General features: G+C 53.3%; 53 protein-coding genes and 4 tRNA genes (2 of these 57 running past the window's edge). 21 read left to right on the top strand and 36 right to left on the bottom strand.

Annotation, left to right across the window (positions count from 1 at the left end):
• Window positions 1-417, bottom strand: the 5' portion of a protein-coding gene (locus ACT3RP_RS07555) for a TetR/AcrR family transcriptional regulator (protein WP_096279219.1). 153 nt of this gene lie to the left of the window's left edge; 417 of the gene's 570 nt are visible here — the first part of the coding sequence; it begins with the start codon at window positions 415-417; the stop codon falls past the left edge of the window.
• 126 nt (window positions 418-543) lie between these two features.
• Here ACT3RP_RS07555 and ACT3RP_RS07550 point away from each other — a divergent pair, with 126 nt between their 5' ends.
• Complete coding sequence (locus ACT3RP_RS07550; RefSeq protein ID WP_483393553.1) at window positions 544-1,731, top strand: acetyl-CoA C-acyltransferase; 1,188 nt, start codon at window positions 544-546, stop codon at window positions 1,729-1,731.
• 213 nt (window positions 1,732-1,944) lie between these two features.
• Here the strand turns inward: ACT3RP_RS07550 and pstB are convergent, their stop codons facing one another.
• The 14 genes from pstB to ACT3RP_RS07480 form a co-directional block, all read right to left on the bottom strand.
• Complete coding sequence (gene pstB, locus ACT3RP_RS07545) at window positions 1,945-2,748, bottom strand: phosphate ABC transporter ATP-binding protein PstB (RefSeq protein WP_096279215.1); 804 nt, start codon at window positions 2,746-2,748, stop codon at window positions 1,945-1,947.
• 36 nt (window positions 2,749-2,784) lie between these two features.
• Window positions 2,785-4,143: a phosphate ABC transporter permease PstA gene (gene pstA / locus ACT3RP_RS07540; RefSeq protein WP_096279213.1), complete on the bottom strand. Its 1,359-nt coding sequence runs from the start codon at window positions 4,141-4,143 to the stop codon at window positions 2,785-2,787.
• Between the two features lie 6 nt (window positions 4,144-4,149).
• Entirely contained in the window at window positions 4,150-5,529 is a 1,380-nt protein-coding gene (gene pstC / locus ACT3RP_RS07535; RefSeq protein WP_096279211.1) for a phosphate ABC transporter permease subunit PstC, read from the bottom strand.
• Window positions 5,530-5,637: 108 nt separating this feature from the next.
• Entirely contained in the window at window positions 5,638-6,654 is a 1,017-nt protein-coding gene (locus ACT3RP_RS07530) for a substrate-binding domain-containing protein (protein WP_483393552.1), read from the bottom strand.
• Window positions 6,655-6,795: 141 nt separating this feature from the next.
• The gene (locus ACT3RP_RS07525) at window positions 6,796-7,527 is read right to left on the bottom strand and encodes a sulfite exporter TauE/SafE family protein (protein WP_483393551.1); all 732 of its coding nucleotides are present in this window, start codon (window positions 7,525-7,527) and stop codon (window positions 6,796-6,798) included.
• A 9-nt stretch (window positions 7,528-7,536) separates the two neighbouring features.
• Window positions 7,537-8,733, bottom strand: a complete 1,197-nt coding sequence (locus tag ACT3RP_RS07520; protein WP_441684201.1) for a multidrug effflux MFS transporter — start codon at window positions 8,731-8,733, stop codon at window positions 7,537-7,539.
• 282 nt (window positions 8,734-9,015) lie between these two features.
• Entirely contained in the window at window positions 9,016-9,540 is a 525-nt protein-coding gene (locus tag ACT3RP_RS07515) for an STAS domain-containing protein (protein ID WP_441684202.1), read from the bottom strand.
• The gene (locus ACT3RP_RS07510) at window positions 9,530-10,723 is read right to left on the bottom strand and encodes a PP2C family protein-serine/threonine phosphatase (RefSeq protein ID WP_483393550.1); all 1,194 of its coding nucleotides are present in this window, start codon (window positions 10,721-10,723) and stop codon (window positions 9,530-9,532) included. The genes ACT3RP_RS07515 and ACT3RP_RS07510 overlap by 11 nt, the downstream gene beginning before the upstream one ends.
• Before the next feature lie 8 nt (window positions 10,724-10,731).
• Window positions 10,732-11,556, bottom strand: coding sequence for an MlaA family lipoprotein (locus ACT3RP_RS07505; protein ID WP_441684203.1), 825 nt, complete (start codon window positions 11,554-11,556; stop codon window positions 10,732-10,734).
• Between the two features lie 31 nt (window positions 11,557-11,587).
• Window positions 11,588-12,709 carry a beta-ketoacyl-ACP synthase III gene (locus ACT3RP_RS07500; protein ID WP_444625383.1) on the bottom strand — a complete coding sequence of 374 codons (1,122 nt, stop codon included), beginning with the start codon at window positions 12,707-12,709 and terminating at the stop codon, window positions 11,588-11,590.
• Window positions 12,710-12,827: 118 nt separating this feature from the next.
• A complete protein-coding gene (gene hrpA / locus ACT3RP_RS07495) occupies window positions 12,828-16,832 on the bottom strand; it encodes an ATP-dependent RNA helicase HrpA (RefSeq protein WP_483393565.1) in 4,005 nt (1,334 codons plus the stop codon).
• A gap of 118 nt (window positions 16,833-16,950) precedes the next feature.
• On the bottom strand, window positions 16,951-18,621 hold the full coding sequence (locus ACT3RP_RS07490; protein WP_483393549.1) for an AMP-binding protein: 1,671 nt from the start codon (window positions 18,619-18,621) through the stop codon (window positions 16,951-16,953).
• Between the two features lie 192 nt (window positions 18,622-18,813).
• On the bottom strand, window positions 18,814-19,593 hold the full coding sequence (locus ACT3RP_RS07485; RefSeq protein ID WP_096279191.1) for a class II glutamine amidotransferase: 780 nt from the start codon (window positions 19,591-19,593) through the stop codon (window positions 18,814-18,816).
• An 81-nt stretch (window positions 19,594-19,674) separates the two neighbouring features.
• The gene (locus ACT3RP_RS07480) at window positions 19,675-20,100 is read right to left on the bottom strand and encodes a hypothetical protein (protein WP_096279189.1); all 426 of its coding nucleotides are present in this window, start codon (window positions 20,098-20,100) and stop codon (window positions 19,675-19,677) included.
• Window positions 20,101-20,162: 62 nt separating this feature from the next.
• Here ACT3RP_RS07480 and ACT3RP_RS07475 point away from each other — a divergent pair, with 62 nt between their 5' ends.
• Both ACT3RP_RS07475 and ACT3RP_RS07470 read left to right on the top strand, forming a co-directional pair.
• Window positions 20,163-22,259 carry a S9 family peptidase gene (locus ACT3RP_RS07475; protein WP_483393548.1) on the top strand — a complete coding sequence of 699 codons (2,097 nt, stop codon included), beginning with the start codon at window positions 20,163-20,165 and terminating at the stop codon, window positions 22,257-22,259.
• Between the two features lie 224 nt (window positions 22,260-22,483).
• On the top strand, window positions 22,484-22,642 hold the full coding sequence (locus ACT3RP_RS07470) for a hypothetical protein (RefSeq protein WP_176483382.1): 159 nt from the start codon (window positions 22,484-22,486) through the stop codon (window positions 22,640-22,642).
• Window positions 22,643-22,653: 11 nt separating this feature from the next.
• Here ACT3RP_RS07470 and ACT3RP_RS07465 read toward each other — a convergent pair whose 3' ends face one another.
• The 8 genes from ACT3RP_RS07465 to grxD all read right to left on the bottom strand — a co-directional run bounded on the left by ACT3RP_RS07465 (window position 22,654) and on the right by grxD (window position 28,603).
• Entirely contained in the window at window positions 22,654-23,109 is a 456-nt protein-coding gene (locus ACT3RP_RS07465; protein ID WP_096282329.1) for a YcgN family cysteine cluster protein, read from the bottom strand.
• Window positions 23,110-23,194: 85 nt separating this feature from the next.
• A complete protein-coding gene (locus tag ACT3RP_RS07460; RefSeq protein ID WP_483393547.1) occupies window positions 23,195-23,761 on the bottom strand; it encodes an acyl carrier protein phosphodiesterase in 567 nt (188 codons plus the stop codon).
• Between the two features lie 8 nt (window positions 23,762-23,769).
• The gene (locus ACT3RP_RS07455; RefSeq protein WP_096279185.1) at window positions 23,770-24,072 is read right to left on the bottom strand and encodes a YcgL domain-containing protein; all 303 of its coding nucleotides are present in this window, start codon (window positions 24,070-24,072) and stop codon (window positions 23,770-23,772) included.
• Window positions 24,069-25,205, bottom strand: a complete 1,137-nt coding sequence (rnd, locus tag ACT3RP_RS07450) for a ribonuclease D (RefSeq protein ID WP_096279183.1) — start codon at window positions 25,203-25,205, stop codon at window positions 24,069-24,071. The genes ACT3RP_RS07455 and rnd overlap by 4 nt, the downstream gene beginning before the upstream one ends.
• A 63-nt stretch (window positions 25,206-25,268) precedes the next feature.
• On the bottom strand, window positions 25,269-25,874 hold the full coding sequence (gene recR, locus ACT3RP_RS07445) for a recombination mediator RecR (protein ID WP_096279181.1): 606 nt from the start codon (window positions 25,872-25,874) through the stop codon (window positions 25,269-25,271).
• A 3-nt stretch (window positions 25,875-25,877) separates the two neighbouring features.
• Complete coding sequence (locus ACT3RP_RS07440; protein ID WP_096279178.1) at window positions 25,878-26,204, bottom strand: YbaB/EbfC family nucleoid-associated protein; 327 nt, start codon at window positions 26,202-26,204, stop codon at window positions 25,878-25,880.
• Window positions 26,205-26,263: 59 nt separating this feature from the next.
• On the bottom strand, window positions 26,264-28,222 hold the full coding sequence (gene dnaX / locus ACT3RP_RS07435; protein WP_483393546.1) for a DNA polymerase III subunit gamma/tau: 1,959 nt from the start codon (window positions 28,220-28,222) through the stop codon (window positions 26,264-26,266).
• Window positions 28,223-28,252: 30 nt separating this feature from the next.
• Window positions 28,253-28,603 carry a Grx4 family monothiol glutaredoxin gene (gene grxD, locus ACT3RP_RS07430; RefSeq protein ID WP_096279174.1) on the bottom strand — a complete coding sequence of 117 codons (351 nt, stop codon included), beginning with the start codon at window positions 28,601-28,603 and terminating at the stop codon, window positions 28,253-28,255.
• Window positions 28,604-28,759: 156 nt separating this feature from the next.
• Here grxD and argF point away from each other — a divergent pair, with 156 nt between their 5' ends.
• Complete coding sequence (argF, locus tag ACT3RP_RS07425) at window positions 28,760-29,680, top strand: ornithine carbamoyltransferase (RefSeq protein ID WP_096279172.1); 921 nt, start codon at window positions 28,760-28,762, stop codon at window positions 29,678-29,680.
• Between the two features lie 77 nt (window positions 29,681-29,757).
• On the opposite strand, the gene ACT3RP_RS07420 is transcribed toward argF, so the two are convergent.
• Window positions 29,758-29,833 (bottom strand) — tRNA-Ala (locus ACT3RP_RS07420).
• Between the two features lie 191 nt (window positions 29,834-30,024).
• Between ACT3RP_RS07420 and uvrY the strand changes: the two genes are divergently transcribed.
• The 7 genes from uvrY to nadB all read left to right on the top strand — a co-directional run bounded on the left by uvrY (window position 30,025) and on the right by nadB (window position 35,432).
• On the top strand, window positions 30,025-30,675 hold the full coding sequence (gene uvrY / locus ACT3RP_RS07415; RefSeq protein ID WP_096279170.1) for a UvrY/SirA/GacA family response regulator transcription factor: 651 nt from the start codon (window positions 30,025-30,027) through the stop codon (window positions 30,673-30,675).
• Between the two features lie 38 nt (window positions 30,676-30,713).
• On the top strand, window positions 30,714-32,528 hold the full coding sequence (uvrC, locus tag ACT3RP_RS07410) for an excinuclease ABC subunit UvrC (RefSeq protein ID WP_096279168.1): 1,815 nt from the start codon (window positions 30,714-30,716) through the stop codon (window positions 32,526-32,528).
• Window positions 32,529-32,622: 94 nt separating this feature from the next.
• Window positions 32,623-33,171 carry a CDP-diacylglycerol--glycerol-3-phosphate 3-phosphatidyltransferase gene (gene pgsA, locus ACT3RP_RS07405; RefSeq protein ID WP_096279166.1) on the top strand — a complete coding sequence of 183 codons (549 nt, stop codon included), beginning with the start codon at window positions 32,623-32,625 and terminating at the stop codon, window positions 33,169-33,171.
• A 101-nt stretch (window positions 33,172-33,272) separates the two neighbouring features.
• Window positions 33,273-33,347, top strand: a tRNA-Gly gene (locus tag ACT3RP_RS07400).
• 11 nt (window positions 33,348-33,358) lie between these two features.
• Window positions 33,359-33,432, top strand: a tRNA-Cys gene (locus ACT3RP_RS07395).
• 84 nt (window positions 33,433-33,516) lie between these two features.
• Window positions 33,517-33,603: transfer RNA gene (locus ACT3RP_RS07390), tRNA-Leu, on the top strand.
• A gap of 227 nt (window positions 33,604-33,830) precedes the next feature.
• Window positions 33,831-35,432, top strand: coding sequence for an L-aspartate oxidase (nadB, locus tag ACT3RP_RS07385; RefSeq protein ID WP_096279164.1), 1,602 nt, complete (start codon window positions 33,831-33,833; stop codon window positions 35,430-35,432).
• Here nadB and ACT3RP_RS07380 read toward each other — a convergent pair.
• Together ACT3RP_RS07380 and ACT3RP_RS07375 are read right to left on the bottom strand one after the other, a co-directional pair.
• Window positions 35,409-35,834: a hypothetical protein gene (locus ACT3RP_RS07380; RefSeq protein ID WP_444625378.1), complete on the bottom strand. Its 426-nt coding sequence runs from the start codon at window positions 35,832-35,834 to the stop codon at window positions 35,409-35,411. The genes nadB and ACT3RP_RS07380 overlap by 24 nt on opposite strands.
• A complete protein-coding gene (locus ACT3RP_RS07375) occupies window positions 35,794-36,087 on the bottom strand; it encodes an FAD assembly factor SdhE (protein ID WP_096282327.1) in 294 nt (97 codons plus the stop codon). Before ACT3RP_RS07375 ends, ACT3RP_RS07380 begins: the two co-directional genes overlap by 41 nt.
• A 207-nt stretch (window positions 36,088-36,294) precedes the next feature.
• On the opposite strand from ACT3RP_RS07375, the gene ACT3RP_RS07370 reads away from it, so the two are divergent.
• From ACT3RP_RS07370 to lapB, 3 genes are all read left to right on the top strand, one after another.
• The gene (locus ACT3RP_RS07370; protein ID WP_096279162.1) at window positions 36,295-36,591 is read left to right on the top strand and encodes an integration host factor subunit beta; all 297 of its coding nucleotides are present in this window, start codon (window positions 36,295-36,297) and stop codon (window positions 36,589-36,591) included.
• Window positions 36,592-36,690: 99 nt separating this feature from the next.
• The gene (locus ACT3RP_RS07365) at window positions 36,691-36,996 is read left to right on the top strand and encodes a LapA family protein (RefSeq protein WP_096279160.1); all 306 of its coding nucleotides are present in this window, start codon (window positions 36,691-36,693) and stop codon (window positions 36,994-36,996) included.
• Entirely contained in the window at window positions 36,997-38,202 is a 1,206-nt protein-coding gene (gene lapB / locus ACT3RP_RS07360) for a lipopolysaccharide assembly protein LapB (RefSeq protein ID WP_483393545.1), read from the top strand.
• Window positions 38,203-38,256: 54 nt separating this feature from the next.
• On the opposite strand, the gene pyrF is transcribed toward lapB, so the two are convergent.
• On the bottom strand, window positions 38,257-38,958 hold the full coding sequence (pyrF, locus tag ACT3RP_RS07355) for an orotidine-5'-phosphate decarboxylase (protein ID WP_483393544.1): 702 nt from the start codon (window positions 38,956-38,958) through the stop codon (window positions 38,257-38,259).
• A 279-nt stretch (window positions 38,959-39,237) separates the two neighbouring features.
• Between pyrF and ACT3RP_RS07350 the strand changes: the two genes are divergently transcribed.
• Complete coding sequence (locus ACT3RP_RS07350; RefSeq protein WP_096279154.1) at window positions 39,238-39,522, top strand: ComEA family DNA-binding protein; 285 nt, start codon at window positions 39,238-39,240, stop codon at window positions 39,520-39,522.
• Between the two features lie 139 nt (window positions 39,523-39,661).
• Here ACT3RP_RS07350 and ACT3RP_RS07345 read toward each other — a convergent pair whose 3' ends face one another.
• The 6 genes from ACT3RP_RS07345 to ACT3RP_RS07320 form a co-directional block, all read right to left on the bottom strand.
• On the bottom strand, window positions 39,662-41,158 hold the full coding sequence (locus ACT3RP_RS07345; protein ID WP_483393543.1) for a bifunctional 2-methylcitrate dehydratase/aconitate hydratase: 1,497 nt from the start codon (window positions 41,156-41,158) through the stop codon (window positions 39,662-39,664).
• 38 nt (window positions 41,159-41,196) lie between these two features.
• Window positions 41,197-42,375: a 2-methylaconitate cis-trans isomerase PrpF gene (gene prpF, locus ACT3RP_RS07340; RefSeq protein WP_444671549.1), complete on the bottom strand. Its 1,179-nt coding sequence runs from the start codon at window positions 42,373-42,375 to the stop codon at window positions 41,197-41,199.
• 18 nt (window positions 42,376-42,393) lie between these two features.
• Complete coding sequence (acnD, locus tag ACT3RP_RS07335) at window positions 42,394-45,003, bottom strand: Fe/S-dependent 2-methylisocitrate dehydratase AcnD (RefSeq protein WP_483393542.1); 2,610 nt, start codon at window positions 45,001-45,003, stop codon at window positions 42,394-42,396.
• 127 nt (window positions 45,004-45,130) lie between these two features.
• A complete protein-coding gene (gene prpC, locus ACT3RP_RS07330; RefSeq protein WP_096279145.1) occupies window positions 45,131-46,258 on the bottom strand; it encodes a bifunctional 2-methylcitrate synthase/citrate synthase in 1,128 nt (375 codons plus the stop codon).
• Window positions 46,259-46,359: 101 nt separating this feature from the next.
• A complete protein-coding gene (gene prpB, locus ACT3RP_RS07325) occupies window positions 46,360-47,250 on the bottom strand; it encodes a methylisocitrate lyase (protein ID WP_441684217.1) in 891 nt (296 codons plus the stop codon).
• Window positions 47,251-47,293: 43 nt separating this feature from the next.
• Entirely contained in the window at window positions 47,294-48,082 is a 789-nt protein-coding gene (locus ACT3RP_RS07320; RefSeq protein ID WP_441684218.1) for a GntR family transcriptional regulator, read from the bottom strand.
• Window positions 48,083-48,363: 281 nt separating this feature from the next.
• Between ACT3RP_RS07320 and pabB the strand changes: the two genes are divergently transcribed.
• Entirely contained in the window at window positions 48,364-49,719 is a 1,356-nt protein-coding gene (gene pabB / locus ACT3RP_RS07315; protein WP_441684219.1) for an aminodeoxychorismate synthase component I, read from the top strand.
• A gap of 133 nt (window positions 49,720-49,852) precedes the next feature.
• Window positions 49,853-50,473, top strand: a complete 621-nt coding sequence (locus tag ACT3RP_RS07310; protein ID WP_483393541.1) for a phosphoadenosine phosphosulfate reductase domain-containing protein — start codon at window positions 49,853-49,855, stop codon at window positions 50,471-50,473.
• A 26-nt stretch (window positions 50,474-50,499) separates the two neighbouring features.
• Here the strand turns inward: ACT3RP_RS07310 and cysB are convergent, their stop codons facing one another.
• Complete coding sequence (gene cysB / locus ACT3RP_RS07305) at window positions 50,500-51,474, bottom strand: HTH-type transcriptional regulator CysB (protein ID WP_096279137.1); 975 nt, start codon at window positions 51,472-51,474, stop codon at window positions 50,500-50,502.
• Between the two features lie 362 nt (window positions 51,475-51,836).
• Here cysB and trxA point away from each other — a divergent pair, with 362 nt between their 5' ends.
• A complete protein-coding gene (gene trxA / locus ACT3RP_RS07300; RefSeq protein WP_096279135.1) occupies window positions 51,837-52,160 on the top strand; it encodes a thioredoxin in 324 nt (107 codons plus the stop codon).
• Between the two features lie 73 nt (window positions 52,161-52,233).
• Here trxA and ACT3RP_RS07295 read toward each other — a convergent pair whose 3' ends face one another.
• Window positions 52,234-53,337 (bottom strand): AI-2E family transporter, encoded by a 1,104-nt coding sequence (locus ACT3RP_RS07295; protein ID WP_441684221.1) that lies wholly within the window; start codon window positions 53,335-53,337, stop codon window positions 52,234-52,236.
• 179 nt (window positions 53,338-53,516) lie between these two features.
• Here ACT3RP_RS07295 and ACT3RP_RS07290 point away from each other — a divergent pair, with 179 nt between their 5' ends.
• Window positions 53,517-54,371 (top strand): SIMPL domain-containing protein, encoded by an 855-nt coding sequence (locus ACT3RP_RS07290; protein WP_444625368.1) that lies wholly within the window; start codon window positions 53,517-53,519, stop codon window positions 54,369-54,371.
• Here the strand turns inward: ACT3RP_RS07290 and serS are convergent.
• Window positions 54,316-55,593 (bottom strand): serine--tRNA ligase, encoded by a 1,278-nt coding sequence (gene serS, locus ACT3RP_RS07285; RefSeq protein ID WP_444625367.1) that lies wholly within the window; start codon window positions 55,591-55,593, stop codon window positions 54,316-54,318. The genes ACT3RP_RS07290 and serS overlap by 56 nt on opposite strands.
• A 227-nt stretch (window positions 55,594-55,820) precedes the next feature.
• Here serS and ACT3RP_RS07280 point away from each other — a divergent pair, with 227 nt between their 5' ends.
• Complete coding sequence (locus ACT3RP_RS07280) at window positions 55,821-57,074, top strand: dicarboxylate/amino acid:cation symporter (protein ID WP_444625366.1); 1,254 nt, start codon at window positions 55,821-55,823, stop codon at window positions 57,072-57,074.
• Between the two features lie 169 nt (window positions 57,075-57,243).
• Window positions 57,244-57,671 carry the 5' portion of a DUF4202 domain-containing protein gene (locus tag ACT3RP_RS07275; RefSeq protein ID WP_441684225.1) on the top strand. The gene runs 163 nt beyond the window's last position, so the window shows 428 of its 591 coding nt (coding positions 1-428); it begins with the start codon at window positions 57,244-57,246; its stop codon lies off the right edge, out of view.

The following is a 57,671-nucleotide window of genomic DNA, read 5'->3' as shown; positions in this document are numbered from 1 at the left end:
GTCCAGCGCCTCGTCAATCACCGAGACCCACAAAGCCTCATAAGCATCGCGTAAATGACTGAGATGAGCGCTCGCCACAGGATCAAGCCTACGCCACTCAAAGAGCGCCACTACATGGGCATTGCGGTCGGTAAATAAGGTTTCAAGGTGGGCACGCGCCATGGTGCGTAAGCGAATTTCCGGCTCGGTGGCGCACTCATTCAGGGCTTTACGTGCAATCAACAAGGCATTTTGGGTGCCCTCTTCAATCACCGCCGCCAGAATTTCCTGCTTATCTTTAAAATGATGAAACAAGCTACCGGATTTAATGCCCATTTCCTGCGCCAGCATGCGCACCGTGGTGCGATCGAAGCCTTCTTGGACGAACAGCTGAGCGGCGAGACGCGTCAATTCCTTGCGGCGTGGTGATGCATTCATTACATTCATGTCATTTACACTAGCGCTTGCTTGGTTACTCTGGAGAGAACCACAGCGCTGCCAACGGGTCAACGTGTCACCCACCACTCGGCATGATAATCACAATAAACTGGAAGGAGATTGAACATGAGCAGCCCCACCGATGTTGTATTTCTAGCCGCTAAACGTACGCCGATGGGCGGCATGATGGGCAGCCTTGCCACGATGACAGCGCCACAGCTTGGCGCAACCGCCATTAAGGCGGCGATTGAAGCGTCAGGTATCGACCCCGCTGCGATAACCGAAGGAATTATGGGCTGTGTACTGCCCGCGGGCGTTAAACAGGGGCCTGCTCGCCAAGCCATGCGCCAAGCCGGCATACCCGATGCCAATGGTGCCACCACCATTAATAAGCTGTGCGGCTCTGGAATGAAGGCTACCATGCTTGCCCACGATCTTATCAAAGCGGGCAGTGGCGATATTGTGCTGGCTGGCGGCATAGAGTCCATGTCTAACGCACCTCACATTCTGACGAAGGCACGCGGCGGCTATCGACTGGGACATGGCGAACTAAAAGATCACATGTTTTTAGACGGACTGGAAGATGCTGAAACGGGAAAACTGATGGGCGTCTTTGCCCAAGACGTCGCCACTCAGCGCGGCTACACTCGCGAACAGCTTGACGACTTCGCTATCGCGTCTCTTGAGCGCGCGATGGCCGCGACGAATGCAGGCCACTTGACCAACGAGATGGCCCCCGTCACCGTTACATCTCGCCACGGAGACACCGTTGTTGAACATGACGAGCAGCCCTTTTTAGCCAAACTAGACAAAATCCGCCAGCTCCGCCCTGCTTTTGCCAAAGACGGCACCATTACCGCGGCCAACGCCAGCTCCATTTCCGACGGCGCCTCCGCACTCATCTTGGCCAGCCAAGCAGCGGCCGAGCAGCACGGCATTAAACCACTCGCGCGGATGGTGGGTCATTCAACCCATGCCCGCCACCCAAGTGAGTTCACCATTGCGCCTGTCGGTGCGATTGAAAAATTGATGAAAAAGCTAGGCTGGGGCGTTAACGATGTGGATTTATTTGAAATCAACGAAGCCTTTGCCGTCGTGACCCTGATGGCCATGGATGATCTAGGGCTGCCCCATAGCAAGGTCAACGTTTTTGGCGGCGCCTGCGCCCAAGGCCACCCAATTGGCTCGACTGGCTCGCGCATTATTGCCACGCTGATTCATGCCCTGCGAACACAAGGTGGCCGACGCGGCATCGCAAGCCTGTGTATCGGCGGAGGTGAAGCGACAGCCGTCGCCGTTGAGTTAATCGACTAATCAATGGCACATAGCTCGTTGTGACAAGAGCCAACGTCTCTTTTTAATAAAAAAGACGTTGGCTTAAAGCTTAGTCATTAAAGCTTAGTCATTAAAGCTTAGTCATTAAAGCTTAGTCATTAAATCTTAGTCATTAAATCTTAGTCATTAAATCTTAGTCATTAAAGCTTAGTCATTAAAACTGAGCCATTAAAACTTAGCCAATTAAGGTACTTAACCGAAGCGTCCGGTAATATAGTCGTGCGTGCGCTGATCCCGTGGGTTAGTGAAAATAGTATCGGTACTGTCCACTTCCACCAGGTCTCCCATGTGGAAAAAGGCGGTACGGTCAGCGACGCGAGCAGCCTGTTGCATATTGTGCGTTACCATCACAATGGTATAACTCTCGCTCAGCTCATCTATCAACTGCTCAATTTTCGCTGTTGCGATTGGGTCGAGCGCCGAACAGGGCTCGTCCATCAAAATGACATCAGGGCTAACGGCCACGGTTCTGGCAATACATAGACGCTGCTGCTGCCCGCCGGATAGGCCCGTGCCGGGCTGATCAAGGCGATCCTTAACCTCGTCCCACAAGCCCGCACGACGCAGGCTGCTTTCAACGATATCGTCTAACTCTGCCTTACGCTTTGCCAGTCCGTGAAGACGCGGCCCATAGGCGATATTTTCGTAGATCGATTTAGGAAACGGGTTAGGCTTTTGAAACACAATGCCGACCTGAGCCCGCAGTAGTACGACATCGCGATCCGGAGCATAAATATCGTTATTATCTAACGTTATTCTGCCTTCGACACGACAAATATCAATAGTGTCGTTCATCCGATTCAGGCAGCGTAAAAACGTTGATTTACCGCAGCCCGAAGGGCCGATAAAGGCCATTACTTCATTCTCGTAAATATCGAGATCAATCCCATTAATCGCCTGAGCATTGCCGTAAAACACTTCGACGTTTTCAGCGCTCATTTTCACTTTATCTTTTGCCTTACTGGTGCGGCTCTCGCCGTTACCCACACTCACCATAGGCGAAGGTATATTAGGCTGTGTAGAAGTATTCACTTACCACCTCGTCTCGAATTTTTTACGCAACCAAATCGCCAATGCATTCAAGCTAAGCATCAGCCCTAGCAACACGATGATGGCTGCTGATGTGCGCGCTTCAAAGAAATTGCGCAGCTCATTGCCCTGCCAGAGATAAATCTGTACAGGCAACGCCGTTGATTGTTCCAGCGGCGTACCCGGCACGTTGGCCACAAAGGCATTCATTCCAATCAGCAGTAACGGCGCCGTTTCACCTAACGCTTGTGCAATACCTAGAATAGAGCCGGTCAATATACCGGGCAGCGCCAGCGGCAGCACATGGTGAAAAACGGTTTGTACTTTCGATGCCCCAATACCCAACGCCGCTTGGCGTATGGAAGGAGGGATCGAACGCAGCGATGCGCGCGTGGTAATAATGATCGTCGGCAATGTCATTAACGTTAGCACCAAACCGCCGACGACCGGTGCTGATAGCGGCAAGCCAAAGTAGCCAATAAAGATGGATGCCCCCAACAGGCCAAAGACAATGGAAGGCACAGCGGCCAAATTATTGATGTTGATTTCGATCAGATCGGTGAGACGGTTTTGAGGCGCAAACTCTTCAAGATAAACAGCGCTCGCGACACCGATAGGCACCGACAGCAAAATGACCACCATCATCATAAACAGAGAGCCCATAAAGGCACCTGCCAAACCTGCTGACGCCGGTGAACTGCGCGAATCCGTATTGAGAAACAGCGATGTGCTGAAAGCATTCTCAATGATGCCTTCATCACTGAGCCGATCAGCCCACTCACGCGTTTGCGGGCTAAGCTGCTGACGCGCATCCGGTAAGCTGCGATCTATATTGCCTTTGATCCATACATCCACATTGGCGCTGGCAAGCAGCTTGACCTCGACAGTTTGACCAAGCAATGAAGGCTTTTCAATAAACTGGTCGCGTAATGCAAAGCGCTCGCCAGAGGCCAATAATGCCCGCAAGTCGCGCAATTGGCGAGACTCAACATCCACGCCTAATGCATCTTCCATTGCATTATCAATCAGTGACTGCCAGTTGATTAAACTGGCCTGCGTTAGCCATGCGCCATAGCGTTCATCAAATGCAAGCTGGGTCTCGCCATCTTCACGCCGCGGCTTTTCATCCAACTGAATAACCTCAGGGTCAAAATACACGTCGGTGTAAACCGTCGACTGCCAAAAAGCAGGTACGCCACGCGCAAGAATACTCGCGAATAAAATGATTACCAGAGCCATGCCCGTTGTCACAGCGGCTAACCCCACGCGGCGAAAGCGGGTCTCTTTGCGGTGTCGTTTCGCCAGCGATTTTTCGATCGTCATCAGACGGTGCTGTCGACGCTGCTCAATCGTTATAGACATAGTCGCTTACTCGTATTGCTGGCGATATTTACGCACCACAACCAGTGCGATAACGTTCAAACCTAGGGTAATCACAAACAGCGTCAAACCAAGTGCAAACGCAACCAGCGACTGCGGGCTGGCAAAATCCATGTCCCCGGTCAGCTGATTAACAATGGTGACTGTGATGGTTGAAACCGCTTCGAAGGGATTGCCATGCAGCACTGGATTATTACCCGCGGCCAATACCACAATCATGGTTTCACCAATCGCCCGACTGGCCGCCAACAAAAAGGCCCCGACGATACCCGGCAGTGCTGCCGGCAAAACTACTTGGCGGATCGTTTCAGACTTCGTTGCACCTAGCCCCAGCGCACCATCGCGCAGCGATTTAGGCACCTGGGTAATAATGTCGTCGGAAAGCGATGAGACAAAAGGAATAATCATAATCCCCATCACCAGGCCGGCGGTCAGTGCGCTGGTGGTACGGATATTGATACCGATGACATCACCGACACTCGACAAGAAAGGACCAATGACAATCAGCGCGAAAAAACCATAAACAATCGTTGGAATACCCGCTAACACCTCAATTACCGGCTTAGCGATATTACGCAGCCAGCGAGGCGCGTATTCGGCCATATAAATGGCTGTCATGAGACCAATGGGGATGGCCACTAAGAGGGCAATGGCGCTCACCATCATGGTGCCCCATAGCAACGGCAGGAGCCCAAATTCGCCCTGAGCACTCGACCCGGCGGTATTGAAACGAGGATTCCAAGTGGTTCCCAAGAAAAATTCAGCGGGGCTAATAAAGCTGAAAAACTTTAAAGCCTCTCCCAGCATGGAGAGCACAATACCCACCGTGGTAAAAATCGCTACTGCCGAACAGGCTGCTAAGGCAAAGGTAATCACCCGCTCAACTTGGTTTCTAGCGCGCCACTGGGGTGAAATATGCCGCTTGGCATATGTCAAACCGGCGACCACTAACACAGCCATTAGCGCGACGAGACTTAGATTTTCATAGGTATGCAGGCGCGCCATATGGTTGGCAGCCGCCAGTTCTTGGGCACTTCCACCGCCGGCAACACCACGCCCTTCGGCTAGTACGGAAATACGACGTAACGTTGTTTCAAGCTCCCGTCCGCTCATGCTAGCCACCAACTCATGGGGCAACTGATGAGTAACGAGCATCTCAATAAGCTGGGGCGCTAAGAAAGACCACAGCAAAAACAGCACTAAGGCTGGCAGCCCGCACCACAATGCAACGAGCACACCGTAATAGCCCGGCCGCGAGTGCATCCTGACATCATTTTCTGCCGCAACCGCACGGCTTCGTGTCAGCCCTAAGTGGTAAGCCAGGGCCATGATCACGAGCAGTGTGGCTATCAAGGCAATGTTGCTCATTATCTCTCCGCCTGTGATTTTCTACATTTAAGCGCCGGCATCAGATCATTGATGCCGGCGCGACTGCCAAGCGAGTTAAGTGTTAATCGATGGCAAGTAGGCCCGTATTTACTCTGGGCTAACCACAGTGCGGGCTTGGAACTGCTCAAGCGCGGTTGCACGCTCCTCTTCATCCAGTGGAATAAGACCAGCATCTTCCAGCGGGCTGCCGTAGCCTGACACCATGTCGTTCAGGAAGTATTCGGTGTATTCGGCCAGACCCGGAATTACGTCAAGGTGCTCACCTTTCACGTAGAAGAACAGCGGACGAGAAATCGGGTATTCGCCCGAGCCAATGGTTTCCAGACTTGGCGTTACGCCGTCAACGGTGGCCACTTGTAGGCGGTCGCGGTTCTGCTCGTAAAAGCTAAGACCAAATACGCCAACGGCGTCTGCTTGAGCATCTAAACGCGCTAGCGTTTCGGTGTAGTCGCCAGCAATTTCAACGATACGGCCATCGCCACGTAGGTTGACGCAGGCATCACCCTCAACCTGGGCGTCGCTTTCACAGCCAGGGTGGATGACTTTCTCTTCGAACACTTCACGGGTGCCGTGGTTTGAAGCGGGGATGACCAGCACAATTTCCTGGTCTGGCAGGTCAGCATCGATTTCTGACCAACGGGTATAGGGGTTATCCACCAGTTCGCCGTCTTGGGTAACTTGGGCTGCGGCGGCTTTGAAGACATGGTCTGGGGTCAGTTCAAAGGCTTCGCGGTCTAGGCGCGAGGCAAAAACAATACCGTCGTAACCGAATTTGACCTCAAGTATTTCATTGACCCCGGCCTCATTACAGCTCGCTACTTCAGCGCTACGGATGGCGCGTGAGGCATTAGCAATATCGATGGTGTTTTCGCCAACGCCTTGGCAGAACTGACGCAAGCCACCACCAGAGCCACCAGAGCCAACGACCGGTGTACCGAACTGAGAAAAAGTATTCCCAAACTCTTCAGCAACGATACTGGCAAACGGAAGTACCGTAGAGGAACCCGCAATCTGCACGGTATCGCGCGCCATTGCAGTAGCGGAAACGCCAGTGGCCAGGGCCGCTACTACTGCAACACCTAATGTCTTCTTAGCTACATTCATCGTCGTGTTCCCCTCTGGTTTAATATCCGGTTAGCACTTAGCTTCCGGAAGAGCTGGCCCAATGGCCTTGCGCAAAGAGGAGTCTGCACACGATCGATTGCAGAAATATGACAGTGACCAATTATTGCTATTTTTTTAACGTCACACTAAAAGCCCTATCGCTGCTAGCGTACACAGCGTTAGTGAAGCACCCTGCAATAGGCGTCTGTCTAAGCGATGTGCTAGCGCACCTGCCAGCGCATTACCGATAAGCACCGCAGGCAAAAAAGTCAGCGCCATTTGAAAATGCCATAGCTGAATTTGATTCGCCAACGCGAGAGTTATCAGCGTTAGCGTAGAGGTTAAAATAAAGAAAGCGGCCAGATTGCCGCGCATTCGATCAACCGGCAAGCCGTGCATCAACAATACGATAGGCGGGCCGCCAATAGCCGCAACGGTACCGAAAATACCGGACAGAACACCCGCTCCAAACAGCGTTACACGGTTCACCGGCAGCTGAAAACGGCATACAGTGACTAATACCGTGAACAATACGATAACGGCAATCAGCTTTTCTAAGATCACCATAGGGGCCACAAGTAGCAGCCAAACACCCAGCGCATTACCAGGCAGGCGCCCTACTAACGCCATTCCAATAGCATCCAGCCGCACCTCGTGCCAATAGTGGCGCACCATCATAAGCGAGACAGTCAGCCCAAATAACACCAGCGTGACCGGCACTAGGCGAGGCTCCAACATCAACAGTAGCGGTGCCCCCACTACCGCCAACCCGAAGCCGGTCGCTCGCTGAACAAAAGCACCAAGCATCAAAACCGCGGCACAGGCAAGCCAGGTATCTAATGGCAGGTTGATCCAGGCAAGCAGACTATTCATGTGTGCTGTTCATCCCCGTAGCTCATCCACCGCAGGTTTCTTGGTTAGCTTGCGTACCCCAATATTGCCTAGCAACGTCGCACTCAGCATGGTGAGAACCATTGGCCACAGATGCTCTACTTCAAACAGCCCAACCATGACACCGGCAAGCGCTCCGCAGGTGAATTGGATACCGCCAAGCAACGCCGTTGCCGTTGCGCTGATATGCCCAAAGTGATCCAACAGTGCGGAAATAGCGTTAGGCGTAATCAGCCCAATCATGCCGGTAAATAGCATAATGAGAGGCACCACAACGAACAGTGAGGCTATATTTAAAGCGGTAACAAGCACCAGACCCAGCGCGGCGACTAACTGCACTAGTAGTCCTAAACGTAAATTTTGTTGCGGTGAACGCTTACGCAACAGATGAATATTGACGCGATTTGAGAGCGCAATAACCAATACGTTCACCCCAAACACCAGAGGGTAAGTAACTGGAGACAAGCCAAAATAATCTAGATACAGAAATGGCGACGCGGTTACAAACGCAAATAACCCGGCAAACGAAGAAGCAACGGCGCAAATATAGCCCATACCTTCCCGGTGCTTAAGCACGCTGGCATAGTTACGGATAACTTGTCGTGGTGACGCTGCCGGTAATGACATATCCCGCGTTTCAGGCAGACGCGTGCCTAAAAGCCATAATAAGAAGCCGGCATAGACCGCTAAAAATACAAAAATTAGCCACCATCCGGCAATATGAAGCAACAAACTGCCGACTGCCGGCGCTACTAGCGGCGCCAGCATCATAATCATCGCCATGGTAGACATGACTTTGGCAGCCTCTCGGCCACTAAAACAGTCGCGCACAATCGCGGCCGAATTGACCACGCAGGCACCTCCGCCAAGCGCTTGTATAAAACGCCAGAAGAGCAGCGTAGACAAACTATCCACCGTGGTAATCGCTAAGCTTGCCAGCATAAAAACGACTAAACCACCCAGCAGTACCGGCTTGCGTCCCATTCGATCAGATAGCGGACCAAAACAAAGCTGGCCTAATGCAAAGCCAAACAAAAAGACGCTAATAGAAAGCTCAGTCCGATGAATGCTGGCATCAATACTGTCAGCGATGATGCCTATAGCGGGCAAATACGCATCAATAGCAAAGGGAGCAAGAGCAGTATTGGCAGCAACCAGCAGTGCCACCCGACGAGGATTAAGGTGCATGAGGCTCCATAGGAGGCACAACAGGTGCGCACAGGGATAGATAGGCCGCTAAGCATAGACGATTTGATTACATTTGTCGGTATTTACACGCCATTACCACTGCCTCGTTAATCCCTATAGGACTAAAAGAGCTAGATAATCAGGCGAGCAATTTAAATAACAACAGATAAGCAGGCACGCATACGAGAACGATCATAAAAGGCAGAAACACGACGATTCAGCGTATTGCGCAATACCCCGTTAGCATATGCGCTCTAGCCGCAAGGTCAGTTCACAGACGTACTAGCAATGAGTTGCAGCACACTGCGACTCAAGCATCTCAACCAGCGGCTGAAACTGCTCACGGTTGTGCTCATTCATATGCATTAAAATGCGATGGGCCTCGAGAATTCGCTCACGCAGGCCTTCTTCGTCTGCGGGCTCTTCAGGCAATTCTTCAAGTGCATCATTGAGCGCGACAGGTTGCTGCAGAGGCAAAGGCGCTTCCATAAGAGTAAAGAAGCGCGCGAAGCCCATTACATCGAGCATTTTGCGAACGTCAGGATTATCGACAATAATGGTTGGCGGCTGCTCCAAGCGCCCTTTGACGGCCATCGCAACCTTAGCGAGAAAGCCCAGGGCGGTGGAGTCCACATTGGTGGCTTCTCGCAGGTCAATCAATACGGCGCGCAGCCCTGGCGTCTCGGCAAGACGTTGAGCTTGAGAGTCCAGCGTGGCGCATAGCGTCAAGCGCACATCGCCGCACAGCTTTAAAACAAAAACACCAGTATCGAAAGCCGCTTTTATGCGACCTTCTTCAATCAGCATGACCAAATCCGCTCACCATCATGATTGTAAGATCATCGGGTAAAGCATCGCGCTCCTGATTAGCGTCAAACTGTGCATCTCCTTTAGCAAGGAGTGCATTAGTTCCCACTAACCTATCGCGCAACTGCTCAAGCGTTACACTCTCGCTTACTAATTGCTCAAGCTCCTTGAGCCGCGTGTCGAGCGTTTTACCCGGCAAGCATTCCAATACACCGTCTGAACATAGCCACAAACGAAACTCAGGCGGCAAGGAACAGCTCAGCGAAGGATACTCTACATCGGGGAAAAGGCCTACCGGCATTCCTTCGCCCTCTAAGCGACTTAGCTTTCCTTCTGCCACTAACAGGGGCATCGGCAGCTGAGCGCCGAGCGAATAGTGAAGAGTCTTTGCCTCATGGTCAATAACACCGACAAATAACGTCGCGTGCTTGCCAATGTCAGTGCCCTGCAGCTCACGGTTCATTGCCGTTAACCAGTCCGGCGGTAAGTCCTCAGGCTTCTGCCCATCCCACTCACTGAGCCAGCGGTTACATAAATACTTTAGTAACACCGTCACAAATGCCGATGAGGCGCCATGCCCCGAAACATCCGCAAAATAAAAAGCGCTATAGCGGTCGTTATAGCGCTGATAGTCTAGAAAATCCCCGGATAAATACAGCGAGGGGGCAAACCAGTAATCGAAATACACCCCGTTGATGACTTTAGGATGAATCGGCAGTAAGCGCCGCTGGATATGGCCCCCACTTTGCTGGTCCATACGCAGCAGCGCTAAATGCGTCTCTAGGCTTTCATTCAGCTCAGCTAGACGCTCGTGGTCGCGCTCACGCTCCAGGGCAAGATCATTAAGCTCTATCGCTTTGCGAATCATCCGTCGTAACAGCTCGGCATGGCGCAAAGGATGAACGATATAGTCCACTAGGCCAACATCAATCGCCTTAATAAGATCCGCATCTTGGCGCGAGTCGCTGACCACCAGCGTCGGTAGGCGCCGGGTTAGCTGCGACCACTGCTGCCTAGGAACCGCTCTAGCATGCGCGACAATAAGCACTGTGTCAGCGGGGAGATGCTCAATATTCTCTGATGCAAACACCCACATGCCATCACAGGTAATAGCTTCAGCCAGCGCATCGCGCTCACAACCCGGTTCGTCGATGACCGCGATCAACTGCTTAGAATGATCCATCATTAGCCTCAATCGGCGCTATTATCGCCATCAACGCCGTCATCACCAAAGTCGCTCTCATCAAAGTCGCTATCATCAAAATCAAAGGCATCCGCGGCAAATGGGTCATCGCCCAGTTCTCCATCACTCACCTCAAATTGACGACTCTGTAAGAAAGCATCACGGATAAAGCTATAACGATCACCGCGGATCAACGCCTCCTGATCAAGCAAGCCTGCACGAACATCGATTAGCCGCAGTGCAGTAAGGCTTATACGAGCGGTATCATCATCGACATAGGTGACCGGATACGCAGCCAGGTCGGCAGGTAAGCCGGTAGTATCGCGCAGCGTGCTTGGGCCTAATAAAGGCAATACAAGATAGCGCGAATCATCCCATCCCCACACTGCTAGTGTTTGGCCAAAATCTTCTTTATCAGCGGTAATTTCCATTAGGGTGGCATAGTCCAATAACCCGCCGACGCCCACTGTGGAGTTAATTAAAAACCGTGATGTGGCCAGGCCCGCGTTTGCTGGCTTACCCTGCAGAAGGCTATTAAGCGCCGTTCGCACTTCGCCCAAATTGGAGAAAAAGTTACCTACTCCTGTTTGTACCGGGTCAGGCGTAACCGTTCGGTAGCCCTGAGCGACTGGCTTTAGCGCATAGCGATCTAATACGTCGTTAAACGCAAACACTTTGCGGTTAAAGCCTTCCCAAGGATCATCAGGGTTAGTGTCTTGCGCCACCTGCGTGCTGGCACAGCCGCCGGTGGCCAATAACGCCACCAATAGAAGAGGCAATCCTTGTGTACGCCACGTAAGCGCTGGCTTTTCTTTATTTAAAAACGGCTGCATGACATTTTCCTTTATCCATTTCAACGCCACGTTACCGGCGGCGAACTACCACACTTCCAGCACTGTAACCCGCCCCGAAGGAGCAAATCACGCCAATGTCGCCTTCTACCAGCTCTTCGCGATGAAGGTGGAACGCAATAATCGACCCAGCGGAGCTAGTGTTCGCGTAGCGATCCAAAATAATCGGCGCCTGAGCGGCACTCGGGTCGTAACCAAGCACTTTACGGGCAATCAAGTCATTCATATGCTGATTGGCTTGATGCAGCCACATACGCTTCAAATCACTGCCATTCAACTCCAAAGATGCCAAATGATCGGTGATCAATTTAGCGACCATTGGACAGACCTCTTTAAACACCCGCCGCCCTTCTTGCACAAACAGCTTATCAAGGGCCAGCGGGTCACTGTCCGTTACACGGCTGAGAAAACCCGCATTATTACGAATTGCATTGGAAAACTTGGTAACTAGGCGCGTACCCAGAATCTCAAACTGTTCATCGGCAGCAGCAGTTGCACTATTTTCCAGGACGATGGCGGTGCAAGCATCACCGAAAATAAAGTGGCTGTCACGGTCTCTGAAATTGAGATGCGCCGAGCAAATTTCCGGATTGACCACCAGCGCGCGCTTAATGCTTCCAGACGCTATCGCATTGGCCGCTGTTTCCAAAGCAAACGTCGCTGAGCTGCAGGCGACATTCATATCAAATCCATAGCCGCTGGTACCCAGTGCTTGCTGCACTTCGACTGCCACGGCGGGATAAGCACGCTCTAAATTCGAGCAGGCAACGATCACCAGCTCAATGTCGGCAGGGTCAACGCGCGCTGCGGCCAAAGCTTGGCGCGCTGCGGCGGTGGCCATTTCACACTGAAGTGAGGGTTCATCATTATTCCGCTGTGGCAGTTTAGGCCGCATACGCTGTGGGTCAAGGATACCTTGCGCATCGAGGACGTAACGATTCTTAATACCTGATGCTTTTTCAATAAACTCACTGCTCGAATGGGCGAGTGGCTCACGCTCTCCCCGGCCAATAGCGTCAGCATGCTGGTGATTTTCAGCGTCTACCCAAGTATTAAATGCCGCCACTAAAGCGGCATTATCAACGGCGTGTTCCGGCGTATAGAGGCCTGTCCCGGTGATCACCACATGTGTCATGCCAATCTCCTTTTAGCGGCTTGCCGAGGTAACTTTCGGCGTAACCATAATGTTACTGTGTGCGTAAAATAGCGCTTTTTCCAGCAACTTTTTTTCGACACCGATTTTGGTCAACACACTAGGCACTAATAATTTCTTGCCAGCGCTTTTCTAACCGTTTTACCGAAACCGCCATCTTAGTACCCTGCTGCTGAGCGAACAGTGACACCCTGAGCTCCTGCAGCCACCAGCCGAAAGCAACCAGTTCGGGGTCTTCCACTTGGCCACGCCGCTCACTCTTACGCCGCGCATCAAAACGCGCCTCCAACGCTTGAACATCGTGCATCATCATTTGATCGCGGCCGCGCTCACGGGCGGCCTTTTCAAGACGTATCAGTGCCGCTTCGGCGTAACGCGGGTATTCCTCAAGCCAATCGCCGGCATTGCGAATAAAGCCGGTATAAACCAAGCGCTGCATTTGTGCACTGACATCGCTATACACCAGCGCAAGGGAAAAATTGAGCTTACCTTTGAGCAGTTTACTAACCGCTAAGTGCCCTTTTAGCGCGGCCTCTACCCGTAATAGTAAAGCACTCGCTGCGTTAACAAGCTGATGCTGGGTATCGTTGAGTCGTTGGCTCAACTCCCCCGCCGAGCGCGGCAGCGGATGCCGAGCCACCACCTGAGTAAATACAGCCAACAGCAGATCATCGACCAGAGCTTGCTTACTCCCCACTTTAGCAAACAGCAGTGCGCACTTCTCAACGCCAGGTAACTGCTTAATTGCTTTGACCTGCTCCGGCAATTTGGCAATAGCTAGCCGGGCAATGCCCTCCTGATGGGCGGCATCGGCTTTGGCAGGGTGATCGAATAGCGCAACTTTAAACTCGCTCGCTTGCGCCACTAGAGCCGGATATGCCTCAACGCGAATACCGGCCTGGGTGGTGATGCGGGAAGCCGGTAACGGGGCCTCAGGCAGACCGGCAACGGCAGGCTCAATGCTGACCTGTTCGGCCAGTGCTTGAGCACCTGCGCTGGCCGCCGCTTCATAGCGCCGTTCTAAGGCGCGCAGATCGCGCCCCTGGCCCAAGGTTTCACCCGCGTGATCCACCACGCGAATATTCATAATCAGGTGCGGCTCAAGCAAATCTAAGCGCCAGTCTTCGAGCTGCACGCGCGTCGCTGTGCGACGGCGAATAAACTCCCCAAGAGCCTCGGTCAATGGGCGCTGATCAGGCACCAGGGTTTCCAGCGCAGCATCGACCCAATCGGGAATTGGCACAACCTGACGGCGAATACTTTTCGGCAGCGACTTCAATAGCGCAATGCATTTCTCACGCAATAGCCCGGGTACCAGCCATTCTAAAGCATGCACTGGCACCTGCGGCAGCATGGCCGCGGGAACGGTCAGCGTGATGCCGTCGTCTTCAGCGTCAGGGTCAAAATGATAGCTAACCGGATATGCAACGCCAGCCAAGGTTACATAATCGGGATACTGCGTCTGGGTGACATCGTCAGCATCGCGCGCTTTTAACGACTCAAGATCGAAATGCAGTAGCTCTGGATCACGCTGCTCGGCTTGCTTGCGCCAGTGTTCAAACCCTTTGCCGTTAACCGTTTCGGCGGGGATACGCGCATCGTAAAAATCAAAAAGCGTGTCTTCATCGACCAAAATATCGCGCCGTCGAGCGCGATCTTCTAGCGCCTCGACTTCACTGACCAACGCTCGGTTGTGGGCGAAGAAAGCACCTTTAGTCTGAAACTCACCCTCCACCAGCGCGCGGCGAATAAACAGCTCCCGAGACTCCTTAGGCGCTATTGGCCCGTAATGAACGCGGCGCCTCGCGACAATCGGCAGACCAAACAACGTAACCTGCTCAAATGCCACCACCTGTGCCCGCTTCATTTCCCAATGCGATTCGCTGTAAGTGCGCTTTATCAGATGCTGCGCCTGAGGCTCAATCCAGTCTGGGTCAATTTTGGCCACCGTGCGGGCAAATAGCTTTGACGTCTCGATCATCTCAAACGCCATCATCCACTTGGGTGATTTTTTAGCCAGCCCAGAGCCGGGGTGAATCATAAACTTTCGGTTGCGGGCGCCCAGATATTCACGGTTCTCAAGCAGCGTGCCCAAATTAGAAAGCAGCCCTGATAACAGCGCCTGATGCAGCTTGCCCGAGGTTTTGCGCCGCATCTGTCGAGCCTGCTCTTCACTCTCTTCTTCGTTGCGTGGCAAGGGTGCAGGTACATCAATATCCATATCTCGCAGCAGCTGACGCAGCTGTCGGAAGGTGTCGTGCCATTCTCGCATGCGCAGGTAGTTGATGTAGTGCTCGCGACACCAGCGCCGCAACTGGTTTCCGGACAGCGCTTCGCGGGCATTTTCGATGCCGTGCCAAAGGTTCAGCAATGCAACAAAGTCTGAATCCGGGTCGTGCCAGCGCTGGTGTGCTTGATCAGCGGCTTGGCGCTTATCTGCCGGCCGGTCGCGGGGGTCTTGAATAGCCAATGCCGACACCACAATCAGCACATCGCGCAAACTACCCATGTCCACGCCTGCCAACACCATGCGCGCTAAGCGAGGGTCAATCGGCAGCCGCGCAAGCTTACGACCCAGCGTAGAGAGGCGCTGCTGCTCATCCACGGCGCCCAGCTCGAACAGCAGTCGAAAACCGTCTTTAACAAAGCGGCTATCCGGCGGATCAACAAAAGGAAAAGCTTCTATATCGCCAAGCTTGAGGCCCAGCATTGAGAGAATCACCGAGGCTAAATTGGTGCGCTGAATTTCAGGGTCGGTAAAGCCTGGCCGAGATAAGAAATCTTCTTCGCTGTAAAGGCGAATACAGACCCCTTCCGCAACCCGCCCGCAGCGCCCTTTACGCTGATTCGCGCTCGCTTGACTGACGGCCTCCACGGGCAGGCGCTGGATTTTTGACCGGTAGCTGTAACGGCTGATACGCACAAGCCCTGGATCGATCACATAGCGAATGCCGGGCACCGTCAGCGAGGTTTCTGCAACGTTGGTCGCCAGCACAATTCGGCGCCCGCGGTGCGAGGCGAAGACACGGTTTTGCTCTTCGTTGGAAAGGCGTGCGTAGAGAGGCAGAATTTCAGTGCCTTTTAAGTCCGCGCGGCGCAGCGTATCGGCGGTTTCACGAATCTCACGCTCTCCGGGTAAAAACACCAGCACATCGCGAGGGCCATGCAACCAGCCTTTATCACGTTCAATGGTCTCGAGTTCTTCTACCGCGTGCAGAATACCCTCTTGCAGCGTGCGATCGTCTTCATCGTCTTCGTCACGTACCAGCGGCCGATAGTGCACCTCAACGGGATAGGTCCGCCCGGTCACTTCCACGACCGGTGCAGGCGTCTTAGCGGTACCGAAATGCTCAGCAAAGCGCGCCACGTCAATGGTAGCCGAGGTAATAATAACTTTGAGATCGGGCCGCTTGGGTAACAAACGCTTTAGATAGCCCAGCAGAAAATCGATATTCAGGCTTCGCTCGTGAGCCTCATCGATGATGATAGTGTCATAGCGCAGCAACAGCGGGTCGTGCTGAGTCTCAGCCAGCAAGATACCGTCCGTCATTAGCTTGACTAACGTGCTCGGCGTACTCTGATCATGAAAGCGTACCTGATAGCCTACCTGCTCGCCCAAAGAGACGTTCAACTCTTCCGCCAAACGCCCGGCAACGCTTCGAGCCGCCAAGCGCCGTGGCTGGGTGTGGCCAATCAAGCCACGACGGCCACGCCCCAGCTCTAAGCACATTTTTGGAAGTTGAGTGGTTTTGCCTGAGCCGGTCTCCCCCGCCACCACGACGACTTGATGATCACGGATGGCGTTAAGAATATCTTCTCGCCGCTCAACAACCGGTAGTTCAGGCGGATAATTAAGCGCGACCTGCTGCGCCTGACGTAGGCTAAGCAGCTGCTGAGCACGGCTGATCTCGCACTGCACCTCATCCAAACCACGGCTGATAGGCTTGTTATCGCGCAGGCGACGGTTCAAACCACTCAGGCGCTTCTCCAGCCTCTCTGTATCGCGCAGCATCACCTCCCCCGCTGCCTGTGTCAGCGATGCAAGGCGTTGGCTATCGGTGGGGGCTGTAGGGATGTCAGTGGTCACGATTGAGTAGGCTTCCATTCGCTTGAGTGGCACAAAAAATCAACCCGCTCAATTGAGCGGGTCGTAAGCACAGCCTCGTAGTGTAACGCTTTCATTTGCTTGACGCCTAGCACGGCGCTGGGTACGCGTTAAACGGTTACCCTTTAGGCGCTTCTTCGTCACGCAGCTGGCGGCGCAGAACTTTGCCCACGTTCGTTTTAGGCAGTTCATCACGAAATTCGATAACTTTAGGCACCTTATAGCCGGTGAGCTCTTTTTTACACCAATCACGGAGTGTTTTTTCATCAAGCTGGCTATTTTTGCTTACGACAAATAGCTTGATCGCCTCACCGGAGTTTTCATCCGGAATACCTACCGCAGCCGACTCAAGCACATCGGGATGAGAAGCCACTACATCCTCAATTTCATTGGGATAGACATTAAAACCAGAGACCAGAATCATGTCTTTTTTCCGATCAACAATGCGGATGTAACCATCATCTTGAAGTATGGCGATATCGCCGGAGTGAAACCACCCACCCTCATCAATGGCCGCGCGGGTGTCATCCTCGCGCTGCCAGTAGCCTTTCATCACTTGTGGCCCTTGTACGCACAGCTCACCTGGCTCGCCCATGGCGACGTCGTTGCCGTCGGCATCAACAACTTTGACCGCAGTACCCGCCACGGGCTTACCAATCGAGCCCAGTTGAATGGCATCAGCAGGATTAAAGCTGACGATAGGCGATGTTTCAGTCAGCCCGTAGCCCTCAGCAACCGGGCAGCCGGTCGTTTGTTCCCAGCGCTGCGCTGCGGCTTTGGTCAAAGCCATACCGCCAGAAATCGTCAGCTTTAAGTTAGAAAAATCTAGCTGTTTGAAATCGTCACGGTTACAGAGGGCATTAAACAGCGTATTCAGGCCAATGAAGGCGGTAAAAGGCAGCCCTTTGAGCTCTTTAATAAAACCATCCAGGTCACGAGGATTGGTAATCAACAAAGAGTGGTTGCCGGTCTCCATCAAAAATAGGCAGTTAACGGTAAACGTATAAATGTGGTAAACCGGCAGCGGCGCAATAACGAGTTCTTCGCCATTACGCAAGCGGGCGCCAATCGCTTCACGTGCTTGCAGCATGTTGGCGATCAGGTTGCGGTGCGTCAGCATGGACCCTTTGGGCGTCCCGGTCGTGCCGCCGGTATACTGAAGGGCCGCCAAGTCATCGTGCGTCTGCTTGACCTCGGTATGGCTTAACGAAGCGCCTTTTTTCAAAGCATCTCGAAAGTCAGTCGCGCTGGGTAGCGAATAGGCGGGCACCAGCTTTTTGACGTGTTTAACCACTGCGTTGATTAACCAGCGCTTGGGTATATCGTGTAAATCCCCGAGCTGAGTTACCACAACGTGCTTGATATCCGTTTTATCGAGCACTTTCTCAAGCTTGTCCGCCATATTGGCCAGAATAACAATCGCTTTCGCGCCAGAATCTTTGAACTGATTCGCCATTTCCCGTTCGGTATAGAGCGGGTTGGTATTGACCAACACGAGGCCTGCACGCAGCGCGCCAAAGACTGCCACGGGGAATTGCAATACGTTGGGCAGCTGAATGGCTATTCGGTCACCGGGCACCAGGTCAGTTTCGTGCTGTAGCCAGGCGGCGAAGCCCCCCGATAAGCGGTCAAGGTCGGCAAAGGTCAGCGTTTTCCCCATACAGGAAAAGGCAGGCTTTTCTTTAAAACGCTCTACTGCGGAATGAAAAACATCTGTGACTGAATCATATTGATCCAACCCTTCAAGCGCTGGGCCACTTAAAACGGCGGCGTTGGCGTGTTCGCTCATGGGCAATCTCCGCTATCCGTGTCGGCGAGATCACCGACCTTGTTATTGTCGCGAGGTTGAGAGCACCAACGATATACGACGCGTAAAGGGCTGTAAAACGATCGATTAAAACCTACGTTTCAACCTTAGCCTAGCGCCAAATACGTCTTATTCATTGCTCACTCTCACCTGCTACTTTAGCAACTCATTCATTTATGGACAGTATCGCGCCTGAATTTCTCCATCGCGCCAGACTAATAGCTCACCAGGCACCATTTTCTCCCAGGCTTCATTATGGGTAAGTGGCTCAGTGGCAATAACCGAAACAATATCATCGGGGGTGGTATGCTCAGCGAAGTTGACCGTCATTTCAGCATCAGATAGTTCAGCATCGCCAAACGGCGCGCAGCGCGTTATGTGCGCAAGCTTAGTAGCGCAAAAGGTATATAAATAATGGCCGTCGGAGAGCAGCATATTGAATACGCCTAGCGCTCTTAACTGCTCACACAGTTGGTGTAAACGCTCCCACAGGCTTTCAAGTGTATCGGGCGGTGTCGGAAAGGCTCGTCGTAGCTCGCCTAGCAGCCAACAGTAGGCATGCTCACTATCCGTACTGCCCACCGGGGTATAACTGCCTAACGGTAGATTTTCCCAGCTGCTTAACTGACCGTTGTGCGCATAGCACCAAGGGCGCCCCCACATTTCGCGCATAAACGGATGCGTATTGGACAACCGCACTCCGCCCACATTGGCTTGCCGGATATGGCTAATCACCACATTGGACTTAATGGGATAGTCGCAAATCAATCGAGCAATAGGCGAATTGACCGAAGGATACGGATCTCGAAAATCGCGATAGCCGCCTTCCTCATAGAAAGCGATACCCCAGCCATCACGGTGAGGGCCCGTCCCGCCCCCACGGTGTAAAAAGCCCGAGAAGCTAAAACAAATATCAGTGGGTACATTAGCGCTCATGCCCAATAACTCACACATGCCTAGCCACCCGTAAAGATCTCAACATAATCTGGCACGCAGGACCTCTCACAAGGGCAATCACCCATGCGCATAAAATCATTAGCCAATCACCGGTTCACGACGGCGTGAAGGCTGCGCAACACCGTCGCGCTCTTCGTCCTGCTCGACATAGTCGTATTCATCAGGGCGACGCCACCACCACAGAGCGACACCAATAAGCGCACCCACGGCGACGCCAAATATCAGCCACATCAGGCCTCCACGCAGCGCTGCACCGTTATGTTCTAAAAAACCCACCGCTGACACCATCGCCGACGGTGCCCAACCGGTATAGAATTCACCCTCCTCTATCAACGGCAGCCGAAAACTAGCGGGCATCAGCACGGCGCCAGCGACACACCATGTCAGCACCAGCCGTGGCAAACGGGGCAGCAGAGATAGCGCAAAGTAAACAGCGACAATCACTAACAGCGCTACGCCGTAGTAACTTAACCACAACATTGACGTTGAATTTGCAATTAACATAATACCCCTCATGTGGGTGAACTCACCCGACGTTGATTTCTCGTTATGGTACCTATGAATTTATGAAAGCACAGCCAAGCATCCACTCAAACTTACCCGCTGCGCGCTATTATCGCGCTAATGACCCTCAATGGCACTGGTTAGAAAAGCGCGATGATTCAGAGGTTACTGCCTTTTTAGAGGCTGCCAATGAGCAGCAGGCTGCTTGGTTCACCCCGCTAGCACCGCTAGAAGAAGCATTATATCAAAGCCATTTGGCACGCCGCGAGCTTGCAGTGACTAGCCTTAAGACAGCGCTTGACCACTTCACGTTCTGGAGCGAAACCGGCGCTAAAGATGATTACCCCTGCTGGTGGCGTCATCCTAACGCTAGACACGAACAGCAGGAGTGTTTTTTTGATGTCGGTGCCCGCGCCGCAGAATATGACTTTTATGACATGGGCGATATGGCACTCTCCCCGGACGAGCAGTGGCTAGCCTGGACGGAAGACACTCAGGGCGACGAGCGCTTTACGCTGTGGCTAAAAGCACTGCCTAACGGCCAGCCCCTGCAATTATTAAGCGATATTGGCGCAGGCCTTTGCTGGGCAGAAGATCAAACAGCAAAGACGGCAACGCTGCTGTTCACGCGCTTTGACGACACCCAACGCCCAGATAGCGTATGGCGTCTACCGCTGGCGCTGACAGAGCCACATGCCGCAACGGCCCCCATCCTTGTGTTACGCGAAGATGATCCTGAATTTTGGCTCGGTATCGGCAAAACCCGGTCGAAAGCGTGGCTACAGCTTGAAAGCGGCTCAAAAGATACTAGCGAAATTCATCTGGTACCGGCGCACTCTCCTGCCACTACGCCGATATGTATTCAAACACGCCAAGCAGGCGTTGAGTACAGCATCGACCACCGTCCTGGGTCGTTTTACCGCTTACACAATCAATCCGGCGCTCACTTTCAACTTGATCACCTGCCGGAAAGCCAGCTTGGTCAGCCCCAGCCTATGTGGCAGACACTCATCGGCCACCGCGAAGATGCAACGCTTGAAGGCATTGATGCATTTTCTTGGGGACTAATGCTCGCTGAGCGTGACCATGCCCAGGCACAGGTGCGCCTACGGCGGCTTGTCTTAGATGACCAGCATAGCTGCACCTTGGATGAGTATCTGGCACTACCCGAGCAGCCCTGCTCACAGCTATTAGAAGATGCACCTCATTTCGATAGCCAGGTGCTTCAACTGCGCGAAGAGTCCTTTATCCAGCCGCCCAGCTGGTTCGCGCTCGATCTTACGAACGGCCAGCGCACGCTGCTAAAACGCGTGCCGGTTTACGGCAATCTTTTGCCCGAACAACTGGTCAGCCGCCGCCTATGGGCGACAAGCCAGGATGGCGAGCAGGTGCCTGTCTCAATCGTCATGCGTGCAGACCTGGCAGACCAACCTCTGCCCACACTGCTGTACGGCTATGGCGCCTACGGCGAAGCGCTTGATCCATGGTTCTCTATCGCACGTTTAGAGCTACTTGAACGCGGTGCAGCCTTTGCCGTTGCACACGTGCGAGGAGGCGGCGAACGCGGCGAACCCTGGTACTTAAACGGCAAGATGGCCCACAAAGAAAACAGCTTTAATGACTTTCTGGCCGCGCGTGAGGCGCTTGTTGAACAAGCTGTCAGTGACCCTCAGCGCATAGTGGCCTGTGGCGCGAGTGCGGGCGGATTATTGGTCGGCACCTGCATCAACCGAGCACCCGAGGCGTTTTGCGCAGCACTGCTAGACGTGCCCTTCCTTGACGTATTACGCACCATGCAGAATCCTGAGCTTCCCCTGACCACCGCGGAGTATAGTGAATGGGGCAATCCCGAAGAAGTCGAAGTGGCCGAGCGAATTAGCGGCTATTCGCCGATCGATAACATCAAATCTCAGGCATATCCTGCACTCTGGATTGAAGGCAGCTGGTTCGACACGCGTGTGAGTTACTGGGAGCCTGCCAAATTCTATGCCCAGGTATCTCAACAGCAGCAAGGCTCAGCGCCTATTCTAATGCGCACTGATATGAGTAGCGGCCACGGCGGCGCGTCAGGGCGTTTTAAAGCGTGGCAGGACACCGCAAGGCAAGATGCCTTTATTCTGTGGGCGATGGGGCTCGCGGAACAGCCAACGCCCAGCTAACCCCAACATTACTAGCCTACGCAAGAGTCACTTTAAAGCAGCGCTTCAAGCGCTGCTTTTTTAATGGCTGTCAATAAACACCACTGCTGAGTAACCCTCGTCAACAGCGCGCATCAACCTTTATGAAAATACTTTCCATAAAATATTCACAGACCAATAAAAATACGCCATACTAGACATTAGTCGCATGCACTAACGTCTAATCAAGGCTATCTGGAGATATTATGAAATACCAAGACCATTTTCCCACTATTTGGGATGCGCCACGCCAGAAAAAAGCTGCAAGCAAAAAGCCAGCAAACGCAGCGCCTGCTAAACAAGAGCGTTCAGCATTTAAGGACGTGTTTCTGTCTATTTGGGATTCGCCTAAATCCAACGCTTAAATAAGCGAAGGTTACATCGGCAGAATCGCGATGATGTGGGATTCTAGCTGTTTTTCTGGCACATCATCTTGCGATACAGCAAAACTGCGCACACTGATCCCCTTGCGATGAACCCGCTCTGCATCGTTACTCAATAGCGGATGCCAGCCGGCCAACTTGCGCCCTTCCGAGACTCGCCGATAGCCGCAGCTTTGTGGCAACCAGGTGAACTCTTTGACCAGTGCAGGCGTGAGCTGGGTACAGTCAGGTACGCTGTCAAAACGATTCGGGTAGTCACTGCATTGGCACGACTGAATATCCAGCAAACGGCAGGCAACGTTAAGCACCGCTAGCTCTTGGGTTTCTTCATCGTGCAACTTTAGCAAGCAACACTGCCCGCACCCATCGCACAGTGCCTCCCATTCTGGCGGCGTGAGTTCTTCAAGCGTAAAGCGCTCCCAGAAACGTTCGCGCATGGTGGCTTTCATCGCCTCCTCCTTCATTGTCACGCGGCAACACACGCTATAAAGCTGTGTTTTGGCGACTGAGTGTTTCAAACTTAATGCTTCAAACTTAATGCTTCAAACTTAGCGCTTCAAATAAAACCGGCCATAACGACTGAAAATCTTGCTCTAGCCTTGGATAATCGTCATGCAGCCACGGCACAAGCGCCGCAAGCTGATTCGGGCCGGATAAGCGGCGCCCAATGCCAGCAACGGCACGGCAAGTGAATTCAAAGTCAGCGTAGCCTCTTAGCCAGTCATGCTTGACCAGCAGCGGCATCATGCCAGCCAAGCGATTGGGGGCTGGGCGCGTCGAAAGCAGCTGATAGCAGCGCTCAATCAACTGCTCGTGATCTTGTCGGCCGGCCATATCCCTGGCTAGAAAATGATCCCAGACCATATCTAACGCGATTCCTGCATAGCGGCGCTGAGCGGTTGGAGCGCGGCACCTTGCCCCCGCAACACAGGGGTGGCTATCAACCCATGCATCCACGCGGCGGTGATGCCGAATACCCAGGGCAGTCGCATCCGACCAGCCGCTTAAATCGCGACCTTTAACGCCGTCAGCAATTAGATTGCCGTATAGAAAATCATCGCTACCGGCACGCGCCAGCCACGCATGGGCTAGAAAATTCATTATGCCGGCTATTCAGCGTCTGAGCGTGATGCAACATGGGCACGGTGCACATCAAGCAAATAGGCTTCTTTAGGAGGAGGCATCTGCAAATAATAACCTTTGTCCTTAATCCCTTCGACCACATCAGCCGCACTGACGCGTGAAAGCTTTTTGTCAGCCGTCAGCAGCATGGTAAACACAGGCAGCGGTTTGCCAAACGTCTCCATGAGTAATTCTGGCACCTGTGTCATCCCCTGACGCTTATCAACGTATAGATACATCTCGTCTTTACGCGAGCTTTTGAAGACATCACAAATTAACTTATCGCTCATGAAGGCAGCTCCTCAAGGGCTTGAACTAGCGCAGTATTCAAACACTCGCCACGCCAACCGCTGGGTAATGAATGCGGCTCACTGGCCAAATCCTGCATCACGAGCGTTTCAATATCTCGACGACGCATCAGCATTTCAGGCGCCATGCCTAAGTCATCGGCTTTGGCAGTGGTCACTTTTTTAAGCGCTTTAAAGCGCGTTTTAAAAGTAGGATGCATGGGGTCAGGCCAGCGCACTGGCAGGGCCGACTCGTCGCAGTGCTGTGCCTGCTTTACCATTGCTAACAGCGTGTCACCCTCTTTTTTAATCAGCACTGGCTTAACGCCTTCCACCTCGGCTAGCTCAAAGCGATTGCCAGGCATTTTTTCTGCGATCGCAAACAGTAACTTATCACTAATTAGCCAATTACGAGGTAAATCACGCCGGCGTGTCTCACCCTCGCGCCACGTGGTCATTAGACGATACGCCTCCATTTGGCGAGGCGCTAAGCGCCAAAGCTGGCGTTGCCGGGTATACCACTGCTGATCGTTTTCAACACTGCGACCCGCCTGCTCAATTAAAATGGCGCACTCAGCATCCACCCATTCACGGCGACCCAACACAGCGAGCTTCTCAGCCTGGAGGCCCCATACTTTCAATAAATAAATAACGTCTAGCGCAGCGTAATGGCATTGCGCTGGCGTTAATGGGCGCACTAACCAGTTTGAGCGTGTTTCCTCTTTAGGAAGCGTTTCATCGAACCAAAATTCGACCAGCTTTTGATACCCCATGCTGGGATTTTCGCCTAAAAAACCCTGCGCTACCTGCGTGTCCACTAACGGCGTAGGCAAAACGCCTGCCCAGCATTGAAATACTTCCAAATCCTCGCTGCAGGCATGCAGCAGCTTAATCGCGCTATTTTGCAGCAAAGCGCGGAATTTTTCGGTACATGGCACCGCCACTGGATCGATTAAATAAGCCTCCTCTCCCGCTGTAAATTGCAATAGCGCAGGAACAGGGAAAAACGTGTTCTCTCGGAAAAATTCGGTATCCAGTGCAATCACTGAGGCATCGGCTACTTGCTCACACGCTGCATCGAGCGCATCGGGGGTATCAAGCCATTGAAAAGCGGGAGTAAGAGAGGACAAAAGCATTCTTCCAAGTTGACACACAATCGCCAGAGCGTTTGCGGTTAGAGAACTACTGAGTAAGTAGGCTTATTCACTGGTAAAAGGCAGGCGCCCATTAAACGCGCGACTCAATGTGCCACCATCGACGTATTCCAGCTCACCCCCCATTGGCACTCCGTAGGCTAGCCGAGAGAGCTTGACGCCATATTCAGAAAGCTGCGAGGCAATATAATGAGCCGTCGCCTCACCTTCGATGGTTGGGTTAGTGGCCAGCACCACTTCTTCGACCAGCCCTTCTGCAACGCGCGCTTCAAGCAAATCTAAACCAATCGACTCGGGGCCAATGCCGTCCAGTGGCGAAAGGTGCCCATGCAAGACAAAGTAGCGCCCCTTAAACCCACCGGCTTCTTCAATGGCCAACTGATCAGCAGGCGACTCTACGACACATAGCAATGCATCGTTACGTCGCGCACTCTCACACAGAGCACAAATTTCAGCCTCTGTAAGGGTACGGCAACGCTGGCAGTAACCCACTTCCTCAATCGCTTGCTGAATCACCGCGGCAAGACGTTGCCCGCCTGGGCGCTCGCGCTCGAGGAGGTGCATAGCCATGCGTTGGGCCGTTTTAGGTCCAACGCCGGGCAGAACGCGAAAAGCCTCCATCAACTGCTCAACGAGGGGAGAAAAGCGCATTGCTTAGAACGGCATCTTAAAGCCGGGAGGAAGACTCAGCCCGGACGTCGCTTCTTCCATTTTCGCCTTAGAGCTAACTTCTACTTTGCGTACCGCATCATTAACCGCCGCCGCCAGCAAATCTTCCAGCAGCTCCTTATCTTCTTCCATAACGCTAGGATCGATGGTCACATTGGAAACGTCATGGCGACCGTTCATTGTAACTTTCACCATACCAGCGCCCGCTTCGCCCTGAACCTCAACCTTGGCGACTTCTTCCTGGGCGTGCTGCATCTTTTCCTGCATTTCTTGGGCCTGCTTCATCAAGTTGCCCATTCCACCTTTAAGCATGATCCGATCTCCAATATGGCTGAAAAAAAGTCTAAGGACGTGACTCACAGGATGCGCTGTTAGCGCAATTGCTCGGCAGGCTTCACGCTGGATTCTATCAGCTTTGCGCCAAACGCCTGCTGTAACTTTTGTACATGGGGGTCATGGTTGAGCAGATCAACCGCCTGAGCGTGCCGCTCTTTATTAAGGCGCTCCTCACGTTTACGGGGAGTTTCAACATTGCTAGGCAGCTCTGCGACGTAAAATGCCACTCGGCGCGGCTTTCCCTGCTCGCCAAGCGCACGCTCGATACGCGTCTGATGAACTTCCGCCTGCATAGCCGCTTGGCTTGGGTCTAAGCGCAGCGTTAACAGCTTGCCATCATCGCTTTCTACTAAACAGTTGCCAGCAAGGTTGCGCGTCAAACCACCCAGACCGAGAGAATCAAAAGACTGCAGCCAGAGCGCGTTATCCAAAGTATCTGAGCCATTTTCTGCCATAGCATTCGATGGCATCACGATGTCTGGCTCTGGCTCTGGCTCTGGCTCTGGCTCTGGCTCTGGAAAAGATGCTGGTTCTGGTTCCAGCTCAGCAACAGGTTCGGGGGCAGAAACAGGCGCAGGCTCGGGCTCGGGGGCCGTCACTTCGGTGTCAACTGACCAAGGTGGTGGCTCTTGAAGTGGCGGCTCCTCTTGAATCACAGGCCCTTCAGACTCCGCCTGAGAAGGCTGGGCTGAAAAGGCCGTTTGAGGAGCTACTTCGCCGCGCTGATCACTCTCTCGGTGACTCTCACTGGGCGAGGGCTCAACAGGCGGCGAAGGTGCGGGCAAGGCAGCGGATGTGCTCGCAACCTGGGCGGCAGCATTGATATCACCGGCGGTTATTCCGGAAGGCTCACTTCTCAGCGGTAGCGGCGTACGCGGCGGCTTCGGCACACCTTGGGGTCTAAAGGCCAGCATTCGCAGCAGGGTCATCTCTAATGCACTGCGTAAATCCGGCGCGTGCACCATGTCGCCACGGCCTTGAATACCGATTTGATAATAAAGCTGTATATCTTCAGCGGTAAAACGACTCGCCAACTGTAAGATCACGTCACGATCGCCGTGGCTATTATCAACGGCGTCCGGCACCATCTGCGCAACCGCTAAGCGGTGCAACATACTTGCAAGCTCGTCCAATACAGCGGCAAAATCAGGGCCCTGCTCTGCAAGCTGGGACACTTCTGCCAGCAACCGCTGCACGTCGACATCGGCTAGCGCTTCTGCCAGCCCCAGAATATGGCGATGATCTAGCGTGCCCAGCATTGAGGCTACATCGGCATGCCGCACCGAGCCTTGACCAAATGCGATGGCCTGATCCGTTAAGCTCATGGCATCACGCATTGAGCCTTCGGCGGCCTTACCCAGCAGCCACAGTGCGCTTTCATCGAACGCAACACCTTCTTCACCCAACACATATGTCAGGTGCTCAACCACTCGCTCAGGCGGCATGTGCTTGAGCGTAAACTGTAGACAGCGTGAGAGCACGGTCGGCGGCAGTTTTTGCGGGTCGGTGGTCGCCAGCAAGAACTTAACGTGCGGGGGTGGCTCTTCTAATGTTTTCAGCAGCGCATTAAAGCTGCTAGTGGAAAGCATGTGTACCTCATCAATCAGGTACACCTTATAGCGCCCTTGGGTGGGCGCATACTGCACGTTATCTAGCAGCTCGCGGGTATCCTCCACCTTCGTGCGTGAGGCTGCATCAACCTCGATCAAGTCAACAAAGCGGCCTTCATCGATAGCCTGGCAGCTCGCACACTGACCGCAGGGAGTAGAGGTAACGCCCTCCTCTCCACGCCCGTTGGCGGTGCAGTTCAAACATTTGGCAAGAATGCGTGCCAGCGTGGTTTTACCCACGCCACGGGTGCCGGTAAACAGATAAGCATGATGCAGGCGGCCCTGATCAAGAGCATTGACCAAGGCGCGCTGAACATGGGCCTGGCCCACGAGTTCGTGGAATGTGCGGGGTCGCCACTTGCGGGCCAGAACCTGATAGCTCATGAAGCTGTTTTTCCTTCGAGAGGGTAATGCTTAAGCGTTGTCGCCGCCTTCTACCGCACCAGCGCGCTGAGCAGCGGCTTTTACTAGCTTTTCCAATTCGCCGCTTTGATGCATTTCTACCACGATGTCACAGCCGCCTACGAGCTCACCTTCAACCCACAGCTGGGGGAACGTCGGCCAGTTAGCAATTTTCGGCAGCTCGGCGCGAATATCCGGATTATCGAGGATATTAACGAACGCAAAACGCTCGCCACAGCTCATCAGCGCTTGAATTGTCTGGGCAGAAAAACCGCACTGTGGCAGTTGCGGAGACCCTTTCATGTAGATGAGGATTGGGTTTTCGCTAATTTGGCGCTGAATGTTTTCGGCAGTCGTGCTCATACAATTTTCCTCGCATAAAAATAGCCGGAGCCCACTCACTAATGCTCGAGTGGAACGCTAGGCTTAACGTGTAGGCATCATTCTACGCATGCCGTACGCGTTGCGCATCCCCTGCCGCATCGCTAGGATAGTGTTTTTGCGCGGAGAGAAGCCCCTATGGCGACACGCCATTTCCTGACCTTGCTAGATTTGTCCCCGGATGAGCTGGACTATTTAATCCAACGCGCCATTACGATTAAGACCAATCTTAAGGCCCAAGGCCCTGTTTATACACCATTATCCAACCGCACTCTGGCGATGATCTTTGAAAAATCATCAACGCGCACGCGGGTGTCGTTTGAAACAGGAATGGCGCAGTTTGGTGGCCACGCACTATTTCTCTCTCCCCGCGATACGCAGCTAGGCCGCGGCGAACCGATTGAAGACACTGCTCGCGTACTGTCTGAGATGGTCGATGCGGTGATGATCCGCACGTTTTCACATGCAGGGCTGGAAACCTATGCCAGCGCTAGCAGTGTGCCGGTCATTAACGCGTTAAGTGATGACTATCACCCTTGCCAGCTACTGGCTGACGTAATGACCTGGACCGAGCTACGCGGCAGCGTTAAGGGCCGTACTGCAGTATGGATTGGCGATGGCAATAACATGTGCCATTCATGGATCAATGCTGCCCGCCAGTTCGGCTTTCATCTGCGCGTATGCTGCCCAAAAGGCTACGAGCCGCGCGCTGACATAATGGCGGCCGCCGGCGATCACGTTAGCATGCTGCATGACCCTCAGGCAGCGGTCAAAGACGCTGACTTAATCACCACCGATGTTTGGGCTTCAATGGGACAGGAAGAAGAACAGGCTAAACGCGAAGCAGACTTCGCAGGCTTCCAAGTCACCGAAGTGATGCTTGATGGCGCCCGCCAGGACGCGCTGTTCTTGCACTGCCTGCCGGCTCATCGCGGCGAAGAGATTAGCCTCACCCTGCTCGACGACCCTCGTGCGGTCGTTTGGCAAGAAGCCGGCAACCGTTTACACGCACAAAAAGCGCTTATCGAATTTTTGCTACTAGGCAAAATTGCAGCGTAGCCGCTGACATTAAGACAAAAAAAGCCTCGCTTAAACCGCGAGGCTTTTTTATCGATGATCGATAACAGTGAATATAATGGTGGAGCCTAGCGGGATCGAACCGCTGACCTCAACACTGCCAGTGTTGCGCTCTCCCAGCTGAGCTAAGGCCCCACTTACTGCTCGTACCTGCAGCGAGGCGGATACTACGATGAACATTTATCTCAGTCAAGTTTTTGAATCACCTGCTTTTATCTAATTCTCCTTTGTTGTTAGCTGTGGCACCCTATATGCAGTTAATGTAATAGATTAGCGTACAAGGCCAACGCCTGAGCCCAAGAAGTTTCCATGCAGGAGCCTGTCCATTGATCAGTGTCCTTATCGCCGATGACCACCATCTCGTTAGAACGAGTATCGCCCACCTACTAAACGAAGAGTCCGACATTAAAATTGTAGGCGAGGTCGACGACGGTGAAAGCGCGGTAACTCAGTGCCGTCAATTGAAGCCCGATATCGTGCTGATGGATATTCGTATGCCGGGGATTGGCGGGCTGGAAGCAACGCGACGCATTCGCCGCACGATGGAAGACATTAAGGTCCTCATCTTGACCGCACACATGGAGGACAGCGTACTGAGACGTATGCTCGAAGCCGGTGCTTCAGGTTTTTTAAGCAAAGGCGCCGGTGCGCTAGAAATGACCGAGGCCATACGACAAGTGTTTCATGGCGGCCGTTACGTCAGCCAGGAAATTGCTCAGCGCTTAGCACTTTCTCATTTCACCAATGAAGACAATCCTTTTAGCCACCTCTCCCACCGTGAGCTACAAATCGCGCTCATGATTGTTAATTGCCAGCGGGTGCAAGATATTTCTGACCGTCTACATTTAAGTCCTAAAACAGTAAACACCTATCGCTATCGACTCTTTGATAAACTACAGGTTGCCACTGACGTTGAGCTAACGCATTTAGCGCTTCGGCATGGGCTGGTCGAGGGGTTTGACACGACCCAAATATAACCCCACCTTCCGCTGTAATCGGGTACCGACACGCTGATATGACCTTTGATTCAAAACAGTTCTTGAGCTCCGTGAGCACCTCCCCCGGGGTTTATCGCATGCTCGATGAACAAAGCAATACGCTTTATGTCGGTAAGGCCAAGCGCCTTAAAGCACGCCTATCCAGTTATTTCCGCGGCCAGTTGAACACCAAAACCCAGGCGATGGTTGGCCGCATTGCCGACGTGCAAGTCACTGTTACACGCACGGAAACAGAAGCGCTGCTACTCGAGCAGACGCTAATCAAACAGCTGCGCCCGCCGTACAATATTTTGTTGCGTGACGACAAATCGTATCCCTTCGTGTTTGTCACCGACCGCCATGCTTACCCAGCATTAGAGTATAAGCGCGCACGTCAACGGCGCGACGATGGCCGCTATTTAGGCCCCTACCCTAGCAGCGGAGCCGTGCGCGAAAGCCTATCGTTGATGCAAAAAATATTTCATATCCGCAACTGCGAAGACAGCGTATTCGCGCATCGCTCGCGGCCATGCTTGCAGTATCAAATCCAGCGCTGCAGCGCGCCTTGCGTTGACTATATTTCGGCAGAGGATTACCGCCGTGACCTTGAACATGCGGTGATGTGCTTAGAAGGTAAAAGTGAAAATGTGACCCAAGAGCTGGTGGCCGCGATGGAGGCAGCCAGCAAAGCGCTAAACTTTGAGGAAGCCGCACGCCTTCGGGATCAAGTACAGCAGTTGCGCCAGCTTCAACAGCGCCAGTTTGTCGACACCGGCGGCGGCGATGCGGATATTTTCGCGCTTGCCACGCGCCCCGGTGCGCTGGGCGTTTCTGTTCTAAGCGTTCGCGATGGCCGACTACTGGGCGCGCGCCATCACACGCCGAAAAACGATCTAGACCTGCCGATTGAGATACTGCTGACGGAAGTCGTCAGCCAATATTATTTTGGTCAACCGCATAACGTGCCCAGCGAAGTCATCACCAGCCATCCGTTAGAGGACAGCGATCTGATTGCCGAAGCGCTGACCCAGCAGGCGGGCAAACGAATCCGGGTGACTAGCCAGGTGCGCGGTCACCGTGCCCAGTGGCAGCAACTCGCTATTACTAACGCAGAACAGCAGTTGGCGTCACATCTCGCCAACCAAACGCAGCTGACCCAACGTTTTAGCGCCTTACAGAAAGCACTGGAGCTAGACGAAATACCCCAGCGCCTTGAGTGCTTTGATATTAGCCACAGCCATGGCGAAGCCACCGTTGCCTCCTGCGTTGTCTTTGATCACCAGGGGCCGCGTAAAAGTGACTATCGGCATTTTCGCATTGAAGGAGTAGCCGCAGGCGATGATTACGCAGCCATGCAGCAAGCGTTGACACGCCGCCTAAAACGGGTAAAAAGTGGCGAAGCGGTGGCGCCCGACATTTTGATTGTCGATGGCGGTAAAGGTCAGCTCAACATGGCTCGCGGCGTGTTTAAAGCATTAGATATTACCAATATCATTCTACTCGGGGTTGCCAAGGGCACAACGCGTAAGGCGGGGCTTGAAAGCCTATTCTTAGAAACAGCGGACAACCCCCTCAACCTAGACCCCTCCTCGCCGGCGCTGCACCTGATACAGCACATTCGGGATGAGTCACACCGCTTTGCGATTGCCGGACATCGCGCCCAGCGCGACAAAGCAAGACGCACGTCTACCCTACAAGACATTCCTGGCGTTGGCCCTAAACGTAGACGAGAGTTATTACGCTTTTTTGGCGGCCTACAAGGCGTACAAAAAGCCAGCCGCGATGAACTTATACGCGTACCGGGTATCAATGCGGCACTCGCCGAAAGTATTTACCGGGCGTTAAACGGATAAACATCCTGTTAGCATGGATGCTATCGGCTAAGGGGGATAGAATGACTCCAAACATTTCGAATCCTATGATTTCCAGCAAGGATCGCTTCCTGCGATGAATATACCCAACATACTGACCCTGGCGAGAATCGCCTTCATCCCGCTACTCGTGGTGCTGTTTTATCTCCCGTTCAACTGGAGCATGCCCGTGGCAGCGGGGCTATTTGGCCTAGCCTCGATTACTGACTGGCTGGACGGCTATTTAGCACGCCGCTGGAATCAGTCAACGCCGTTTGGCGCTTTTTTAGATCCTGTGGCCGACAAGCTCATGGTCGTGGTGGCCCTGGCACTATTAATTGAACGCTACGACACGTTAGTGCTAACGCTTCCCGCCCTCGTCATTATCGGCCGGGAAATTGTTATTTCAGCTCTGCGAGAATGGATGGCGGAAATGGGCAAGCGTGGCATGGTGGCTGTATCATGGGTTGGCAAGCTCAAAACAACGCTACAAATGGTCTCCTTACTCATTCTACTGGCTTTCCCGCCAGCGCACCCGCTTGCGCTGGTAGGCGTTGTCGTAGTGTATGTCGCCGCTGCTCTAACGCTCTGGTCAATGATTCAGTATCTAAAAGCCGCCTGGCCGCATCTCAGCCGTTCGATGTAACTAGTCGCTCCGTGTAAGCTGCTGATAAATAAATAAGTAACAATCTAAGATTGATTGATTGACAACTCGGTGGTGATCCGTATAATTCGCCATCGAGTCGAGCGGGAATAGCTCAGTGGTAGAGCATCGCCTTGCCAAGGCGAGGGTCGGGAGTTCGAATCTCCTTTCCCGCTCCAATGACTCTTGAGGCTGGATGGCAGAGTGGTTATGCAGCGGACTGCAACTCCGTGTACGCCGGTTCGATTCCGACTCCAGCCTCCACATTTCTCGTGTAGCAATGGCTTTTCAAAGCACCATTTTTCAAAGTTTTTTTGAAAAAAATTTGAAACAACATTGCAATGATTTGCCCGGATGGCGAAATCGGTAGACGCAAGAGACTTAAAATCTCTCGGGGGAAACCCCGTGCCGGTTCAAGTCCGGCTCCGGGCACCATTTCTTTTGTTTGACTCTTCATTTCTCTTCAGCTTTTGGCTGCCCTCCTTTCTATTGAGTTAGCTATTCTTATTGCCCCAGGCGAACGCTTGCAGGGCCTATTTTGCGTTCAGCAATATCGTCATTTAGTCATTGTCACGCTATGATGCTCGGCTTTCGTTCGCCTAGACACTGACCGTGAACTGACATCCGGCAAGCACGCGAACCAACAATAAGGAGCGGGCATCATGAGCACGCCAACACCCGACGTACTGATCATTGGCGGCGGCGTTGCCGGGTTAACGCTTGCTCTGGACATTGCTGACCACCTGTCAGTAATGCTCGTGCGCCCTGCTCAAGACGACCAAGGGGCCAGCCGCTGGGCACAGGGCGGTATTGCCGCGGTTCTTTCACCTGACGACAACCTCGAAGCACATATTAACGATACGCTGGTTGCGGGGGATGGCCTGTGCGATACAGAGGCCGTTCGGTTTACCGTCGCCAACGGCCCCTCCGCCATTCAGTGGCTGATCGATAAAGGCGTTCCTTTTACGCCTGAGACCGACCCTGACGCACGCTACCCGTATCATCTGACTCGTGAGGGTGGCCACAATGCCCGACGCATCATCCACGCAGATGACGCCACGGGGCGCGCCGTGGTAGAGACGCTATTAGATAAGGTCGCACAGCATCCACGGATTATGCAGCGCAACGACCTAACAATCGTTAGCTTATCACAAGATGATAGCGGTAGGTGTCGAGGCGCCTATGGCAGTGATCTTAACCAACAGTGGCACTCGATTACGGCACGCCATACCGTTATCGCCACCGGCGGTGCCAGCGGGCTTTATCAACACACCACAACGCCAACCCCAAGCAGCGGCGAAGGCATGATGATGGCCGCCGAGCTGGGCGCCCAGCTAATGAATTTGGAGTTTCAGCAGTTTCATCCGACCTGCTTATTTGACCCTGAAGGCCCCGCCTTTTTGATCAGCGAGGCAGTGCGGGGCGAAGGTGGACACCTGCTAAATGAAACCGGGCAGCGCTTTATGCTGGCGCTGGATCAACGCGCCGAGCTGGCGCCTCGCGATATCGTCGCCCGCGCTATTGATACTGAGATACAGCGCGGCACGCTCGGCCACGTGTGGCTGGATATTCGTCATCTAGGCACCGAGGCCATTCGCCACCACTTCCCTACCATTCAAGCTCATTGCATCACTCGGGGCATTGATATTACCCAGCAAGCTATCCCTGTGGTGCCTGCCGCCCACTATAGCTGCGGCGGCATCGCCACCAACCTGCAAGGCGCTACCAGCGTTATTAACCTTTATGCCATTGGTGAAACGGCATGCACAGGCCTGCATGGAGCTAACCGAATGGCAAGCAACTCGCTGCTTGAGTGTTTGGTGTTTGCTAGGAGCTGCGCACAAGCACTATTAGCCTGCGCGCAAAAACAAGACAAAGGCTTACACCGCGATGAATATCGTCCTCCCGCCCAACCTGCGGCGTCCGCTATTTCTCAATCGGCACTGAAGGACATTCGCCAGCGCATGCGTCAAGTGATGAGCCAGCATGTGTGCATTGTGCGCAGCAATGCGGGATTAAAAACGGCCATGGAGCAGCTAAAGGCGCTGTTAAACAGCGCGGAAGGACTTGAAGGCATCCAAGCAGCCCCAGAAGGCCGTCGCCTAATTCAGGCACTGCAGCTGGCCATATTGACAGTACTGGCTGCCCAGCAGCGACGTGAGTCACGCGGCCTGCATTTCACGACCGATTGGCCTCATCAGCAGCCTAAACCCACCGCTTCAATGCTCTCAAGCATGCATCTAGCGCCCGGGACGATGAAATAGCCGCCTTACTTCACGCAAGCGCTCTGGCGGCGCACTGTCCGGCCAAAGCCAAATCCTCTGCTTTCCCACGTAAAGACCGATCAACCAAGGCCCCAAGTAGTCGCAGCGCACTTGATATTCATCGCCAAGTGATGGGCGGCTACCCGCCGACTGCTCTGGATCAAACGGTAGCAGCCAGCGGCCATAGCATGACGATGCCGTTGAACTAAGGCTAAGCACGCCTTTAGGTGCTTGAGTGTAAGCACGCCAGAGGCCGATAGCCCCTAGCGTACTCACCAGCATCAGCGCTAACGCACCGCCGACCCAATAGCCCAGCGCCGCCAATCCAGTAAAAAGGCAGCATTGTGCTGACAGCCAATAGTTAGAGGGTGCGATAGGCAGAATTATCGGTGGTTTCAGCATGTTCAACAATCATTTGTACAATGCGACGCTGGCTGGCTTCTTCAGGCCACTCCCGATGCATGAGCCAGACAAAAAGATCCTGGTCCTCACCTTCAATTAATTGCTCATAGGCCAGCTTATCCGCATCACTAAGCTGATCAAAGCGTTGCTCAAGAAACGGAATTAGCAGCAAATCAAGCTCCCACATACCTCGGCGGGAGTGCCAATAAAGCCGCTTGCGCCGTACAGCTGCAGGGGATGTGTCGTCGCTCAACGTCAGCCTCTCAAGATCACAAAAATGAAAAGCCAGTATACCTAAGCTACAGGGTCGCGCCAGCGCCACACTTCGCCTATGCTGCTAATGGGTCTAGAACCTTGTTTTATCTGAATTGTTTTATATTCAATAGCGCAGTATGCTGAATTTGATGTTAGTGAGGTCGGGAGCGCGTCACGGCCTTCAATGTTCGCAGGGAGCTAACCGATGACTAAATCTGAATTAATCGAACAAATCGCGATGCGTCAACCGGAGTTATCCGCCAAAGATGTTGAAACGGCGGTGCGCATTATCCTAGACGATATGACCGACGCACTATCGAGTGGCGGTCGCGTTGAGATCCGCGGCTTCGGCAGCTTTTCGCTGCACTACCGAGAGCCGCGGGTTGGGCGCAACCCCAAAACGGGCGATGCCGTTGATTTAGAAGGCAAGTATGTGCCGCACTTTAAGCCGGGAAAAGAGCTGCGTGAGCAGGTCGACGCTAGCCGCGCTCTTGGCTACTAGCGATCAGTTATTACACTGCCCGACCGAATCTGGGATGACGTCGGGCCTTGAGTCGTACACAATAGAGCTACCGTGAATGTCACAGACTAGGGAACTCTCATGCGTTGGATAAAAGGGCTGATTTTAGCCGTTATTTTGCTGGCAGTCGTACTGGTAGGCATCCTGTTTGCCGTCAATAATCAGCAAACGATTGCCTTGAATCTAATTTGGCTAGAGCTACCGGCAGTATCGCTTTCGGTCTGGCTGCTAGCAACATTAGTCTTTGGCGTTCTGCTGGGCATGCTCGCGATGTTAGGTGTTTACGTGCGACTGAAAGCAACGCTAGCACGCAGCCAGCGGCATAATAAGCAGCAGCGTAAGGAACTCGATAGTCTGCGTACCCAGGAGTTCAAGGAACTGGCATAAATGCTGGATACTGCGCTGCTAGGCGTATTACTCACCGCTATTGCTATCGGCTACGGGCTAGGTTACCGGCAGGCTACGCGCCGCCGGCAGCAGCATCCATCGTCCGCGCCGACTTCGCAGGTCTTATCGCGAGATTACTTCGTCGGGCTCAATTACCTGCTTAACGAGCAGCCTGACGAAGCCATTAATACCTTCATTAACGTGCTGGCGGTGAACAGCGACACCGTAGATACGCACATTGCCCTGGGCAAATTATTTCGCGCCCGAGGCGAAGCTGATAAAGCGGTAAGCATTCACCAAAACTTGTTAGCCCGCCCAGAGCTCCCTCAGCATACCAACGAACAGATCCAGCTAGAGCTTGCTCGCGACTTCATGGCACTCGGCGTCCATGACCGAGCTCAACGCCTGCTTAATACTCTGCTGGAAAATAGCACCGACGATAATCACCGCTATGCTGCCAAACAGCTGCTCATCGATTTATTAGAGCGTGAAAAAGCATGGCGAGATGCGTTAGAAGTAATTCAGCCCATACTCAAACAGCGCCCGGCAATGCGACGCCCCGCAGCCCATTGGCTATGCGAGTTAGCGCTCGAAGAAATCAGTGAAGCCAGCCGGGCACTGGCGAAAAAGCACCTCAAAAAAGCGCTTCAACTGGACGAAAACTGCGTTCGCGCTACCCTGCTACTGGCTGACCTAGAGATGGATAACGGCCATTATGGCCGCGCCATTGAGCGGCTGGATTGCATAGTGCATCAAGAAACCACACACATACCGACGATGTTGCCGGCGCTTAAACGCGCCTACTTACGCCAAGATGACGAAGCGGGCTATGAAGCACACTTGTTTCGACTGCTTGAGCAAGCACCTTATACCAGTATTATCATTGCGCTGGGGGAGCTCGTTCATCAACGTGACGGGGTCGACAAAGCCATTACGTTGGTCGGCGAGCGCTTGCGCGCCGTGCCTAGCCTAGGCGGACTGGACTACTTAATCGATCTTTACATTGAAAGCCAGCGACAAAGTGGCAAAGAAGCCCCTGATACGCGCCTGCTATTGCTTAAACATCATACTGATGCGCTGCTTCTAAACCGCACGCGCCACCGCTGTCAACGCTGCGGCCTTGCTAGTGATGCGCTTCAATGGCAGTGCCCCAGCTGTCGTTACTGGGGAACGATAAAGCCCATTATTGGCGTAGAAGGTGAATAGCATCTCGCCATTAGCCACTTCCACCTCCTAACCCACCTGTGCACTTGCTTTGACTTAGCGCTGACCCAACTCCTCTTCAACCATATGTAGCGCGGCCATAGGATCATCAGCTTGCGTGACAGGACGGCCGATAACCAAGTGCGTGCTGCCTGCTTCAATAGCCGCGCTAGGCGTCATAATCCGCTGCTGGTCATCAACCGATGCAAACGTAGGTCGAATGCCAGGCGTCACTTTCAAGAAGGCATCGCCGCACAGCGTTTGAATGTCAGCAGACTCCTGCGCCGAACACACAACACCTTGAAGGCCGCTGTGTTGCGCCAGCAGTGCTAAGCGCTCTACGTGCTCCTTGACCGAGATATTGATACCGATATCGGCCAAATCATCGGCCTGCATACTGGTTAATACAGTAACGGCAATCAGGTGAGTCGTTAAATGCTGTTGCTCTAAACGCTGGACGGCCGCTTCCATCATCCGCCGGCCACCGCTGGCGTGCACATTGACCATCCACACGCCCTGCTCCGCAGCCGCCTGCACGGCACTCGCCACGGTGTTAGGGATATCGTGAAACTTAAGATCCAGAAACACTTCAAAACCGCGCCCGTGTAGAGCATCAAGCACCGCAGGCCCACTGCGCGTAAACAGCTCTTTACCGACTTTCACCCGGCAGCGGGCAGGATCTAACTGGTCAGCCATGCACAAAGCAGCATCTAACGAGGGATAGTCTAGCGCAATAATAATCGGGGAATCAGTGGCCACAACGTTGCTCCAAATACGTTTTCAGCCATTATATCAGCCTCCCCCCTCTTCTCGCGCCCTGAGTTTGTAAGCCATTTGCCATATTCCCGTAGCGAAAAACTTACAACTGCTGTCACACATCGCTGACATAATCACTCCACATATAGCGCTAAGTTAACTATGGCGCGACGTTTATTGAGATGATATTTATTGTTTACAACGGTAAAGCTCTTTATTACATGGCGCCGGCACTATTTATTAAAAAACTTCATTAACAACCGTTATTAAAAGGATCACAAGATGAACATGACACTTAAAGGAATGTTAGTAGCACTACTGCTAAGCGTCAGTTTAGGACTTTCAAGCAACGTTCTAGCGCAGCAACTGGCCCCCATCAATGTTAACACTGCCGACGCTGAGCTGCTGGCAGAGCTGCCGGGCGTTGGCCCAAGCAGAGCAGAGGCCATCATTGAAGAACGTCAAGCCAGCGGTGCGTTTGATAGCGCGGACGACCTTACTCGCGTAAGCGGCATTGGATCAGCCACCGTTGATCGCATGCGCGACCAGGTAACCTTTGAAGATTGAAACAATAGTCCTGATGAACTTAGTCCTGATGAACCTAGTTCTGATGAGCTAACTCTAATGAATCAGCTCTAATAAACTAGCCCTGATAAATAGCTGCCCGGTAGCGCCGAGACGCGCCGGGCATTATTGATAGCGGCACTTATATCATCCACGCATCCATAAACTTATGAACCGGCAGCTGCTCCAGCGCTATCTGATCGCTGCATAACTGCGCAATTTTATGGCAGCGATCTTTTGCAAACCGCGTCGCCAGGTGATGTTTAAACTTATCGATCAGGAGCGGCATCCCCTCTTCCCGCCGACGCCGATGGCCAACCGGGTATTCCACGGCAACGTTATCAGTTGCGCTTCCATCGGTGAAAAAAACCTGCACGGCGTTAGCGATCGAACGTTTTTCCGGATCATAATAATCGGCCGAATACTCAGGGTTCTCTTTTACCTGCATTTTACTGCGCAATTCATCAATCAACGGGTTCGCCACATGGAAACTATCTTCATAGTGTTCAGCACTAAGTGCGCCGAAGATAAGCGGGACTGCGGTCATGTATTGCAAGCAGTGATCACGATCCGCGGGATTAGCTAGCGCGCCGGTTTTGGAGATAATTCTAATCGCCGAGTCGTGCGTGGTAAGCACAATTTTATCAATATCGGCCAAGCGATTTTTAACCTGCGGGTGTAACGCCACGGCAGCCTCGCAAGCCGTTTGCGCGTGGAACTCGGCGGGAAAAGAAATCTTGAATAAGATATTTTCCATCACATAGCTGCCGAATTCGCGCTGAAACTGAAAACGCCGCTCAGCCGCTGGCTTCAGGCTTAGATCTTTATTGGCATGGCTAAACAGTACATCGTAGAAGCCCCATTGCGGTGCCGAGAGCACACTGGGAATGCCCATTTCACCCCGCAAGGCGATATCAGCCAAGCGTACGCCTCGCGAGGTAGCATCGCCGGCCGCCCAGCTTTTACGTGAACCCGCGTTCGGCGCATGACGATACGTTCGCAGACTTTGGCCATCGGCCCAGGCATGAGAAAGCGCTGAAAGCATCTGCTCTCGATTGGCTCCGGAAAGCTTGGCGGCCACCGCGGTAGACGCCACCTTCACTAACACCACGTGATCTAAACCCACGCGATTAAAGCTATTATCCAACGCCAACACGCCCTGTATCTCATGGGCCATGACCATGGCATTGAGCACATCGCGCATCACCAGGGCCGCTTCGCCTTGAGCAACCCGCCGCTGGGAAAGGTGATCGGCAACGGCGAGTATCGCGCCGAGATTATCGGAAGGGTGACCCCACTCGGCGGCTAGCCAAGTGTCGTTGTAGTCCAACCAGCGGATAATACAGCCGATATCCCACGCTGCCTTAACCGGGTCTAAGCGTAGCGAGGTGCCCGGCACTCGAGATCCAAATGGCACCATAGTGCCTTCAACAATGGACCCCAGATGCTTCGTGCATTCAGGAAAGCGTAGCGCTAGCAGCCCACAACCTAGCGTGTCCATCAGGCAGTAACGCGCTGTTTCCAGGGCCTCAGAAGAGGCTACCTGATAATTCAATACGTAGTCGGCAATAGCCTGTAGCTCAGGATCATAGTCCGGGCGCTCATTGGCTTCGGATGTTGCGGGTGCTCTAGTGGACATAGTGCTCTCCTAATGGATAACCGCCTATTCAGTATGGCCTAAAAGCTGTCACCGGGAATTCTCACGACGCCCTCCATCAGTACCCGCGCGCTACGGCTCATGATGGCCTGATCAATCTGCCAGCGTCCGTCAACCAGATTGGCTTCAGCGCCAACACGCAAACTGCCCGAAGGATGGCCAAAGGTAACCGCCTGACGCTTATCACCTCCAGCGGCCAGATTAACCAGCGTGCCCTCAATGGCGGCAGCCGCCGCAATGGCCACCGCAGCGGTACCCATCATGGCATGGTGCAGCTTACCCATCGAGAACGCCCTCACCAGCAAGTCAATATCGGCGGCCTGCACAGGCTTCCCACTAGAGGAGACGTAATCTACAGGGGGCCCAATAAACGCCACTTTCGGCGTGTGCTGTCGATGGGCAGCTTCACTCACATCGTTGATCAGCCCCATACGTACGGCGCCGTAAGCACGAATGGCTTCAAACATTTTAAGCGCGCGGCTATCGCTATTAATCACATCCTGCAGCTCTGCCCCGGTATATCCAACGTCTGCCGCATTGATAAACACCGTAGGAATGCCTGCATTGATCAGCGTGGCTTTTAACTTGCCCACGCCTGGCACATCCAGATCATCAATAAGATTGCCCGTAGGAAAAATCGCCCCTTCACCATCAGCGGGGTCCATAAAGGCCACCGCAATTTCAGCAGCAGGGAAAGTCACGCCATCGAGTTCAAAGTCACCGGTTTCCTGCACCTGCCCATTCACAATAGGCACCTGAGACACGATAGTTTTCTGAATATTGGCCTGCCAAATTCGCACCTCAGCCAAACCGTTTTCTGGAATGCGGGCAGCCTCCACCAGGCCATTGGCAATCGCGAAGGGACCTACTGCCGCCGAAAGATTGCCGCAGTTGCCGCTCCAGTCAACCACCGGTTTATCGATTGAAACTTGCCCAAAGAGGTAGTCCACATCGTGCTCGGAAGACTCACTTTTAGATAGAATCACCGTTTTGCTGGTACTCGACGTTGCGCCTCCCATTCCATCAATTTGCTTTTCATAAGGGTCGGGACTGCCAATCACTCGCAGCAATAGCCGGTCCCGCTCGGGCCCGGCTTTCTGCGCCACGCTAGGTAAATCGCTGAGCTTAAAAAACACGCCTTTACTGGTGCCTCCACGCATGTAGGTCGCCGGTATTTTTATTTGTGGCGTACTGGCCATAATGCTATCTCCTAAAAGCTAAGCGGCAGTTGATTCAAGAAAGTCCTGGGCAAAGCGCTGTAAGACGCCGCCGGCGGTGTAAATCGATACTTCTTCCGCGGTATCTAGGCGACACTTCATCGCCACACGCTCGCTTTCACCATTTTTTCGATGAATAACCAGCGTGAGCATCGCGCCGGGCGCTGCCGCCCCTTCGACATCAAATATTTCAGTGCCATCTAAACTCAGCGTCATACGCGTGGTGCCCGCTTCAAACTCCATGGGCATTACGCCCATACCAATCAAATTAGTGCGGTGAATACGCTCAAAGCCTTCGGCGGCAATCGCTTCGACGCCCGCCAGCGCAACGCCTTTGGCCGCCCAATCCCGCGAAGACCCCTGCCCGTAATCCGCGCCGGCAATAATAATTAACGGCTGTTTGCGCGCCATATAGGTTTCGATGGCTTCCCACATGCGGGTCACCTCACCTTCGGGCTCAACTCGCGCCAGCGAACCCTGCTTTACGCTGCCATCAGCCGCGCGCACCATCTCATTAAACAGCTTAGGGTTAGCGAAAGTGGCGCGCTGGGCGGTTAGATGATCACCGCGGTGAGTGGCGTAGGAATTGAAGTCTTCCTCAGGCAGGCCCATTTTGGCCAGATACTCGCCCGCAGCGCTGTTCAACTGAATAGCGTTAGAGGGCGACAGGTGATCGGTGGTGATATTGTCAGGCAAGATTGCCAATGGGCGCATTCCCTTAAGCGTGCGCTCTTTGGCCATGTTGCCCTCCCAATACGGCGGGCGGCGAATATAGGTACTCTCAGGGCGCCAGTCGTAAAGCGGGCTCACCAGGGTACGGGCGCTTTTGTCCAGGTCAAACATAGGAATATAGGTCTGCCGGAACTGCTCGGGCTTCACCGCGGCTTTAACAATGGCGTCGATCTCTTCATCGGCCGGCCATATATCTTTCAAGGTAACGGGATTACCTGCTTGGTCGATACCCAGCACATCCTTTTCGATATCAAAGCGTATTGTGCCCGCAATAGCGTAGGCGACGACCAGCGGCGGCGATGCTAAAAAAGCCTGCTGGGCATGAGGATGAATGCGACCATCGAAATTGCGGTTGCCGGAAAGCACGGCCGTCGCATAGAGGTCGCGATCAATAATTTCCTGCTGAATAGTCGGATCAAGCGCCCCGGACATCCCGTTGCAGGTGGTACAAGCGTAGGCAACCACGCCGAAGCCGAGAGTTTCCAGCTCACTCATTAAGCCAGCTTCTTCCAGGTACATCTTGACGGTTTTCGAGCCAGGCGCCAGCGATGACTTTACCCACGGCTTGCGCAATAAGCCCAGTCGATTGGCGTTGCGAGCAATCAGCCCTGCCGCCACCATGTTACGCGGGTTAGACGTATTGGTGCAGCTGGTGATAGCGGCGATAATAACCGCGCCATCAGGCATCTTGCCGGCTTTCTCTTCTTCACGTGCGGCATCAAGCCCTACGGCAATACCACGTTCAACAAGCTCTGAGGTGGGTAGGTGAGCGTGAGGATTAGACGGCCCCGCTAGGGTGCGATGTACAGAAGAAAGATCAAAGGTCAGCACTCGCTCGTAGGTAACGTCAGCTAGACTGTCTGCCCATAAGCCGGTGTGTTTGGCATAGGTTTCTACCAGCGCCACCTGATCATCTTCACGCCCGGTAAGCTTCAAATAATCGATGGTTTGGCCGTCGATATAGAACATCGCCGCCGTGGCACCGTACTCAGGCGTCATATTCGAAATTGTGGCGCGATCGCCCACGGTCAGCGCATCAGCCCCTTCGCCATAAAATTCTAAGTAGGCCCCCACTACCCGCTGTTTGCGCAGAAATTCGGTAATCGCCAGCACCATATCCGTGCCGGTTATACCCGGCTGCAGCTTACCGGTTAACTCTACGCCCACAATATCCGGTAGGCGCATCATGGATGCTCGACCCAGCATGACGCTTTCGGCCTCCAACCCACCTACACCCACTGAGATCACGCCCAGCGCATCGACCATCGGCGTGTGGCTGTCGGTGCCCACACAGGTATCTGGATAGGCAATGCCATCGCGGTTCTGCACCACCGGCGACATTTTTTCCAAATTAATCTGATGCATGATGCCATTACCCGGCGGGATGACATCGACATTTTCAAAGGCTGTCTTAGTCCAGTTAATAAAGTGGAAGCGATCGTCGTTACGACGATCTTCAATCGCTCTATTTTTTTCAAAGGCGCCTTCTTCTGATCCTGCGTGCTCCACTGCCAACGAGTGGTCAACAATTAGCTGTGTCGGTACAACGGGGTTCACCTTGGCGGGATCACCGCCCCTCTCGGCAATGGCATCGCGCAGCCCGGCTAAATCGACCAAGGCAGTCTGGCCGAGGATGTCATGGCAAACCACGCGGGCTGGGTACCAAGGAAAATCCAGGTCACTCTTGCGCTCAATCAACTGCTTGAGTGCATCGGTCAGTAGTTCAGGATTGCAGCGGCGTACCAGCTGCTCAGCCAGCACGCGGGAGGTATAAGGCAGCTGTGCATAGGCACCGGGCTGGATATCTTCAACCGCCTCGCGAGCATCAAAGAACTCAAGCTCGGTGCCAGGCAGCGGTTTTCGGTAATCGGTATTCATAGCAGACGCACTCATAGCAAGCGAGGGGAGAAAAAAACAACGCCGGCAGCCAAAGCTGCCGGACAGCTAGCCTGATATAGCTAGTTAATGTCGCTAGGTGAATGAACAGTAAGCTGAGCTTAGTCGACTAGCGACGTGCTTCAATCGGCACCCACTCACTCTTCTCAGGGCCCGTATAATCAGCGCTCGGACGGATTATGCGATTGTTAGCGCGCTGTTCAAACACATGGGCCGCCCAGCCGGTGACGCGCGACATGACAAAAATCGGCGTGAACAGTTTGGTGGGAATATCCATAAAGTGATAAGCGCTAGCGTGGAAAAAATCAGCATTACAGAACAGCTTCTTCTCGCGCCACATCACCGCTTCAACACGCTCGGAAACGGCGTACAGGACATCATCGCCCACATCGTCAGAGAGCTTTTTCGACCAGTGCTTGATAATCGCGTTGCGAGGGTCAGACTCACGATAAATCGCATGCCCAAAGCCCATGATCTTGTCTTTGCGCTCAAGCATGCCCAGGATCTTGGTTTCCGCCTCTTCCGGCGACTGCCAATCCTCAATCATCGCCATGGCGGCTTCATTCGCACCGCCATGCAGCGGGCCACGCAGCGAACCAATCGCCCCGGTTACGCAGGAATGCATATCAGAAAGCGTTGAGGCACACACACGAGCCGTAAAGGTAGAGGCATTAAATTCATGCTCGGCATATAGAATCAGCGATACGTTCATTACTCGCGCATGCAGCTCAGAGGCCGGTTTACCGCGCAGCATATTGAGAAAATGACCGCCTACGGAGTTATCGTCGGTTTCAGTATCGATGCGCACGCCGTCGTGGGAGAAACGATACCAGTAGCAAATGATAGAGGGCAGCACCGCTAACAGGCGGTCTGAGACATCCTGCTGCTGATCGAAGCTCTCCTCGGTTTCCAGATTGCCCAGCATTGAGGTACCTGTGCGCATCACATCCATAGGATGCGCATCTTTGGGAATCTGCTCGAGCACGGCCTTAAGCGCATCGGGTAGCCCACGCAGGCTTTTCAGCTTGCTAATGTACTCACTCAGCTCGGCTTGATTGGGCAGTTTTCCCTTTAGCAGCAGGTAAGCCACTTCTTCAAATTTGGCTTTTTCAGCCAGCTCTTTGATATCAAATCCACGGTAGGTCAGGCCCGAGCCTGTTTTACCTACCGTGCATAGCGCAGTACTGCCAGCGCTCTGACCACGTAGTCCTGCACCTGTCACGGGTTTATCAGCCATGGTGTGTCTCCTATCGCTACTTTTATTTTGAGAATTTTATGGAGGTATCTTGTGAGCGCGCAGTAAGCGATTACCTTGGGCTCACGACCCTGGTGTAACGCTTATTGGCCATCGCCTTGCTCAACGAATAACGCATCCAGCTTCTGCTCAAAATCGTGGTAATTCAGAAAATCGTAAAGCTCGTCGCGAGTCTGCATCAGTGGCACCACCTCTTTTTGGTGGCCGTTATCCAGAATACTTTGATACACCTGCAGCGCCGCCGCATTCATGGCGCGAAACGCAGAAAGTGGATAGAGCACCATGCGGCAGCCGACCTCGCCCAGCTCTGTTTGCGTAAATAGCGGCGTGGCGCCGAACTCGGTGATATTGGCTAAAATGGGCGCGTTGACGCGTTCACAGAAGGCTTTGTAATCATCCAGCGTGTGTACCGCCTCAGCGAAGATGGCATCAGCACCGGCTTCAATACAGGCATTTGCGCGCTCAATGGCCGCATCCAGGCCCTCTTTTTGAAACGCATCGGTGCGTGCAATCAAATAAAAATCGGGATCGATTTTGGCATCGGCAGCAGCCTTGATGCGGTCCACCATTTCCTGCTGAGACACAATTGCCTTATTCGGGCGGTGACCACAGCGCTTCTGAGCGACCTGATCTTCCATGTGAATGGCAGCAACGCCTGCACGCTGCATCTCTTTAACCGTGCGCGCAATATTGAAAGCGCCTCCCCAGCCTGTATCGATGTCTACCAGCAGCGGCAGTTCAGTAGCGCCGCAGATCCGGTGAGCATCTTCGACCACGTCGTTCATGGTTGTCATACCCAGGTCTGGAAGGCCGAAAGAAGCATTAGCAACGCCACCACCGGAAAGATAAATCGCCTGGTGGCCCACTTTATCCGCCATCAGCGCGGTGTATGCATTGATGGTGCCTAAAATGGGCAGCGGGCGATTGGCTTCAAGCGCGGCGCGGAAACGAGCGCCGGGAGTCATCTGTGACATGGGGCATTTCTCCTATTTAATGTGTCGTTATTGTTAGCTATTTTTAACGCTGCAATGTAGATGTGGACTGTTCTAGGGCTGCTGCATAGCGGTCAGCCACATTGGCTCGAGAAGCGCTTACATGGCGGCGCATCAGCAGCTCTGCTAGCTCCGCATCGCCTGCTTCGATAGCATCTACAATACGGTGGTGTTCCACAAAAGCGCGCTGCGGGCGGGTGCCGCTGGCACTAAACTGGGTGCGATACAGGCGCACTAAATAGTAGAGGTCATCGCACAGAAGGTTCATCAGCATTTTATTGTGGCTGCCCTGAACGATGCAGTAGTGAAAATCAAGGTCACCTTCACGTTGATAATATGCCTCGCCTCGTTGCAGATCGGCTTGACCTTCATGTAGCGCCAACACATCACGCAAGCCTTGAACCTCTGCTGCTGACATATGCTCAGCGGCTAGCCTAGCGGCCATACTTTCCAAGGCTTCGCGCAGATCAAAAAGCTCTAAAAGCTCTTTCATGGAAAGCTGAACCACGCGCGCGCCCACGTGAGGAACGCGTTCAATTAAACGGTGTGCCTCTAAGCGCCGCATCGCCTCGCGTAGCGGTCCGCGTGAGATACCGTAAGTTTTCGAAAGCCCGGGCTCGGTAATTTTACTGCCTGGTGCCAGTTCACCACGCACAATGGCATCCTGAAGCTGGTGAAATACCCTCTCAGCAAGGGTACGAACTTCCGGCAACGTTGCAGTTGAAGCGGCGATTGCGAAAGGAGCGCCCTGTTCGCCCGCCGTTTCAGATAGCGCAGCAGCGGCGGCAGAGGAATGAGAAGTAAGTGTTGCCATAGATAATTGTCGACAATTGAAAAGTAAACAAACTCTAGCGCGTGCAAACTGCACCGTCAACCAGGCGAGCCAGCCGATTTTATGCGTCTTTCGTCGTATAAATAGACTTATCCGAAACAGACTTGTCAACAATCGCGCCATTTTAAACACACTACCGTGACACCGCCTTTTTTGCTTGAACTCGCCAGTGCGTGAAAAAGGCGTCGAAGCCTAGCGCTGGCGTCATTTGGCAAGCCCCTCTAAAATGTCACGCCCCTCTTAACTGGTTAGGCGTTTGCTTCATGATCAAGGCATTAACGATTACTGCCCTGCCCTATTCGACCGACCCTTTAGGTGCATTCGCCTGCCTGCGCAAACGCCCTGGCGCCGTTCTGCTCGATAGCGGCCGACCTATCGCCAGCGGCCGCTTCGACATTCTTAGCAGCGACCCCCTCGCCACCCTTGAAGTGAGTGGCGATGGCATAGTGAGCGTGGAATCCAACCAGCTTAGCCCTCCGGCTCAGCTGGCCAACGATGCGTTCGCACATCAGCAGTGGCTATTAGATCAGCTTGCAATCCCTAATCAGCCTAGTGAGCTACCTTTCCTGGGTGGCCTGATTGGCTACTGGAGCTATGACTTAGGCCGTAATACGCTGTCTATCTCGGGCCTGAAAACCAGCGCTGTATCACTACCCCAGGCGCGCCTAGGGCTTTACGACTGGTGCATCACGTTTGACCACGCAGCCCAACAGGCATGGTTAATCGCCACACCAGAGCGCCGTAAGGAAGTAGAAAGCTGGCTTGCTCAAGAGCCAATGCAAGACAGCGTTTTTACATTGAGCAGCACATTTAAGGCTGAGCAGAGCCATGCCGAGTACGTCACGCGCTTTGATGCCGTTCAGCGCTATATTCGCGCAGGCGACTGCTATCAAATCAATCTGGCTCAGCGCTTTTATGCTGACTATCAAGGGGATGAATGGCAGGCGTACCTTTTGTTGCGAAAAGCAACACCAACGCCTTTTTCAGGCTTTATGACCTGGAATGACAAAGCCGTGCTGTCACTTTCGCCTGAACGCTTTATTCAAAGCCGCGATGGTCAAGTGGAAACACGCCCGATTAAGGGCACTCGTCCTCGTGGTCAAACGCCCGACGAGGATAAGGCGCTAGCTGAGCAGCTTCTGAGCAGCCGCAAAGATCGCGCTGAAAATGTCATGATTGTCGATCTACTCCGCAACGACCTAGGCCGCGTGTGTCTACCAGGCTCTATTCGCGTGCCGCAACTATGTCATTTAGAGAGCTATCCTAACGTTCACCATTTGGTCAGCGTGGTGCAGGGAACGTTAGCCGATGACTGTAACCCTCTGACGCTTCTCAAAGCCGCCTTTCCCGGTGGCTCAATTACCGGCGCACCGAAAATTCGCGCCATGCAGATCATCGACGAGTTAGAGCCCTGCAAGAGAAGCGTCTACTGTGGCAGCTTGGGCTACGTGGATGTGCGCGGCAGCATGGATACGTCTATCGCTATCCGCACAATGGTGGCAGAGGCTGGGAAACTACACGTATGGGGTGGTGGAGGATTAGTGGCCGACTCTCAAGCCGACGAGGAGTATACCGAGACCTTGGATAAAATCCGTCACCTCATCGAGGCTTTGGAATAAGCAACGAAAATAAAATATCAAAAAGGAATATAAAAGCCTAACCAAACGGTATTGGGGGAACCTGACTTGAATTTGATAGCCTAGCGGCTGATGAGCTTAGCAGCGATGACTCTACACCTGAATAGGAGGCCATATGTCCTCAGAGCTTGAAGCGATTAACCGCGACTTCGCCAATAACCCCCAAGGGCTAATTGAATGGGCGCTGTCCCAGGGCGCGCGACCTATCTGCACCACTAACTTTCGCCCCTTTGAGGCGGTGATTCTGCATATGGTAAGCCAGGTGCGCCTCGACATTCCTATCGTATGGATGGACAGCGGCTATAACACCGAGGCCACGTACCAATTTGCCGATACGGTTATCCAACAGCTCGATTTAAAGGTTATTAGCTTTTTACCTCGCCGTACCCGCGCCCATCGCGAAGCGTTGGATGGCCCCATGCCGGGCATAGATGACTCGCGCCACGCGGTCTTTACGCAAGAAGTAAAACTTGAGCCCTTCGAGCGCGCACTGAGTGAAATGCAGCCCGACGTATGGTTCACCGCGCTACGCGCTGAAGATACCCCTGAGCGCGCTAAAATGCAGCCGGTCAGCCGTAACAGCGATGGCCTATTGAAAGTGGCCCCGCTGCTGCAGTGGAGTGCAAAGGACATGTACCAGTATCTAGAGGCGCATGGCCTACCCAACAACTTCGATTACTTCGACCCGACCAAGGTTGAAGAGAAGCGCGAATGCGGACTGCACTTACAGCATTAGTATTCACAGAATAAATACTTACAGCATTAATACTCAGGCAGGTCTATGTCATCAAACAAAGATTGTTCATGACGTGGACCTGCCGTTAACGCTTCATCGACGAGATCACGGGTTAAATGCGGCGCAAAGCGCTGTAAAAAGTCATACATGTAGCCACGCATAAACGTACCGCGACGAATGCCGATTTTGGTTGTAGAGCTGGCGAATAAGTGGCTGGCATCCAGGGCGACAAGATCAGTATCAATCGCCTCATCGACCGCCATATGGGCCACTATTCCGACCCCCATTCCCAACCGCACATAGGTTTTAATCACGTCGGCATCTGCCGCCGTCAGCACAACATTGGGCGAGAGCCCTTTAGCTTTAAAGGCATCGTCTAGCTGCGAGCGTCCGGTAAAGCCAAAAACGTAAGTGACCAGCGGATGCTCAGCCAACGCTTCAAGCGTTAAAGCCCCCTGGTGGGTTGCTAACGAATGGCCTTTAGGTACCAGTACACAGCGATTCCAGCGATAACACGGCAGCAGCACTAAGTCGGTAAACAGCTCTAATGACTCAGTGGCAATAGCAAAATCTGCCTGCCCTTCACTGACCATTTGCGCGATCTGTTTCGGATTACCCTGCTGCATATGCAGTGCCACATCAGGATACTTTAACGTGAATTCGCTGATAATCGGCGGCAATGCATAGCGCGCCTGGGTATGCGTCGTCGCGATTGCCAAGCTTCCCCGACGCTCATCGCTATGCTCTTGGGCCACCTGCTTGATATTATCCGTGAGGCGCAGAACTTGGCCAGCCAGATCAATAATCGACTGCCCGCCCGATGTCACTCGTGTCAGGTGCTTACCGCTACGGGCAAAAATCTCCACACCTAACTCGTCTTCTAATAAACGAATTTGTTTAGAGATACCTGGCTGTGAGGTAAATAGGCTTTGTGCTGTGGCTGAGACGTTCAAGTTATGCCGACTGACTTCCCAGATATAGCGGAGCTGTTGTAGCTTCATATCCTCACCTTATTTGTTGTCTATACAGACCATGCCTGGGCGTTCATTCTGACCCTGCAGCGGCGATGCGTTCAGTCATCGCCTTGGCGACAGCGCCCTACATAATACCAGATAGAATAAAAAACACATTGATAATACTTTTATAGTATAAAAAAATCGCCTGACAGGCACTCATTAATTTCTACTTTTGTGATCATTTACCGCACAGGAAATTTGCCAGCAACCTTCGCGAACGCTAACATCTGCCCACGATTATCGTGATAAACAGGAAGCGCTGTGAAAGAGCGCCAATTGATCGCGTAATGACCGTTGCTCCATTTGAGGCAACGAAACAGTAAGAGCAACGCAAACGGGAGAATCAAATGGCTAATAATGTTGATGTCACCAACGCCAATTTTGAGCAAGAAGTCCTCAACGCTGAACAGCCTGTGCTGATGAAATTCTGGGCGCCGTGGTGTGGGCCGTGCAAAGTGATGGCCCCGGTCGTTGATGAAGTGGCTGCTGAACGTCAAGACAGCCTGAAAGTGGTCAGTGTCAATGTCGACGACGCACCTGAAATTGCCGCTGAGCAAGGTGTGCGCGGCGTTCCTACCGTCATGCTTTTCAAATCTGGCACCAAAGTTGCTTCATTAGTTGGCGCACAATCCAAATCACAACTGACGCAGTTCATTGAACAAAACGCTTAATGAATGCGCCTAGCACGTGAAACCGCCGCCGACCTAGTCGGCGGTAGTCATTCTCTTCCCCCCGCGCTTTACGCTATTTTTCACGCTTCCATGGCGGCAGCCGTGCATCGCTAACCCTAGTATCTTTTAAACGACGCTTTCCAGGCCCTAATAAGCGCGCCATCCATCGGGTTTGTGGATGACTATCCAGCGCGATCTTCAATGTCATCGTAAGCACCACTGAGAGCAGCATCCCCGCAGCACCAAAGATCCAGCCCCATACTACCAGTGATAAAAATGCGACAAAGGTAGAAAGCCCCAACGCCTGCCCCATCACCCGCGGCTCAATCAAGTTGCCAAGTACAAAGTTGATGACCAAGTAAGCCGAGGCTAAAAGCATTGCCTGAAAAGCACCGCCATCTTGAGCAACCAGCAGCAAGAGTACCGGCGGGATAGCCGCTAGCGCAGAACCGATATTCGGAATGAAGTTTAGGGCAAAGGCCAATACCCCCCACAGCAATGCAAACTCGACGCCAATGATGACGCATGAAAGCCAAACCAGCACCCCAGTGGTCAGGCTAATCGCGGTTTTGACCGCTAAGTAACGCTTTAACGTTAAGCTAAATTCGCTGAATCGCTTTAAGCTCGGGGCAGGATTTTCAAGCGCTCGCGAGATTTTATCGCGAAAATTGAGCGTCTCAAACAGCATAAAGATGACTAGTAATCCGACGATACAGCTTTGCATGAAGAGATTGCCTATCTCTCCTAGCAAGGTTGGCACCCAAGAGTCTTCATCATCCATGGCAAACATTGAGTTCACCTGATCTGGATTAACGGCCATACCGTGCGCAGACAGTGCATTGAGCAAATTCCAATACTGCTCGTAGAGCCGAGACTCAATATCCGGCAACGCGGCCAAAAAAGTGCTAAAACTATTCACCACCAGCAAGCCGATAAGCGAAAGAAACCCCAACATCACCATTAAGGTGAGAAAAGCCGATAAGCGCAAACTCAAGCCACAGCGGTGTAGCCATTGCACCGGAGAGGTACATACGACGGCAATAAATATTGCCAGCAGCAGTGGCACCAGCAAATCAGACCCAACCTTCATTCCCGCAACGATCACTACCAGCGAGGCGAGTGCCAAGGTGGCATGAAGCGGAACCGTACGATAATCCTCGTCCGATAATTTCGACATAAACCCATCCCTAGACTGTTGTCATATTCATAGTGATTACCAGCACGATAATGCACTAACCGTGCAAGCAATAAGCAACTGTTTTGCATCCATTCTTCAGCACTGAACTTTCCTTTCCAATGCGTTTCCAAGCATTGAAGATAATTAACATTAGCCTACCGACAGCAAGGACATTTCATATGATAGCGACATCACTACGAACTCAACGATTTGCTTCTAATCGGCTGCGTTACAGCCTGCTAGGCGGTGCTCTAGTGGCACTGCTTAGCGCACCTCTTGCTCAAGCATCGCCCCCTCACCAAGCGCCACCCAGCCTGCATGTGCAGGCACAGTCATGGGTTGAGGTAGAACCTGACAAAGCGACGCTTAATGCTCGACTATGGGAAAATACTCCCGCGCTTTCCACTCTAGAAGAAAGTGATAGTAGCGCACTAACCGATGCACGTGAGCGCTTAGAGACCCGCGCCCGCGAATTAATTGAGCAGATGGAAGCGACCGGCCTCGAACGCAGCGCCATCAATGCAGGCTCATTAAATGTCTATCCCGAGCACGTTCAAGGGCAGCGTAACGAAGACGGCGAGCATGAAACCTTGCAGCGCACTCGCCTTGAACGCCCGGTCACCGTTGAGCTAACGGACCTAGATCAGTTAAGCGAAGTGTTAGACGCACTGATCGCTGCTGGCGTCAACGCGCTAGATGGCGTTCAGTTCGATTTACAGGACCGCGACTCAGCCACTGACGAAGCGTTGGTTAAAGCCCTTGAAAAAGCTCAGCATAAAGCGAACCTAATGGCAGGTAGCTTAGATGCCGAACTTGACCACGTGCAGCGCATTGAAGAAACCCAGTCACCGATTTTCCAACCGCGCATGATGATGCGTGCTGAAAGTGCTTCTGCCGATGCTAGCCAATCCGGCGGCGCCAGTGACTACAGCCCCGGCACCATCCGTATTGATGCCGGCGTTAGCGTTGAGTGGGCGCTTAAAGGGCCAGACGCTCCAAACCGCCAAGGTAGCGACGTAGCGGCTCAGGAATAATTACCGAGCCATCCGCCTGCTGGTGGTTTTCAAGCACCGCCAGCAGGCAGCGCCCTACTGCCAACCCTGAACCGTTCAACGTATGTAGCAACTGCGGCTTCTTCGAATCTGGATGGCGATAACGCGCCTGCATGCGCCGCGCCTGAAAATCCTCGCAGTTTGAGATCGAAGAAATCTCCCGATACGTTTCCTGACTCGGCAGCCACACCTCTAAATCGTAGGTTTTCGTCGCACCAAACCCCATATCCCCGGTACACAGCGTTACCACACGATACGGCAATGCTAGCGCCTGTAAGATAGCCTCGGCGTGGCCACGCATCTCTTCAAGTGCCGTATAGCTGTTCTCAGGTTCTACAATCTGAACCATTTCAACTTTATCGAATTGATGCTGACGAATCATGCCGCGAGTATCGCGACCGTGCGAGCCTGCTTCAGCGCGAAAACACGGCGTATGCGCCGTAAGCTTCATCGGCAGTGCCGCCTGCTCAACAATTTCATCGCGAACGAAGTTCGTCAGCGGTACTTCTGAGGTAGGAATTAAATGATACCCGCGCTCATCATCCAGCTTAAACAGGTCTTCGCCAAACTTAGGTAACTGACCGGTCCCCATTAGCGAATCGCGGTTCACCATATACGGCACATAGCACTCTTCGTAACCGTGCTGCTCCGTTTGGGTGTCCAGCATAAACTGCGCTAATGCACGGTGCAGCCGCGCGATAGGCCCACGCATCACTGCAAAGCGAGCACCGGTAATTTTAGCCGCCAGTTCAAAATCGAGATAACCCGACTGCTTACCCAAATCAACGTGATCTAAAACGGTAAAATCAAATTCGCGGGGCGTACCCCAGCGGTGCAGTTCAACGTTATCGTCTTCATTCTTACCTTCCGGCACGCTGTCATGTGGCAGGTTGGGAATACCGCTAATCGCATCATCCCATTCGGCCTGCACAGCGGCCAGCTCTAGCTTGGCAGCGTCCAAACGATCGCCTAAATCGCTGACCTCATCCAGCAGCGGCTGAATATCTTCACCGCTTGCCTTCGCTTTACCAATCGCTTTAGAGCGCGTATTACGCTCGCTTTGCAACAGCTCGGTTTGCGTTTGCAGCTCGCGGCGGCGCGACTCCAACGCCTGCAGTCCCGCTTTATCAAGCACAAAGCCCCGGCGGGCCAGTTGTTGAGCAACCGTGTCAAGATCACCGCGCAGCAGTTTCGGATCGAGCATGAATCCTGTCCCTTGGCCTGAAAATAATAAGAGCATCGCGCCAACGCGCGTGCATAAAGGCGCCTATTGTAGGCAAAAGCGCGGCAAGGAGCCATGACTGGTAGCATCAGGCTCGTGTTTAGCTCCACGTCCGCGCCCCATCATTTCCCAAAAGTGATAAAGTGCCCGGCGATTCGACTGGCGAATCACCTAAGGATAGGCCTTTACACTTTGATAGGAGGTGGGCAGTGCCAGAAGCAACACAGCAAGGAAAATTTGCCTGGTGGCGAAGAATAGCCTTATGGAAAAAGATCTTGGCCGGCTTAGCGCTAGGCATTCTAGCGGGGGCTATGCTGGGCGAGACCGCCAGCGTATTTAAGCCACTCGGCGATATTTTTATCAACGCGATTATGATGCTGATTGTGCCGCTGGTGTTTTCTACGCTGGTGGTGGGCATTACCTCGATGCGCGACCCACAGAAAATGGGTCGCATTGGTGCCCGGACGATTACGCTCTATTTGATCACCACGGCCTTTGCCATCAGCATCGGTATGCTGTTGTCTACTTTGCTGCAGCCGGGGGTAGGCGTCAACTTAAGCTTCGATAGCGAAATTGCTGCAAACGAAGCCCCGTCGCTGATCTCTATTCTGGTTGATTTAGTGCCACGCAATCCGCTGGACGCCCTGGCCAACGGCAACATTATGCAGATCATTGTGTTTGCCATTGGCCTGGGTATTTCACTGACGCTCATTGGCGATAAAGGCGAGCCGGTGATGAAGGTGTTCGACAGCTTCGCCGAAGCCATGTACAAGCTCACGGGTATTGTGATGGCCTTTGCACCCTTTGGCGTATTTGGCTTGATCGCGCACGTCTCGGGCCAATACGGCTTAGAGATACTGCTGCCGCTGGCCAAGCTGATTGGCGTCGCGTATCTCGCCAGCATCCTCCACGTCCTGCTGATCTACTCCGGCTTTATCTATCTGATTGGGCGCTTAAACCCCATGCGTTACTTGCAGGGTAGCCTGGACGCTATTGTGGTGGCATTTTCGTCCGCTTCTTCTGCCGGCAGCCTGCCCATATCTATCCGCTGTGCGCAGAAAAACCTTGGCGTTTCCGAAGGTGTTTCGGGGTTCGTGCTACCGGTAGGCGCCACCATCAATATGGATGGCACAGCGCTTTACCAAGGCGTGGTGGTGCTGTTTATCGCCCAGATGACCGGTACTGATTTGAGCATGATGGACTACGGTATGATTGTTGCCACCGGCACGCTGGCCTCGATTGGCACCGCGGGCGTACCGGGTGCTGGCTTAATTATGCTCTCAATTGTCATGGCGCAGGTTGGCCTGCCGCTAGAAGCGATCGCGGTCGTCGCAGGGATTGACCGCATTCTTGATATGGCGCGCACCAGTGTCAATGTCGCCGGTGATTTAATGGTAACAACCCTAGTAGGTAAGAGCGAAGGTGAGCTCAACGAAACCGTCTATAACGCCCGCCAGACCTAACACGGGCCGTTATTCATCAAAACGTCCGCCTGCTGCGCTTTGCAGCAGGCGGCGGATTCAAGCTTTTCCCACTCTGCCGTTGCGATTGGCGCTGTTTCGCGGCAACCTAATCCCTATCCAATTTAGACGTTATTCAATTTAACCATTCTCTTAGCCGAGCACCGCTGCTATGCCGACTGCTTTTGATCAAACGCTCGCCGCCATTGATGCACTGCATGCGCAAGACCCCCGCACCAGCATTCTAGCGGATGGCACGTCAACACCGCAGGAACTGGCCTATGCTCAGCGTATGAGTGGCTGGTTAGATCGCGTACACGACGCTCCTGATAAAGTACTGCGCCTAGCAATACGTGCTCAGCACCTGCAACGCTGGCTAGTACCGCGCGAGCAGTACCCCGAAGGACGTGTGGGCTACCTCACCTGGCGCCGCGACCAAGGTATTCGTGCTGGAGACACTACCGCCCAGCTAATGCACGATACAGGCTTTTCAGCCGAAGACGCCGAGCGAGTCGCCACCATTATTGGCAAAAAAGGCCTGGGACGCGATGCCGATGTGCAGGCATTAGAAGACTGTGCCTGCCTCGTTTTTCTAGAGAA

It is taken from the genome of Halomonas sp. AOP5-B2-8 (assembly GCF_052376475.1).
Lineage (GTDB): Bacteria > Pseudomonadota > Gammaproteobacteria > Pseudomonadales > Halomonadaceae > Vreelandella > Vreelandella casei.
This window is presented reverse-complemented; position numbering and strand designations above follow the sequence as displayed.

Excerpts from the sequence above, each read along its gene's own strand:
- ACT3RP_RS07550 (WP_483393553.1), top strand. The coding sequence starts at position 544 with ATGAGCAGCCCCACCGATGTTGTATTTCTAGCCGCTAAACGTACGCCG.
- pstB (WP_096279215.1), bottom strand. The coding sequence starts at position 2,748 with ATGGTGAGTGTGGGTAACGGCGAGAGCCGCACCAGTAAGGCAAAAGAT.
- pstA (WP_096279213.1), bottom strand. The coding sequence starts at position 4,143 with ATGTCTATAACGATTGAGCAGCGTCGACAGCACCGTCTGATGACGATC.
- pstC (WP_096279211.1), bottom strand. The coding sequence starts at position 5,529 with ATGAGCAACATTGCCTTGATAGCCACACTGCTCGTGATCATGGCCCTG.
- ACT3RP_RS07530 (WP_483393552.1), bottom strand. The coding sequence starts at position 6,654 with ATGAATGTAGCTAAGAAGACATTAGGTGTTGCAGTAGTAGCGGCCCTG.
- ACT3RP_RS07525 (WP_483393551.1), bottom strand. The coding sequence starts at position 7,527 with ATGAATAGTCTGCTTGCCTGGATCAACCTGCCATTAGATACCTGGCTT.
- ACT3RP_RS07520 (WP_441684201.1), bottom strand. The coding sequence starts at position 8,733 with ATGCACCTTAATCCTCGTCGGGTGGCACTGCTGGTTGCTGCCAATACT.
- ACT3RP_RS07515 (WP_441684202.1), bottom strand. The coding sequence starts at position 9,540 with ATGCTGATTGAAGAAGGTCGCATAAAAGCGGCTTTCGATACTGGTGTT.
- ACT3RP_RS07510 (WP_483393550.1), bottom strand. The coding sequence starts at position 10,723 with ATGGATCATTCTAAGCAGTTGATCGCGGTCATCGACGAACCGGGTTGT.
- ACT3RP_RS07505 (WP_441684203.1), bottom strand. The coding sequence starts at position 11,556 with ATGCAGCCGTTTTTAAATAAAGAAAAGCCAGCGCTTACGTGGCGTACA.
- ACT3RP_RS07500 (WP_444625383.1), bottom strand. The coding sequence starts at position 12,709 with ATGACACATGTGGTGATCACCGGGACAGGCCTCTATACGCCGGAACAC.
- hrpA (WP_483393565.1), bottom strand. The coding sequence starts at position 16,832 with ATGGAAGCCTACTCAATCGTGACCACTGACATCCCTACAGCCCCCACC.
- ACT3RP_RS07490 (WP_483393549.1), bottom strand. The coding sequence starts at position 18,621 with ATGAGCGAACACGCCAACGCCGCCGTTTTAAGTGGCCCAGCGCTTGAA.
- ACT3RP_RS07485 (WP_096279191.1), bottom strand. The coding sequence starts at position 19,593 with ATGTGTGAGTTATTGGGCATGAGCGCTAATGTACCCACTGATATTTGT.
- ACT3RP_RS07480 (WP_096279189.1), bottom strand. The coding sequence starts at position 20,100 with ATGTTAATTGCAAATTCAACGTCAATGTTGTGGTTAAGTTACTACGGC.
- ACT3RP_RS07475 (WP_483393548.1), top strand. The coding sequence starts at position 20,163 with ATGAAAGCACAGCCAAGCATCCACTCAAACTTACCCGCTGCGCGCTAT.
- ACT3RP_RS07470 (WP_176483382.1), top strand. The coding sequence starts at position 22,484 with ATGAAATACCAAGACCATTTTCCCACTATTTGGGATGCGCCACGCCAG.
- ACT3RP_RS07465 (WP_096282329.1), bottom strand. The coding sequence starts at position 23,109 with ATGAAAGCCACCATGCGCGAACGTTTCTGGGAGCGCTTTACGCTTGAA.
- ACT3RP_RS07460 (WP_483393547.1), bottom strand. The coding sequence starts at position 23,761 with ATGAATTTTCTAGCCCATGCGTGGCTGGCGCGTGCCGGTAGCGATGAT.
- ACT3RP_RS07455 (WP_096279185.1), bottom strand. The coding sequence starts at position 24,072 with ATGAGCGATAAGTTAATTTGTGATGTCTTCAAAAGCTCGCGTAAAGAC.
- rnd (WP_096279183.1), bottom strand. The coding sequence starts at position 25,205 with ATGCTTTTGTCCTCTCTTACTCCCGCTTTTCAATGGCTTGATACCCCC.
- recR (WP_096279181.1), bottom strand. The coding sequence starts at position 25,874 with ATGCGCTTTTCTCCCCTCGTTGAGCAGTTGATGGAGGCTTTTCGCGTT.
- ACT3RP_RS07440 (WP_096279178.1), bottom strand. The coding sequence starts at position 26,204 with ATGCTTAAAGGTGGAATGGGCAACTTGATGAAGCAGGCCCAAGAAATG.
- dnaX (WP_483393546.1), bottom strand. The coding sequence starts at position 28,222 with ATGAGCTATCAGGTTCTGGCCCGCAAGTGGCGACCCCGCACATTCCAC.
- grxD (WP_096279174.1), bottom strand. The coding sequence starts at position 28,603 with ATGAGCACGACTGCCGAAAACATTCAGCGCCAAATTAGCGAAAACCCA.
- argF (WP_096279172.1), top strand. The coding sequence starts at position 28,760 with ATGGCGACACGCCATTTCCTGACCTTGCTAGATTTGTCCCCGGATGAG.
- uvrC (WP_096279168.1), top strand. The coding sequence starts at position 30,714 with ATGACCTTTGATTCAAAACAGTTCTTGAGCTCCGTGAGCACCTCCCCC.
- pgsA (WP_096279166.1), top strand. The coding sequence starts at position 32,623 with ATGAATATACCCAACATACTGACCCTGGCGAGAATCGCCTTCATCCCG.
- nadB (WP_096279164.1), top strand. The coding sequence starts at position 33,831 with ATGAGCACGCCAACACCCGACGTACTGATCATTGGCGGCGGCGTTGCC.
- ACT3RP_RS07380 (WP_444625378.1), bottom strand. The coding sequence starts at position 35,834 with ATGCTGAAACCACCGATAATTCTGCCTATCGCACCCTCTAACTATTGG.
- ACT3RP_RS07370 (WP_096279162.1), top strand. The coding sequence starts at position 36,295 with ATGACTAAATCTGAATTAATCGAACAAATCGCGATGCGTCAACCGGAG.
- ACT3RP_RS07365 (WP_096279160.1), top strand. The coding sequence starts at position 36,691 with ATGCGTTGGATAAAAGGGCTGATTTTAGCCGTTATTTTGCTGGCAGTC.
- lapB (WP_483393545.1), top strand. The coding sequence starts at position 36,997 with ATGCTGGATACTGCGCTGCTAGGCGTATTACTCACCGCTATTGCTATC.
- ACT3RP_RS07350 (WP_096279154.1), top strand. The coding sequence starts at position 39,238 with ATGAACATGACACTTAAAGGAATGTTAGTAGCACTACTGCTAAGCGTC.
- ACT3RP_RS07345 (WP_483393543.1), bottom strand. The coding sequence starts at position 41,158 with ATGTCCACTAGAGCACCCGCAACATCCGAAGCCAATGAGCGCCCGGAC.
- prpF (WP_444671549.1), bottom strand. The coding sequence starts at position 42,375 with ATGGCCAGTACGCCACAAATAAAAATACCGGCGACCTACATGCGTGGA.
- acnD (WP_483393542.1), bottom strand. The coding sequence starts at position 45,003 with ATGAATACCGATTACCGAAAACCGCTGCCTGGCACCGAGCTTGAGTTC.
- prpC (WP_096279145.1), bottom strand. The coding sequence starts at position 46,258 with ATGGCTGATAAACCCGTGACAGGTGCAGGACTACGTGGTCAGAGCGCT.
- prpB (WP_441684217.1), bottom strand. The coding sequence starts at position 47,250 with ATGTCACAGATGACTCCCGGCGCTCGTTTCCGCGCCGCGCTTGAAGCC.
- ACT3RP_RS07320 (WP_441684218.1), bottom strand. The coding sequence starts at position 48,082 with ATGGCAACACTTACTTCTCATTCCTCTGCCGCCGCTGCTGCGCTATCT.
- pabB (WP_441684219.1), top strand. The coding sequence starts at position 48,364 with ATGATCAAGGCATTAACGATTACTGCCCTGCCCTATTCGACCGACCCT.
- ACT3RP_RS07310 (WP_483393541.1), top strand. The coding sequence starts at position 49,853 with ATGTCCTCAGAGCTTGAAGCGATTAACCGCGACTTCGCCAATAACCCC.
- cysB (WP_096279137.1), bottom strand. The coding sequence starts at position 51,474 with ATGAAGCTACAACAGCTCCGCTATATCTGGGAAGTCAGTCGGCATAAC.
- trxA (WP_096279135.1), top strand. The coding sequence starts at position 51,837 with ATGGCTAATAATGTTGATGTCACCAACGCCAATTTTGAGCAAGAAGTC.
- ACT3RP_RS07295 (WP_441684221.1), bottom strand. The coding sequence starts at position 53,337 with ATGTCGAAATTATCGGACGAGGATTATCGTACGGTTCCGCTTCATGCC.
- ACT3RP_RS07290 (WP_444625368.1), top strand. The coding sequence starts at position 53,517 with ATGATAGCGACATCACTACGAACTCAACGATTTGCTTCTAATCGGCTG.
- serS (WP_444625367.1), bottom strand. The coding sequence starts at position 55,593 with ATGCTCGATCCGAAACTGCTGCGCGGTGATCTTGACACGGTTGCTCAA.